This window comes from Bacillus sp. LQ01, assembly GCF_057624735.1.
This window is the reverse complement of sequence record NZ_JBYEZL010000006.1, coordinates 1-57,671: the sequence shown is the minus strand read 5'-3', so window position 1 is coordinate 57,671 and position 57,671 is coordinate 1. Positions and strand designations below refer to the sequence as shown.

The window sequence follows — 57,671 nt, the reverse complement described above, 5'->3', positions numbered from 1 at the left end:
TGCGAATTCAGGTAAGGTTGTTTCTCACATTGCTTCTAACAATATCGAAGGTGGTCAAATGGCTAGTGATTACATTCGTGAATTAGTTGGCGAAGGAGCAAACGTTGCTGAGTTAGAAGGAATCCCTGGATCTTCCGCTGCTCGTGAACGTGGGAAAGGATTCCATAACGTAGCCGATAAGTCTTTAAAAGTAGTTGCAAAACAAGCAGCTGATTTTGATAGAGCGAAAGGATTATCTGTTATGGAAAACATTTTGCAAGCAAATAGCAATATTAAAGCTGTATTTGCTCATAACGATGAGATGGCATTAGGTGCACTTGAAGCATTGAAGTCTGCTGGAAAAACAGATGTAGTCGTTGTTGGATTTGATGCAACAGACGATGCAGTGAAAGCGGTTAACGATGGGCGTATGGCTGCAACAGTTGCTCAAAAACCGGAATTAATCGGGGAGAAGGCGATGCAAACAGCAAAAGAGATAACACAAGGTAAAAAAGTGGACAAATCTATTCCGATTGAATTAGAGCTTATTAAGAAAAATAAATAAATATAAAATGAAAATTAGGAAGGAAGAACAACAAATGAAATTCTTTATTGATACAGCAAACGTTAACGAAATTAAAGAGGCAAATGAATTAGGTGTATTAGCTGGAGTAACGACAAATCCATCACTTGTAGCAAAAGAAGGCGTAGATTTCCACGAACGCATTCGTGAAATTTGCAACGTTGTAGAAGGACCTGTAAGTGCAGAAGTAATTAGCTTAGAAGCTGATAAGATGATTGAAGAAGGAAAAGAACTAGCGAAGATTGCTCCAAACGTTGTAGTAAAAGTCCCAATGACAACAGAAGGTTTAAAAGCAGTAAAAGCGTTCTCTGATTTAGGAATTCGTACAAACGTTACATTAGTGTTCTCAGCAGTTCAAGCATTACTTGCAGCTCGTGCTGGTGCAACATACGTTTCACCATTCTTAGGTCGCTTAGACGATATCGGTCATAACGGTATGGACTTAATTCGTCAAATCGCAGAAATCTTTGCAATTCATGGCATCGAAACAGAAATCATTGCAGCATCTGTACGTCACAGTGTTCACGTAACTGACGCAGCATTAAACGGTGCACATATTGCAACAATCCCAGCAAACGTAATTGCTTCATTAGTGAAGCACCCATTAACAGATCAAGGAATTGAGAAATTCTTAGCTGATTGGGAAAAAACACAAGAGAAATAATAGAAAAGCAAGAATCCTAGTTTAATTGACTAGGATTCTTTTTTTTATTTAAAAGAATTTTCATGCAATTTTGCATATTGTCTTTTAAATTTGTTATATAAGATATTTAATATATATCACATAACTCTTTATTTTTCATATTTCGACATAAAGTGAAACTTTAATCAGTGGGGGCTTTGTTCATCCCCCCACTGATTATTAATTGAACCAAGGGATAAAAAGATAGAGGGTCTGACCAGAAAACTGGAGGGCATGATTCTATAACAAAAAGCTTAATGTTTATAGAATTATGTCTTTTTATATAGGGAGGGTAGTAAACAGAGATTTTGACAAAAATGCACCAATTTATCTGAATTTTAAGTTTTATAAAAGGGGAGAAATGGAATGAGAAGAAAAGCACCATTTAAAGTGTTGTCATCATTAGCAATTGCGGCAATTATCGGATGTACATCTGTAATGAGTGCTCCGTTAGCATATGCAGAAACGGCAGCAAAAAAGAAAGATAATGTATCTACAACACCAATTGATTACAATTTAATTCAAGAAGATCGTTTAGCGGAAGCACTGAAAGAAAGAGGAACAATTAATCCATCATCTTCTAAAGAAGAGACGAAAAAAGCTGTTGAGCAATATATTGAAAAGAAACAAGGAGATCAGGCGAATAAAGAAATTCTTCCAGATGCTCACTCACAAGAAACGTCTGATTTCACAAAAAAAGTAAAAGAGAAAAAGATGGAAGAAAAGGAAAATGTAAAAAAGGCTGAAAAAAATGTTAGCCTTGAGCAAAAGCCAGAACCAAATAAAAATCAATTGAATGGGCAAGTTCCAACTTCAAAAGCAAAGCAAGCTCCATATAAGGGATCTGTTCGATCGGATAAAGTATTAGTGCTACTCGTTGAATTTAGTGATTATAAACATAATAATATTGATCAAACACCAGGTTATATGTATTCGAAAGACTTTAGTAGAGAACATTATCAAAAGATGTTGTTCGGTAATGAGCCTTATACTTTATTTGATGGTTCAAAAGTAAAAACGTTTAAACAATACTATGAAGAGCAGTCTGGTGGTAGTTATACGACAGATGGATATGTAACGGAGTGGCTAACTGTTCCAGGAAAAGCATCTGATTATGGAGCTGATGGTAGCAGTGGTCACGATAATAAAGGTCCGAAAGGTGCACGTGATTTAGTGAAAGAAGCTTTGCATGCAGCTGCTGAGAAAGGACTAGATTTATCCCAGTTTGATCAATTTGATAGATATGATACAAACGGGGACGGGAATCAAAATGAACCTGACGGTGTAATTGATCATTTAATGGTAATCCATGCTGGTGTTGGTCAAGAAGCTGGTGGCGGTAAATTAGGTGATGATGCGATCTGGTCACATCGTTCAAAATTAGCAGTAGATCCAGTAGCGATTGAAGGTACGAAATCAAAGGTAGATTACTTTGGTGGTAAAGTCGCAGCACATGATTACACAATTGAACCAGAAGATGGAGCTGTAGGTGTGTTTGCACATGAATTTGGACATGATCTTGGATTACCAGATGAATATGACACGAAATATACTGGAAATGGTTCACCAGTCGAAGCTTGGTCATTAATGAGTGGAGGTAGTTGGACAGGGAAAATCGCAGGAACAGAGCCGACTAGTTTTTCACCACAAAATAAAGACTTCTTACAAAAGAATATGGGTGGCAACTGGGCAAAAATATTAGAAGTAGATTACGATAAAATTAAGAGTGGTGTGGGAGTTCCTACATATATTGATCAAAGTGTTACGAAATCAAATCGTCCAGGCGTTGTACGTGTTAACTTACCAGGTAAAAGTGTTGAAACGATTAAACCGGAGTTTGGAAAGCATGCATATTATAGTACAAGAGGCGATGATATGCATACAACGTTAGAGACACCATTATTTGATTTAACAAAAGGAACAAATGCAAAATTCGATTATAAAGCAAATTATGAGTTAGAAGCAGAGTGCGATTTCGTCGAAGTACATGCAGTAACAGAAGATGGAACGAAGACGTTAATTGATAGACTTGGAGAAAAAGTAGTCCAAGGAGATAAAGATACAACAGATGGGAAATGGATTGATAAATCATATGATTTAAGTCAATTTAAAGGCAAAAAAGTGAAACTACAATTCGACTATATTACAGATCCGGCTGTAACATATAAAGGTTTTGCGATGGATAATGTAAATGTAACTGTTGATGGACAAGTTGTATTTTCTGATGATGCAGAAGGACAGTCTAAAATGAATTTAAATGGTTTTGTTGTTTCTGATGGGACAGAGAAGAAAGCTCATTACTACTACTTAGAATGGAGAAACTATGCAGGATCAGATAATGGATTAAAAGCAGGAAAAGGTCCAGTGTATAATACAGGTCTTGTCGTTTGGTATGCAGATGATAGCTTTAAAGATAACTGGGTTGGGATGCATCCAGGCGAAGGATTCCTTGGTGTTGTTGACTCTCATCCAGAAGCGCTAGTTGGTAATTTAAACGGGAAACCAGCATACGGTAATACGGGCATGCAAATTGCAGATGCTGCATTTTCATTTGATAAAACACCAGCATGGAGTGTAAATTCATTAACACGTGGTCAGTTTAACTATTCTGGATTACAAGGTGTTACAACTTTTGATGATTCAAAAGTATATAGTAACAAGCAAATTGCAGACGCAGGAAGAAAAGTTCCAAACCTTGGACTTAAATTCCAAGTTGTTGGACAGGCAGAAGATAAATCGGCAGGCGCTGTTTGGATTAAACGTTAATAACATAAAAGCACATTCTTCATATGAAGAATGTGCTTTTTAATTGTACAGTAAGTTATTATTTTAGCTTATGTAATACAAGTCTCTGTTCATATGTAGTGTATCAAATTATGTGGGGAAAGGAAATATTTCCGAGGAAATTGTCGAAGTATCGTCGGTATTTATACACCTTTTTTGTAAAAGAAGAAATGTAGTATTGCCTTTACAGTTTAATTTATTTACATTGTTACTTGGTTACACACAAAAGTAATATATTCGGCAGTAAAAGAGCGCTATTGGATAGTGTTCTTTTTGTAGATAGAAAGGAGTTGAGTTAAATGAAAGAAATAATTGAATGTCCACAGTGTGAAGGAGAGATTACTGCGCAACATATTATTGATCTCCCGCATCCTTTTTCATTCAGATGTCCACACTGCAAGGTGAGGTTAAAAGAAATGAGAATCACACCGTGCTTAATATTAGCAGCAATTTGTATCATTCCACTGTTTATTATAATTGGAGAGAGTATTAAGGAATTACTAGTAAAATATTTTTCTATTATAGATGATGTACCAACTGTACTTATTTTCTTCTTATTTTGTTATCCATTGTATTATTTCTATGAAAAATATAATGCTATATTGTTTATTAAATACGGCTTATTGAAAGTTAAAAGTTGAATTGAATAGGAGATTATCATAATGCTTTGGAAAATATATTTAGTTATTGTAGCAATGTTAGCTATTATTTCGTTAGTAAGGGGCATGTTTCAAACACCAATTCAAAAGTTTGACTTTGTAGTTTCTATTATTACGTGGATAGGGCTCTTTGGTTTTGTATTTGATGTACAAATATTAACCTCAATTGTTTGGAAATGTATCTTCTTGTTTAGCGTCATTTGGACTTTAACTGCAGTTTTTGTTTTTCGTTTATATGAAGAGCGAGATGAGCCATTACCTTTTATATTTAAATTAATTGGCATTATTCCAACGCTTCCATTATATTACGGATTATATCAATATGCATTTTAAAAAAGACAACGATGGATTATCCCATCATTGTCTTTTTTACTTTGCTTCTTACATAAATCATCCCAGCAAATGTTAATAAAAATGCTGTCCCGATAATGAAGCTGACGCTAGGTGATGCTGCGATTGCACCGACTGTAAAGGAGCCAGCAACAACTCCTAATGAGAAGAAGGCATAAAATAATCCGAATGCCTTTCCACGATTATCGTCTGTAGTATTTTCAACGAGTAAAGCGTTAATAGACGGGAAGAGGATTGCGAATCCAATTCCATAAATCATCATTACGATAAAGAGCATACCTTTTGTAGCAAATAATCCGAGTAAAGATAATGCGAATGCCATAACTGCAATTCCGATTAGCATTAGTTTCGAACGATTAAATCGATCGTAAATACGATTTGTTGGAAGCAAGAAGAAGAGGATAGCAGTTATACCAAATACACTTAACATCATGCCTGTTGTGGATGCTTTAAGCGCTAATGCCTCAACTTTTACTGGTAACATATAAGTGACAATTCCTTGTGAAAACATTAATGTGAAAGCACCAATATATGCTTGTAATAACGGTTCTGATTTTAAAAGTTCAACCATATCTTCTTTGTTCATCATTTGCGTTCTTGATGTATCTTTTCTTGATACGTTATTTGGTAAGAAGAATAGAGATACGATCGTACCAAGAGCCATTAAAATAGAAATAGTAATGAAGACCCATTCTACGCCAGCTGTTGCTTTCATAATACCGCTGAAAGCAGGTCCTACGATTGCCGCTGTTCCAACAGCAGCACCAGATAGAGCCATTGCTTTTCCTTGTTTTTTTGCAGTTGTTTGTTTTGATAAAAATGTAAAGGCAGCAGGAATTAAAAAGCCATCACTAAATCCATGCATAAAGCGAACAACTAATAGTTGTTCACCACTTTGAACAACGGTGTATAACAAGACTATGAAACTCGTAATTCCCATGCTTATATAAAGGATTTTTTTTGCACCAAATTTATCGACAGCTGCTCCAGCAATAATATTACCGATCATATTAGCGAATGAGTACATACCGACAACTAGCCCGATAATAAGAGGGGTTCCTCCAAGGCTTTGAGCGAAAGTACTCATAATAGGTAATTGTGAAAATGTATCTAAAAATGCCACGATAACGATAAAGTAAATAAAATATTTCAAGCGATATTCACCTCTCCTATGCTATTATGGCATAATGCTAATTTCACCTGCAATGAAATTGAATTAACAGATGTGGAAAAAAGTACAAAGTGACAAAATATTGAACGTTATTTGTAAAAAATTAGTAGAGATGCGATTGTTTTTTTGAAATATATGGATAGAAGTATTATAATAGAATTGTAAACTTCACCAGGTTAAGTATATACATAGAGAGGGATGTATAAAATGAAAGCACTACTTTGGCATAATCAACGTGATGTACGAGTAGAAGAAGTACCAGAACCAACAGTAAAACCAGGAACAGTGAAAATCAAAGTTAAATGGTGTGGTATTTGTGGGACAGACTTGCATGAATATTTAGCAGGGCCTATTTTTATTCCAACAGAAGAACATCCATTAACACATGTGAAAGCACCTGTTATTTTAGGTCATGAGTTTAGTGGTGAGGTAATAGAGATTGGTGAAGGAGTTACATCTCATAAAGTGGGAGACCGCGTTGTTGTAGAACCAATTTATTCTTGTGGTAAATGTGAAGCTTGTAAACATGGACATTACAATGTTTGTGAACAACTTGTTTTCCACGGTCTTGGCGGAGAAGGCGGCGGTTTCTCTGAATATACAGTAGTACCAGAAGATATGGTTCATCACATTCCAGATGAAATGACGTATGAACAAGGTGCGCTTGTAGAACCAGCAGCAGTAGCAGTTCATGCAGTACGTCAAAGTAAATTAAAAGAAGGGGAAGCTGTAGCAGTATTTGGTTGCGGTCCAATTGGACTTCTTGTTATCCAAGCAGCTAAAGCAGCAGGAGCGACTCCTGTTATTGCAGTTGAACTTTCTAAAGAACGTCAAGAGTTAGCGAAATTAGCAGGTGCGGATTATGTATTAAATCCAGCAACTCAAGATGTGTTAGCTGAAATTCGTAACTTAACAAATGGTTTAGGTGTAAATGTTAGCTTTGAAGTAACAGGTGTTGAAGTTGTACTACGACAAGCGATTGAAAGTACAAGCTTCGAAGGACAAACTGTAATTGTTAGTGTATGGGAAAAAGACGCAACAATTACTCCAAATAACTTAGTATTAAAAGAAAAAGAAGTTATTGGTATTTTAGGATACCGTCACATCTTCCCAGCTGTTATTAAATTAATTAGCTCTGGTCAAATTCAAGCAGAGAAATTAATTACGAAAAAAATTACAGTCGATCAAGTTGTTGAAGAAGGATTTGAAGCACTTGTAAAAGATAAAACACAAGTGAAAATTCTTGTTTCACCTAAATAAGATAGAATCGAATAGAGTAGCCCTTTTCTAGAAATAGAAGAGGGCTACTTTTTTTCTATACTGAAAGGTGATAGACTTTCCTTTGACTAAATGTATTTTTGTTTGGAAGGGAGAATCTAATGCTTTCATTTTTGTTAACTTTAAAGCGAATGTTAAGAGCCTGTTTACGAGCGTGGAAAGATAAAGAATTTCAAGTATTATTCGTATTAACAATTTTGACTTTAATATCGGGTACGATTTTTTATAGTACAGTTGAAGAATTACGTCCTATTGACGCTTTATATTTTAGTGTGGTCACGTTGACGACTGTCGGTGATGGGAATTTTAGTCCGCAAACTGATTTCGGAAAGATATTTACAATCTTATACATATTTATTGGGATTGGATTAGTGTTTGGATTTATTCATAAGTTAGCAGTTAATGTACAATTGCCAAGTATATTATCGAATAGAAAAAAAGAGTAAAGCGTTCAGATGCTTTACTCTTTTTTTACATTAGTTTAGACAAGCCTTAATAATAGTTTATTAAAATGAAAGTGTATTCATTCATTATATTCACTGTGTATAAAGTTATAATGATATGAACATTTGCATATTTTAATTTATTGATAGAAATTTCGTGAAAGGTGGGATATTCTAGTCATAGGTTAACCGGACGACATCATAGGATCCTAACAAAATGTTTACAATAATTCAATTATAAAATGGAGGATTTTATATGAAAAAGAAAGTACTTGCTTTAGCGGCAGCTATTACATTAGTTGCTCCATTACAAAGTGTTGCATTTGCTCATGAAAATGATGGGGGACAGAGATTTGGAGTTATTCCGCGCTGGTCTGCTGAAGATAAACATAAAGAAGGCGTGAATTCTCATTTATGGATTGTAAACCGTGCAATTGATATTATGTCTCGTAATACAACACTTGTAAAACAAGATCGAGTTGCACTATTAAATGAATGGCGTACGGAGTTAGAGAACGGTATTTATGCTGCTGACTATGAAAATCCTTATTATGATAATAGCACATTTGCTTCACATTTCTATGACCCTGACAATGGGAAAACTTATATTCCGTATGCAAAGCAGGCAAAGGAAACTGGAGCTAAGTATTTTAAATTAGCTGGTGAGTCTTACAAAAATAAAGATATGAAACAAGCATTCTTCTATTTAGGATTATCTCTTCATTATCTAGGGGATGTAAACCAACCGATGCATGCAGCAAACTTTACGAACCTTTCGTATCCACAAGGGTTCCATTCTAAATATGAAAACTTTGTAGATACGATAAAAGATAACTATAAAGTAACGGATGGAAATGGATATTGGAACTGGAAAGGTACGAATCCAGAAGATTGGATTCATGGAGCGGCAGTAGTTGCGAAACAAGATTACGCTGGCATTGTAAATGATAATACGAAAGATTGGTTCGTGAGAGCTGCTGTATCACAAGAATATGCAGATAAATGGCGCGCTGAAGTTACACCAATGACAGGTAAGCGTTTAATGGATGCACAACGTGTTACTGCTGGATATATTCAGCTTTGGTTTGATACGTACGGAAATCGTTAAGTATTTAAAAAAGGTCAAATCTCAGAATAGAGTATTTGGCCTTTTTATCACTATACAATACATGGAGGTATGAAACGTGAAAGGTAAATTGCTAAAAGGTGTACTTAGCTTAGGTGTTGGTCTAGGAGCTTTATATAGTGGAACGTCAGCTCAAGCAGAAGCGTCTACAAATCAAAACGATACATTAAAAGTGATGACGCATAATGTATATATGCTATCAACAAACTTATATCCGAACTGGGGACAAACTGAGCGTGCTGATTTAATCGGGGCGGCAGATTATATAAAGAATCAAGACGTAGTTATATTAAATGAAGTGTTTGATAATAGCGCATCAGATCGTTTATTAGGGAATTTGAAGAAAGAATATCCAAATCAAACGGCAGTATTAGGTCGTAGTAGTGGAAGTGAATGGGATAAAACGTTAGGAAACTATTCATCTTCAACTCCTGAAGATGGTGGCGTTGCGATTGTGAGCAAATGGCCAATCGCTGAAAAGATTCAATATGTATTTGCAAAAGGATGCGGGCCAGATAATTTATCGAATAAAGGATTTGTATACACGAAAATTAAGAAAAATGATCGCTTTGTTCATGTAATTGGTACGCATTTGCAAGCGGAAGATAGTATGTGCGGAAAAACTTCACCTGCATCTGTACGTACAGACCAATTAAAAGAAATTCAAGACTTTATTAAAAATAAAAATATACCAAATAATGAGTATGTGTTAATTGGTGGTGATATGAACGTAAATAAAATAAATGCAGAGAACAAGAATGACTCAGAGTATGCATCTATGTTTAAAACATTGAACGCTTCTGTACCATCTTATACTGGACATACAGCGACTTGGGACGCAACGACAAACAGTATTGCAAAATATAATTTCCCTGATAGTCCTGCTGAGTATTTAGATTATATTATTGCAAGTAAAGACCATGCGAACCCATCGTATATAGAGAATAAGGTGTTACAGCCGCAATCTCCACAATGGACTGTTACATCATGGTTCCAAAAATATACGTATAATGATTACTCTGATCATTATCCAGTAGAGGCGACTATTTCTATGAAGTAGTTTCAAAAAGTTTCTTCGTAAAGAAGAAACTTTTTTTATTTGCAAACAGGAAAATCACACTTTCTTTCCAATATGTATAAGACATATTGAGAAGAGGAGAGAAAAATGTGGATCGAGGAATTTTTAAAGAAGTTCCATTACCGTGTGCATTTTTGGATGAAGTGGCTTTAGATAGAAATATTCAATCGATTATAGAGTTAAGTGGAAATAAAAAGATTCGTATAGCGAGTAAATCGTTACGCTCTGTTCCGATTATGCAAAAGATACTAGCTGCAAATGATCGATTTCAAGGTATTATGTGCTTTTCACCTAGAGAGATTTTATTTTTAATAGAACAAGGATTTAATGATTTATTGCTTGGATATCCTGCTTACGATGAAAGAGCTCTGTATGAAATTAGTTTGTTAACAAAGAAAGGTTTCATTATAACTTGTATGGTGGATTGTGAAGAGCATATTGTGTATTTAGAAAACATTGCTGAGCAATCTAAAGGATGTTTTCGTGTTTGTTTGGATATTGATATGAGTAGTCGCTTCTTTCAATTTCATTTTGGTGTACAAAGGTCCCCAGTAAAAAATGTGCAGGATGCGTTGAAAGTAGTAGAAAAGGTGAGAAGGTCATCATATTTAATGTTAGATGGTGTAATGGGATATGAAGCTCAAATTGCCGGGGTGGGCGATTATATACCGAATCAATGGTTGAAAAGTAAAGTGATTTCGTATTTAAAGCAGAAATCAGTGCTAGAAGTTAAAGAAAGAAGAGAACATATTGTAAAAGCAATACAAAACATTGGTATTGAGCTAAGGTTTGTAAATGGAGGCGGAACAGGAAGCATAAAAACAACCGAGAAAGATAATTCAGTTTCAGAGATTACAATAGGTTCTGCTTTTTATTCTCCGAAGCTGTTTGATTATTATAAAGAGGTGAAATTTCATCCAGCGGTCGGATTTGCCTTACCAGTTGTGCGTAAACCAGTCCCGTTTATTTACACTTGCCTAGGTGGTGGATATATTGCTTCAGGAGCAGTTGGAAAAGATAAAGAGCCTGAAGTTTGGAGACCGAAGGGTGCAAAATTATTAGCTTTAGAAGGTGCTGGCGAGGTACAAACGCCAATTTTTTATAACGGCGAGGAACGAGTGGATATAGGAGAGACCATTTTGTTTCGTCATAGTAAGGCTGGTGAATTATGTGAACGCTTTCCTTTTTTATATCGTGTTAAAAAAGGAGAGATTGTCGGGGAGTATTCAACATATCGGGGGGATGGCCAATGCTTTCTATAAAGGGACAAAAGTGGAGAAATTGGACAGGGAATGTAGAAGGAACGCCGCATTATACGATGTATCCAGAAAGTATACAAGATGTAGTAGAAGTTGTGGGGCTTGCGCGAAAAAAGGGAAAGAAAATTCGTGTTGTCGGTTCAGGACACTCGTTTACCCCCCTTGTGCAAACGGAAGAAGTTTTAGTTTCTTTAGATGAATTGAAGGGTATTGTGAATATTGATGCAGAGAAGATGGTTGCTGAAGTATGGGCAGGAACAAAGTTATATGATTTAGGGAAGTTACTTGAGGAAAAAGGTTATGCGCAAGAAAATTTAGGGGATATTGATTCGCAATCTATTGCAGGAGCGATTAGTACGGGGACTCATGGAACGGGTATTACCTTTGGGAGTTTATCAACACAAGTTATAGAGATTACGGCAGTTCTATCTAATGGTGAGAGTATAGTTTGTTCGGAAGCTGAGAACGTAGAATATTGGAGAGCGTTTCAGTTGTCACTTGGAATGTTAGGTATCATTGTAAAGATAAAATTGAAGGTTATTCCAGCGTATTCACTCGTTTATGAAAGTGAAAAACAGTCATTATCCACTGTAATGAACAAACTAGAAGAATATAAGAAGCATCGTCATTTTGAATTTTTCGTTTTTCCTTATTCTGATGAAGTACAAGTGAAACTTACGAACGAAACAACGAATAAAGGCAGTGATTTGAAATGGCATAAACTAAAGGTGGAGTTACTTGAAAATAGGATGTTCTCTTTACTATCTAAAGGATGTAAATGGTTTCCTTCTATAAGTAAAGGCGTGAGTCGGTTATCAGCTAAAGCTGTACCAAACACAAAAATAATTGGCCCGAGCTATGAAGTATTTGCTACATCACGTACGGTGCCATTTTATGAAATGGAGTATAGCATTCCTTCAAAGTATATGAGGACGGTTGTAGAAGAAATCTCAAATCTTATTGAAAAGAAAAAGTATAAGGTGCACTTCCCAATCGAATGCCGCTATGTGAAAGGGGATGATATATGGCTTAGTCCGGCCTATGGAAGAGATTCAGCATATATCGCTGTTCATATGTATAAAGGTATGAAATATGCTGCTTACTTTGGCGAAGTGGAAAAGATTTTTCTGAAGTATGAAGGGCGTCCACATTGGGGGAAAATGCATACATTATCGTATGAACAATTACAATATATATATCCAGAGTTTCATTCGTTTTTACAGGTGAGGAAATCTCTAGATGAACTTGGAATGTTTTTTAATCCTTATGCGGAGAAGTTATTTATCCCGCTATTTGTCAGGCAGTAAGACCCCTACCTCAAAATTCAGTGGAAGCAAAGAAGTTAGGTGAGGGCTAATTAAAGTTTCACATTATGTATATGAAAAAGGTGACAAATAATTATTTGTCACCTTTTTTTAGTGTAATTGCATTTCTTGTATGACTAATATGTTCATAAAATAGTAGTTTATCACGGCTAAATACATGCAGTAAAACATGAATAATAAATAGGCCGTTAATGATGAATAGGAATAATAATGTAACGAGTAATACTAAAGGCTCTGTGTGATTTAAAATAGAGCTACTAGAAAGAATATAATTGATTCCACCTAATGCAAAATAAAATATACCGTAGCGAATAAATAGTTCTTTTAATGTAATACGATTTGATTTTCCTTTCACGTGAATGCGAAGCAATGCTTTCCCAATTGTTTTTCCGTTAGTAAAGTATGGAATAATAATAAAGTAAATAAGGATTGAACACGTAATGAAAATGAGTTCATACATATTGGTGTAAGATTGCATATTAGAAACGAAGAAAGAATTTCCTTTGTTTTTAACGACAGGTACGACGATAGATAAGAAAATCCAATCAATTTGCATCGCGATAAGGCGACGAATGAATCCGACTGGTTTCGTTTCCAAATCAATATGACTATCTAACTCGTTTGTCTTCGGAAGGAAGTACGTAAATATTGGTGCAATGATAAAACCAATTACGCCACCTAATGTATTTAAAAACAAATCATCGATATCAAATAATCGGTATGCACAATTGTATATACCGTATAATCCAGTCACTTGTGTTAGCTCGAAAAATAGTGAAAGGAAAAAGGAAATGCAAATTGTTTGTAAGAAACTACGTCGGAAATAATAACGTAAGTAAATACCGAATGGAACAGTTAATAGAACGTTAAAGGCAACTTGTAAAAACGCAGACTCTTTTAATAAGTAGAAATAAGTAGCTGGTTTCGTTAAAACTGCCGATGTATGACTACTAATCTCTTGTATGAAATAAAATGGTGCGAGTTGCATGTGTTGTGTATTAGCCGGTTGTAGGCTACAAGTATCAAACGTTTGTGGCAACGGCAAAATAACAAGAAAATAGGCATTTAATAAGTAAAGTAATAATGAGTATAAAATAAATGAGCGCCATTTATTTAAATAACCGTATTTTCGATAATTAAATATTAAAAAAGGGATTAAAAGAAACATTGCTAAAAAAGGAAATAAAATAAATGCTGTTTTCACTGGAAATAAATATGCAGTCAAAGTAAAACTCCTTTCAATAAAAATTCGTTTATCATTATAGCGCTAAAAATATTTAAATACAAAGTTAAAATATTTCGAAATAGAAATAATTACTAATTTTACAGGAATTAAGTTATAATAAATCTAATATAAGGATATCATGATTATATAAGTTAAGAGAGGGTACAAGAGATGCGATATGAACTTTTTTCTGTAAGTGGGGATCATATTACGACTTTTGAAAGTGCATGGCGTTTTCAGGAGGGAGAACAGATTTTTGTTCATGATGATCAAACAAAACGAAACTTTATTATTATTCGGCTGACGCATGATGTATTTCAACAAAATAAACATGTTATTCGTTTGTATTGTCAAGAGAAGAAAGTGTATGCATAAGAGAAGCCCTCTTACAGTATGAAAAGTAAGAGGTCCTTATCTCGTTATTTGTGAACAGCCCAATTGATGAGGGCTGATTAAAGTTTCACTTTATCATTTTGGCCCTCGTAAGGAATAAAAAGAGAAGGATTAATGCACATAGGTAGCATTTGATTTGGAAGAAAGGATATAGCCTTGTATTTTGTGCTTCAAAGTTTCATTGCCTTCTTTTTGAGAAAGCCATGTATGGTAATCTTGTTGTGTTTTCCATAACATACGAATCATATACTCTGCCTTATCATTTGTACGATGAACAGGTGAAAACTCTATGTTAATACAACCGTTCGTTCCGGGAGAAGGATAATATTGTCTAAGCCCATAAAGTAGCTCATTTTCATATTCGTACTTAATGTGAATGAGTTTAGTAACTATAAACATATAAACACCTCTTTTACGATAATAGTAGGAAAGATAGAATTACTGTAATAGTGAACTTGATAAATATTATACTATTCTGAAAATTATAAGTAAATAATAGGTTTTAACTTAATAAAGGTATAAAAAAGCGAGTCATTCTATTACACTAGATGACTCGCTTTTAATTTGTAAGTTTTACTTTATAAGAAAATAAGAGTAAGTACACCTACGATAATACAATAGAAAGAGAAATATTTTAAATTTCCTTTTGCCATAATGTTCATAAACCATTTTAGTGAAATATACGTCATGATAAATGTTGCGATGAATGCAACGACATATGGTACGAATAATGTGTCTAGATTTGGATCATTTGCAATGTCTGTAATGCTTAACAATAAGCCACCTAAGCTAACAGGAATGTATAGTAAGAATGAGAAGCGAAGAGCTGTTTCTTGCTTCATACCAAGTAACATTGCTGCTACGATTGTGGCACCAGATCGGCTTATTCCGGGAATCAGTGCGCAAGCTTGTGCTAATCCGACGATGATTGCATCTTTCATAGAAAGGTCGCCATCATTTTTACGACCGCGTAAATTTCTAATAATCCAAAGGCCGACAGCAGTAATAAGAAGGGAAATCCCAACCATCTTCACACCTTTTAAGTACTGATCGATGTAATCTTTAAATAAAACACCAATAACACCTGCTGGAATGGTTGCAATAACAAGATAAATAATAAAGAAGAAATCTGATTTTGCGTCTTCTGCTCTTGTAAATATATAAGAGAGACCATTCTTCGTTAGACGAATTAAATCATTTCTATAAATAAGTAATACAGCTAATAATGAAGCTGAATTAACAAGTAGTTCGAAGCTAAACCCTTCTATTTTTAGTCCTAGCAAATGTTGTGCTAAAACGAGATGACCACTTGAAGAAATCGGAATTGGTTCTGTTAATCCTTGGAACAGACCGAGAATTAAATATTTTAAAACGTAGTAAAATTGTTCCATAATAACCTCCTTGTTTATTAGTTGAAAGAAACAACTTTTCCATTATAACAAAGATATGGATGAATATTGAAAAGAAATAAATATTCTAAATAAAATAAAAATCCCTTATAGCAGTATAAGGGATTCTTAATTTTAATTAAGAAGTCACTGTTCCTTGAAGACTTTTAGACAATTGAACATCGACTTTTTCAGCATCATGAATATGATTCATAATAGTAGTATTTAATTTTTGGAACATTTGTTGTGTGTTAGCAAATTCTCGTAATATGTCATCATTACAAGACTTTTGGTTTTCGATAGCCTTAATAACATTTGTAGCACCATTTTGTAACGTTTGAATCATAACTAAAATATTTTCAATTCTAGCATTTGTATCGGCGCTCATTTCTACACCTTCATCGACTAAATGTAAATTATCTTTTGTGTTATCATATGCTTTTTCAATTTCTTCTTGAATTTTTTTCGTTAAGTTGCCGATGTTTTTTGTACTTTCTGCTGTACTTTCCGCTAGTTTTCTTACTTCATTGGCAACGACAGCGAATCCTTTACCGTGCTCTCCAGCACGCGCGGCTTCAATACTCGCATTTAATGCAAGTAAATTTGTTTGTGCTGCAATGTTTTGAATGACTTCTACAATTTGCTCGATTTCCTTTGAGCGTTCGCTTAGATGATTCATACTATTAGACGTGCGTTGAGATTGTTCACCTAATTTATTAATTACAATAAGTAAGCGGTGAACGGATTCTTTTCCTTCATTAGAGCAGTCAATAATTTCTGCAATAGACTGAATTAAGCTTTGTTCCTTTTGTAACATTTCATTATTTAACTCATTGGAATGTGTCGTACGTGTTGAAACATTTTCGAAACATGAACTTAACTGTTGAACTAAATTTTGAAGTGTATTATGTTGGTTATTTACAAGTTGATGCTCTTGTACAACGCTTTGTACACGATCGTGGATAGTAGAAATAGTCTCTTGCTTTTCCATATCTTTTTGTTTTAATTCTGCTTCTAATTCTTGTATACGCTCTTCTAATTGAGCAATTGTATGTTGGAGTGATTTTTTTTGAGTAAACATGTATTTATTTCAACCGCCTTCGAAAGTTATATTTTCTCTATATTTGGATTTTAGCATCTTTTGTATTTTTTAAATATAGGAATTGTTAAATATTTAAGAATCTATTACATTTTATTCATAATTCTCTTTTTTTCGTCACGAAAAATAAACTGTATTTAATCGTTTTGTAAACAAACTGTAAAATAAATCATGTATAACTGTATAAGAAGGGAGTCGGATTATGAACTATTTTAAGCGAATCAGCTGTCTAGTATTAGCAGGAATTATCGGTCTTTCTAGTACAGTCGCTGTTAAAGCAGAGTCAAACGACGAGAAACTTAACAACATGCAACAGCAATTGCAACAAAACGATGCAGAAATGCAAAAGAAAGAGCAAGAGAAGCAAGCTGTTAGTAAAGAAATTAAAGGTATCGAAAACGAACTACATAATTTAAATAATACAATTGCAAAAAATAAAGAGGATCAAGCTGCTATTCAACGTAAAATTGATGAAACACATAAGCAGATTGAACAAAAAAAGGAAGAAATTATCGTTTTAGAGGATAAAGTCCTTGCTCGTAAAGATATTATGAGAAAACGTATGGTTTCTGTTCAGAACAGTTCAAATACAAGTTTAGTAGTAGAAGTTGTAGTAGAGTCAAAAAACTTTGCAGACTTCTTACAACGTATGAACGCAGTTTCTACTATTCTAGAAGCTGATAAAGAAATTTTACGTCTACAAGAACAAGATCTTCGTCAAATTGAAGAAGATAAGAAAACAATTGACGAAAAAGAAGCATCTTTAGTAGTAGACAAACAAAAATTAGCAAAAGCGCAAGCTGAACTGCAAGATAACCTGAAAAAACGTCAAGATAACTTGCAAACAGTTCAAGCTAAATATAATGAAGTTGCAAGCCAACTTAATTTAGCAGCGGAAGAGAAAGCTAAAATTGAATCAAATATGAAGGCAGTACAAGAAACAATTGCTCGTGAACAAGAAGCAGCAAGAATCGCAGCGGAAGAGCGTGCAAAAGCAGAAGCGGCTGCAAAAGCAGAGCAAGAAGCTTTAGCGAAAGCACAAGCAGAAATTGCTGAAAAGCAAAAACAAGAAAAAGCTAATAAACCAGCTGAACCAGTTGCTAATAATAATTCGAAGGTAGAACCTACCAAACCTGCACAACCTGAACCACCTTCTAAGCCAACTGCTGGTGGGAAAGAAATTTATGTAGAAGCTACAGCTTATACAGCTGATCCAGCGGAAAATGGTTATGCACCAGGTCAACAAGTATTTTCTGCATGGGGACACTATAACTTAACTGCAAACCCAGGAATGAAATTAATTGCTGTAGATCCAAATGTTATTCCATTAGGTAAGACTGTAAATGTTGAAGGTTATGGAGTAGCAATTGCAGCCGATACTGGTGGAGCTATTAAGGGGCATAGAATTGATGTTTTAATGCCAGATAAAGGTTCATCAAGTAGTTGGGGCAGAAGAACAGTTAAAGTTACAATTTTAAACTAACACGTAATCCAACTTTACAATACGTAGAGTTGGATTTTTTTATAATAATAATGTTAAGTTGAGTTTACATTTTGTTAAGGATAGCATACAATAATGGTGAGAGGTGGTAAATTTGACCATTTTAAACAGAGTAAAAGAATTAAGAGCTCGTTTTAACTTTACGCAAAGCGTATTAGCAGAAAAGGTTGGAGTAACGAGACAAACAATTGCAGCAATTGAAAAAGGGGATTACGTTCCTTCGTTGTTATTGGCACTTACGATTTGTGATGTGTTTCAGTTAAAGATGGAAGATGTGTTTGTTTTAAATAAGGAGGGGGAAAAGGATGAATAGAATTGTTTTTTCTTATATTATAAATGTACTCTATACTGCACTAGCATGTTGGACATTTGTTGAATTTTATAGTGTTATTACAGAGTTAGCAGATATAATTAAAAACGAGAAATTCCCGTTTGAAGTATGGTTTAATGGAGTACCATTCATTTTATTATTTATTGGAGCAATTATAGTTACAATTTTTTATAGAATTCAAAAGAAAAAATATAAGAATTTATCTTTTTGGATGTATCCATTATTATTTCCACTAGAAGATGAACGTGAAAAAGCGATTACGGATAAAGCTTGTAGAACAACATTTGTATCGTTATGGTTTGTGTTACCTTGTGCAGTTGGATTTTTAACTTTTTCGCCTATTATTAATGAATATCTTCCTGGATACCCATTATATATTCTATATTCTATTTTCTTTATTCAAATGACAGTATTTCACGTATCACTATACAGAAATAAATTAGCTTAAAAAGAAACCTTCTTGCACCGGCAAGAAGGTTTCTTTTTAAGCTAATACTTGTACATATAGCGATATTATTTTATCATTTTATATAGAGTAAGATTTTGTAAGGGAAAGGAACTGTGTATGAATAAGCAAAGAATTTATAGTATAGTAGCAATTCTGCTATTTGTTGTAGGTGGCGTGTTAATTGGAAAGCCATTTTATGATGGATATCAGGCTGAAAAGAAACAGACTGAAAATGTGCAGGCTGTTCAAAAGATGGATTATGAAAAGCATGAGACGGAATTTGTAGATGCTTCCAAAATTAATCAACCAGACTTGGCGGAAGTAGCGAATGCATCATTAGATAAGAAACAAGTAATTGGTCGTATTTCGATTCCAAGTGTTTCAGTAGAACTGCCTGTTTTAAAAGCTTCTACTGAAAAAAACTTATTATCAGGTGCAGCGACAGTAAAAGAGAATCAAGTTATGGGAAAAGGAAATTACGCATTAGCAGGACATAATATGTCTAAAAAAGGTGTTTTATTTAGTGATATAGCTTCTTTGAAAAAAGGCGATAAAATTTATTTGTATGACAATGAAAATGAATATGAGTATGCGGTTACTGGTGTATCTGAAGTGACTCCTGATAAGTGGGAAGTTGTAGAGGATCATGGGAAAGATGAGATAACGCTTATTACATGTGTATCTGTAAAGGACAATTCTAAGCGTTATGTTGTTGCTGGTGATTTAGTAGGAACGAAGGCGAAGAAGTAAAAAAGAAGGGGAACTCTTTAAAGAGTTCCCCTTCTTTTTTACTAATGTTGAGAAATAATAGAATATTTCGGTTTGTATTTAATTATTCTTCTATTTATGTATAATAAATTTAGAATTCTATATTTTGGGAGGAACAAGAGTGAGACAACAGGTGAAGAAACTTCTTTTAACAACGAGTATAGCGTTATTGGTAGCTCCAATTTCAGCTTATGCGCATCCAGGGCGTACAGATGCTAATGGCGGACATACGTGTCGTACAAATTGTGAGAAGTGGGGATTACAGTACGGGGAATATCATTATCACAATAAACCAGCTTCTAGTAGTGGCGCAACGAGCCCAGCTCCTAGTCAGAATAATAATAGTGCTGTAGAAGCTGAGAGACAAGCAGAAGCACAGCGCAATACTGAGGCTGAAAAACAACGTGCTGCAGAAGCACAGCGTAAAGCTGAAGAAGAGAGACAACGTGTAGCCGAGGAACAAAGAAAAGCTGAAGAGGCACGTAAGCAAGAGGAAGCGCAGCGCCAAGCTGATATGGAAAAAGGTCAACTTGAAGGTCAAAAGAATGGAGAAACTGATTTTAAAGAAGGAAAAAATGATGCAGAAGTGCATGTAGCTGGAAAATCTGATGCATATAAACAAGCGTTTAAAGCGACTTATGTAGCCGCATGGTCTTTAGAAGAGCAGAAGAAAACGCATTTTGAAAAAGGAAAAGAACAAGGTTTAGCACAAGAGACAATGGACGATAGTCAAGTTGCTCCAGAGTTTAAGGTAAACTTTGCAGACGGATTCAAAGTAGGGAATAAAGAAAGAACAGAAAAAATTGAAAAAGAGCAAGCTAAATTAGGGGAAAAGACAGGGAAAGAACTAGCTGAAAAGAATCCTGGAAATAGAGAGAAAGAAGTATACGTGAAGGCATATGAAACAGCGTATGAAAAAGGCTATAAGTCTACAAAAAAGGCAGTAGAAAAGGCTGGCTATAAGTATGCATTTGAAAACTATGATTTAAAAGTTCCTGCTAAGTATGAACGAAATGAATTGTTAAAGAAATGGTTTACTGAAGGATTTAAATCGAATAAAAAAGCAGCGGAAATTCGAGAAGAAGGGTATAAAAAAGGAGACAGCTGGTTCTCATTCTTCTATAAGAGTTTCGTACCAAGTGAATATAAAGAACATAAAGAGCTGTACGAACAAGCAATAGAAAAAGGTAAAACAGCATAAAAAAGATGAGGAGAAATTCCTCATCTTTTTTAATCCATCCATTTCACTAATTTCTTAGAAATTAATAATAAAACACAGCCTAATACAATTGCCACAGCGCCAATAACTGTGAATACTTCAGCGTATCCAAGTGAAGTTGTGAAGCTTGCAAGTTGTCCGCCTAAAATGTTGGCGATACCTGAACTTGCTAGCCATACACCCATTAATAAAGATGCTAATTTTACCGGAGCAAGCGCACTAACCATTGATAGTCCGACAGGTGATAAGAATAGCTCACCTAACGTATGGAAAAGATACGTAAAGACGATAAACAGTAAGTTTGCTTTTTCTGTAATGTTATGTTCATCACTACCTGTTTTTAATGTAGCGATAACGAGAATGATATAACCGATACCGAGTAAGATCATACCAAGTCCCATTTTAGTTGGGATTTTTAAATCACCCTGCTTGCGAGTTGCAAGTTTTGCCCATAATGCAGAAATGACTGGAGCAAGTAAAATAATAAATAATGGATTGACCGATTGGAACCAAGATGTTGGAACTTCCCATCCGAACACAGAGCGGTCTACAAATTTGTTTGTATATAATGTTAATGAGCTACCAGCTTGTTCAAAGCCAGCCCAGAAGAAGACAACGAAGCATGTTAAAATGACGATAACTGCGGTACGTTGTTTTTCTTTTTTTGTTAACGGTGTATCTCCTACTGATGGTTGTCCAGCAGCTGTTTGTAAATCGCGAGTTGGTTTTTTACCGATATTACCAAGGAAGCGATTTGATAGTGTTGTAAATAAAATTTGTCCAATGATCATTCCGATTGAAGCGGCTAAGAAACCGTAACGGAATCCGTAATGTACAACGCCATCAACTGTTGTTTTGAATAAATTTTCTGATAAAAATCCGCAAACGAGTGGAGCTAAAAATGATCCGACGTTAATACCCATATAGAAAATGGTAAATGCACTATCACGTTTTGGATCGTTCTCTTCGTATAATTCTCCAACCAGTGTAGAGATGTTCGGTTTGAAGAATCCGTTACCTATAATAATAAGCGCTAATCCGAGGTATAGGCCTAATTGGTTTTGCAAGGCAAATAGTGTAAGGTTACCGATTGCCATTGTTATACCACCAATTGTGATTGCTTTTCGTCTACCTAGAAAACGGTCTGTTAAGTATCCACCAATCATTGGTGTGAAATAACAGGCTCCAGTATAAAATCCGTAAATAGAGAGTGCCCATGCGGGACTAAACCCAAGACCACCGCTTACTAAAGCTGTCGTTAAATATAATGTTAATAATCCTCGTAATCCATAGTAACTAAATCTTTCCCACATTTCTGTAAAGAAGAGTAAGTATAAACCTGGAGGATGTTTCTTTTTTCTTTGTTGTTCTCTTTCTAGTTGTATCGCTGATTCCATGTTATTTTCCTCCTGACACAAACAAAAACAAAGTTAATAATTTTGTACATTTAATATTTTACTTTATTAACTATTATAAGTCAATAAAGGTTGATTTTTCAGAAGAAATTGGAAAAGAGGAATAGCTATAGAATGGGTGTTTCTTTTGTGATAGACTATGGACTATGTTTTCTTTGTAAGGAAGCGGGTTATTGTACTTTTTTATATGTGAAATTGATTTCATAAAAGATGAAATTAAAGAAGGAGAAAGAAATGAAATTGTTACAGAAAAAAGAAATTTTACTTATTAGCCTTATGTTATTCTCTATGTTCTTTGGAGCAGGGAATCTGATATTTCCACCTTTCCTTGGATATGAAGCAGGAGAACATGTTTGGATTTCATTAGTAGGGTTTATTATATCAGCAACAGGTCTTCCTATATTAGGTGTTATCTCTATTGCAAAAGCAGGAAGTTTTCAAACGTTAGCGGGTAGGGTTCATTCTTCATTTGCAATTATTTTTCCATGTATCGTGTATGTATTTATTGGACCTGGGCTTGGTATACCACGTGCGGGAAGTTTAGCTTTTGAAATGGGGCCAGGTCAGTTATTCCCTGAAGCAGGAAGCGGACTATTGTTGTTTTACACAGTTATTTTCTTTAGTATTGTTTACTGGTTAAGTTTATCTCCATCTAAATTAATGGGGTTGTTTGGAAAAGTATTGACGCCGTTATTATTATGTATGATTGCACTTATTTTTATAAAGAGTATGTTTACACCGGTAGGAGATATGAAAGAACCAATAGGGAACTATGGACAAGCTCCTATGTTTCAAGGGTTTTTAGATGGATATTTAACAATGGATGCGTTAGCTGCTTTAATCTTTGGAATTGTTATTGCAAATGCATTACGTGCAAAGGGTATTGAAGATGATAAAGGTTTAGCGAAATATATGAGTATTGCTGGAATTGTGGCAGGATTATTATTATCGATTATTTATGTCATCCTTGGATATGTGGGGGCAATTAGTGGCTCATTAGGAACATTTGATAACGGTGCGAAAGTGTTAGCACAAGTTATGATTACATTATTTGGACAGGGCGGAGTCGTTTTATTAGGTCTTATTTTTACTATCGCGTGTTTATGTGTTTCAATTGGACTTGTTACGTCTTGTAGTCAATTTTTTGCGAGTGCATTTCCGAAAGTATCTTATAAATTGTGGGCATTTATAGTAAGCGTTGTTAGTATGATTTTAGCTAATTTAGGGTTAACGCAAATTTTAAAAGTATCAGTACCAATTCTTGGATTTATTTATCCAATTGCGTTAACGCTTATTATTCTAGGGTTATTCCATCAGTATATTGGAAAGTATGCATACGTATATGCAGTAACTGTTTTGGTTGTAGCGATATTTAGTGCAATTGATATTTTAAATAAAAATGTAATGATGAATCAGTGGACGTCAGCATTAAAATACATTCCGTTTTATACAGAAGGTGTTGGGTGGATTGTTCCAGCTATTGTAGGCATGTGTCTTGGTTTCATCGTTAGCATTGTTTTAAATAAGAATAACTGAGTAAAAAGGTGTTTTCCGATTTTGGAAGACGCCTTTCTTTTTTTGGAAAAAATACTATTGAAAATGAATAGACTAGGAGTATGATAAAGATAATTGGTAATATATAGGTTTAATGAGAGTTACAAATGAGGGGGGAGCGTATGAAGAAGGATTTGGATAAGAAAATAGAAGCACTCGAAACGGCAATTGAAACAATTCAAGAAGCACTTGCTGAATTAAAAGTAAAGCAAAGGGAAATAGAAGTAGAAAACGCTCAGCAACATGTTAGTAAGAACAAGAAAGAATATATTGAAACGGTAATGGAGGAAAAGCCAAAAGAAGAAATAGTTAAGATAAAAGGGCCTTTGCAAGAACGTCAGGTAAAACAAGTAGATATATCGGCTTTTAAACCAGAGCCATTTAATATTATTAAGTTTTGTCAGACGTGGTTACCGCGTGTATTTGTAGGTATTATGTTGCTTGGAGTGATCTGGTTATTTAAAGCAGGGGTAGATGCTGGCTTATTGACACCAGCGATACGAATTGTGTTTGGTATCGTATTATCTATCGGATTGTATTATATAGGAGATATTCAAATTAAAAGAGAGCGGCAGGCGTTAGGGTTAGTATTAGCTGGAGGAAGTATTACTGGGATTGTTCTAACAACGTTTGCAGCACATTATTTATATGGATTTATTCCGGCAAGTGTCGCGTTTCTCTGTAATATTGCATGGGTTATTTTAGGTATTTATTTAGCGAAAAGATATCAATCGGAATATCTCACTATTTTTGTAGCGGTCGGAGCGTTCTTCGTACCATTCTTGTTAAATAGTACGACTCCTAATCCTTATATTTTCTTTGGATATGAGACAGTATTAACACTTAGTTTATTATGGTATGCGTTGAAAAATCGTTATAAATACTTATATATGATTTCTTACGCTGTTGCTGCCATTGTCCTTTTCGTTTTCTTTGCTGTTATGTCAATGTTAGTAGAGAACTTGCAAATACAGTTAACAATTGTATATGGTTTGATTCATTTACTATTATTTTGGCATATGTTTACGGAGAGAAGTTTTATACTAGAACCACGTTTGGCGATATTTAGTGCAAATGCAGTGTTCTTTATACTAGCTATTTCAAAAATACATGATTTTACAACATGGGGATTAATTATTAGTGCACTCGTGCATGCCGTTATGTTCGTATTTGAATATAGGAAAAATAGACATTCTACATTTACAAATCTCTTATTTGGTTTCGCAATGGGAGCATTTAGTTTAGCAATTTTATATGAGTATAGTTTAGTGAATGCAGCGATTGTACTATTGTTACAAGGTTTCCTCGGCATGGTCACTTCTATTAAAGTAAAACAACAGATAAAGTTGTATGTTAGTGCGACGGTTTACGCAATTGGAATGATACAGACTATTTTTAGCCCGTTTGATCAATTTATTTCGGCAGGCTTTGTTGCTCATCTTATTTTAATAGGAACGTTCTATTATTGCATGAGAGAAGCGAAAGAAGTATTAGCGAGCTTCGGCAAATATATGTATTCTATAGTGCTCTATTGGTTTATGATAATTGTATTTATTACAATTACGAGAATCGGTGAAGTTTTATCTACAGATGGAAGCGTAATTAGTGTATCAGTATCGTTATTATGGATGGTATATGCATTATTTGCGGTTTGGTTTGGAAGAAATAGAAATATGAATGAAATATTATATGCTGGTTTAGTCGTTTTAGTCGTAACGGTAGGGAAGTTATTCTTACTTGACTTACCAGAGGTATCGATGATGATTAGGGCAGTGTTATTCCTAATCGTCGGTAGTATAGGTATCGTTATTTCAAGAATGTTTTTCTCGAAGGAAGAGAAGTGAGAAGAAGGCAATCCATGTATGGATTGCCTTTTTTATTATTTCTTATTAATTGTTACAGTTTCATTATATTTCGTTGTTGTATTTTGGCGTAGACGAAGCGTTGCTTGTCCAATTGTATTTGAATCAATCTGTACATTTACAACTTTCTCAGCAGAGCCTAAGCTGTTTGTTGTGAAAGAAAATGCACTGCTATATCCAAAAGTAGATGGCCAAGTGCCGTTTGCATTTTGTACTTTAGCCACTTGTGTTCCTCCAGTAGTGAAGATACCTAAAGAATAGTTGTTATAAGTTGTATTAGGTAGTAAGTTGTTTACTTGAATCTTCATTTGGAAAATTTCATTGTTTGGTAGAATGCTAGGGTGTGTAACGACGTAGTCGCTTGTTGTTACCGCACCATTATAACCGTATGAACCTGGTTTGAAAGTATTTGTATTAAACCATTGATAACCTGCATTTGGTGCACCCCAAGGTTCAGGTTGTGGTTCTGTTGATAAGCTTGGCTGTTCAAATGTCTGTAGAGCTGTAGGTGAATCAAGTTGTAAACCATTTACTTGATCTAAACTTGTAAATGTCTCTTTATTCGATAACCAATTTACGATGTTTTCTAATAAGATAGCATCGTTTTCTTCTTTATAACCATCGTAAGTTTTCTTTGTTTGGCCAGAATCTTCACGAACGTACTTTGGCGTAGCATCTTCAACAGGAGAAGAGTCACCAATAAAGGCAGCTTTTCCAAGTCCTACTTTTGCAATTGCAGCATATGGGCCTTCTGCAATACCACCGCCATTATAAACGCCAATATCAACAGCGTTATTCCATTTTGATGGATTTTCTGGAAGGTAAACAAGTCCTTTTGCTAGTTTTGGGTTTGTAATTGCTAGAGTAGAACCAGCATGCATTGCTACAGACGAAACACCTTTTGTAATTCCGAAAGATTGTTCAGGTGATACAATTGTTTTCGCTGAAACATCACCAATTGCATTGTAGCGGAAGCGAATACCGAAGTTGTCAGAGAGCCAATCAGAGCTTTCTACTCCTTGCATAGCTTGTGAATTTGCTTCTTCATTAGACATTCCTTTTGCAGGATTATCCCAAGCACCGCGTCTATATCCATTAAATACTTCAGAAGAGTCCCAGCGATTTTTATTACGATCTGCATTGTAATGATCAGCAATAAAGAAGATACTACCACCATTTTTCACATATTGTAACATAGCGTCCTGCTCAGATTTTTTGTAAGGAATATTAGCTTCTGGAACGATAAATACATTGTAACCTTTTAAGTCTTCGTACGTAATAGGTGTTGATTTACGAAGTTCCTTTACGTGATATCCGTTTTTTGCAATGCCGTTTCCGAAGTCAGAAAAGCCGCCGTCAATAACCCAGTCAGCTGTCCCAGCAGTTTGACCGTGTGTATTATCGAATAATACTGTCTTCCCATTGTTTTGATTTACAACTTTTGCAGCAATTTCAGGAGCTGGGTCTACAGAGCTTTCCGCATAAGTAGACGGTATGAACGAGGTCCCTATACTTAGTGTAATTGCTGTTGCTAAAGAAAATGTAATCCATTTTTTATTCTTCATAGAAGAATCCCCCTAATAATAAATATATGTGCTTTAATAATGTAATTTATTTTTCTGTAAAAATAAAGACGGAAAACATAAAAAATATTAAAAAATTGTAAAAATACCGTGAATTTTGTTGAGAAATATTTATATAGATATAAAAACATCCCTTCCAAGTAATAAGGAAGGGATGTTTTGCTTAACTAATTTTTGAGTTAGGTGTTTCATCAATCTTATGAAACCCTTTCATGTAATATACGATTGCTAAGCCGATAAGCCAAATTGGGCCGACAATCAATGCAATTCGTGTATCTTCTGAATACGCCATTATACATAAGACTAGTGCAAGGAAGGCAAGTGAGAAATATGAGCTTAATGGGTATAAAGGCATTTTATATGATAACTTTTGTTTATTTTGAGTAGGCAAGCTTTTACGGAATTTAATTTGAGCGACTAATATAATGCCCCAAGTCCAAATTGCACCGAAAGTTGAAATGCTAGTAAGCCATGTAAATACCTTTGCAGGTACAAGATAGTTTAATATAACACCAATTAGTAAAACGATAGCAGTTGCTACAATTCCTTGGCTTGGAATGCCATTTTTATTTAAACGACCAAATCTTTCAGGAGCTTTTTTCTGCTGAGCTAATGTATATAGCATACGGCCTGTACTAAATAAACCACCGTTACAAGAAGAAAGAGCTGCTGTTAATACGACAAAGTTAATAATACCTGCTGCTTTTGCGATACCAATTTGCTGGAATGTTAATACGAATGGACTGCCTTTCTCACCAAGTTCGTTCCATGGATAAATTGCCATCATAACGAATAATGCCCCAACGTAAAAGAGTAGAATTCTCCAAAATACGTTATCAATTGCCTTTGCGAGTGTTTTCTTCGGATTTTGAGCCTCACCAGCTGTAACGCCGATTAATTCAACGCCTAAATAAGCGAATAGTACCATCTGCATGGAGAGTAGTAACCCAGAAAATCCATTTGGGAACCAGCCACCATGTGACCAAAGATTTGAAATACCAGTAGCGATACCACCGTTTCCGAATCCGAATAAAATAATACCAGCTCCGACTACTATCATACAGATAATTGTGACAATTTTAATGAGAGCAAACCAAAACTCAAGTTCTCCAAATACTTTTACCGATAAGAAGTTAAAAGCGCTCATTAATAATAGAGCAAGTAATGCCCAAGTCCAGCGCGGGATATCAGGGAACCAGTACTGCATGTAAATGCCAGCTGCTGTAATTTCAGCCATACAAGTAACAACCCATAAGAACCAGTAATTCCAACCAGTAATATAACCAGCGAGTGGTCCAATATAATCATATGCATATTTACTAAAAGAACCAGCAACAGGTTGTTCAATTGCCATTTCCCCAAGCGCTCGCATAATGAAAAAAATAACGAGACCGGCAATCATATAGCCTAGCAAAATAGAAGGACCTGCTAGTTTAATGGCGGAAGCGGATCCTAAAAATAGCCCAACGCCAATAGCTGAGCCCAGTGACATTAAAGTAATATGTCGTTCTTTTAAACCACGATTTAAAGTTCCAGATTTGTTTGTGTGCTGCATAAGAAGAATCCCCCTTGTAGAGTGAACGATATTTGAATGCGTTTACTAAATATTTAACTATTTCAAATTATAAAACATTTCTATCTGTTATGCTACAAAAATAATCATAATGAACTGTACTACATCTGTACTTGTCAGACTTAAACTTAAAATTCGAACTATTAGGGAATATATTGACTCTTCTTTTTATTGATTGTTAAGATTAAGTATTATATTTTCTCACATACTAGTAAGAAAAAGAATGTGTGATAATAATTCAGGTGTAGGAAGGGTACATAAGCATGTTTCAATTACAAAAATATAACACTTCTGTGAAGCAAGAGTTTTTAGCTGGCATCACAACTTTTTTTACATTTGCGTATATTCTTGTCATCAATCCAAAAATATTATCTGATGCAGGTGTACCATTTGACCAAGCGTTTACAGCAACAATTATTGCAACCGTTGTTGGAACAGTAGGTATGGCGATTTTCGCGAATTACCCGATTGTTATTGCTCCAGCTATGGGAATGAATGCATATTTTGCTTATTCTGTTGTACAGAAGGCAGAAGGGATTACATATGTAGTTGCCTTTTCAGCTGTATTTGTAACGGGGATTATTTTTCTTTTATTATCTTTTACTTCGTTTAGGCAAAAGTTAATTTTAGCAATTCCTGATAGTTTAAAGCATGCAATTGCAGGTGGAATTGGACTATTTATTGCTTTTATTGGATTGCGCCTTTCTGGAATTATCGTGGATCATCCGTCTAATTTAGTTACGATTGGTGATTTTCATTCTCCAGCTGTTATTTTAACTTTAATTGGTTTAATATTAGCGGCGGTATTAATGACATTGCGTGTGAGCGGTGCATTATTTATTAGTATGATTGTGACAGGAATTATTGCCTTCTTTACAGGGCAATTGAAGTTTGCTGATAAAATTGTGGCGATGCCTCATTTACCAGAGGGTATCATCGTTTCAAACCCAATCAATGCCTTTTCAGATGTAATTGAATACGGATTATACGGCGTTGTATTTTCATTTTTACTTGTACTTTTATTCGATACAACAGGTGCATTACTCGGTTTAATTAAACAAGCAGGTTTAATTACAGACAATACAGAGAAGCGTTTTGGTAAAGCGTTTATTGCAGATGCAATTGGCGGGACTACAGGTTCTATCTTTGGAACAAGCCCAACAGCAGCGACGATTGAATCATCAGCAGGTATTGCTGCAGGTGGTAAAACTGGATTAACAGGGATTGTAGTTGTTGGTCTAACAATTATAACGGCATTTTTTAGTCCTGTTATTGCTTCTCTATCAAGTGTAGCCGCTATTACAGCTCCTTCATTAATTATAGTAGGTAGTTTAATGGCGCAAAGCATTCGAGATATTAATTGGAATGAATTTGAAGATGCGTTACCAGCATTTTTAATTTTTATAGGTATTCCGTTAACATCTAGTATTGCAAATGGAATCGCAATTGGATTTTTAGTATATCCAGTCTTGAAAATTGTGAAGGGTAAAGGGATGGAAGTACATCCATTACTATACTTATTTGCATTCTTATTTGGATGTCATTTATTCTTATAATATAAATATAGGAGAGGGCCTTCTTATGGGAGGCTCCCTTTTTGTGTATAATAAAGTGAAACTATAGGCAGTAGCGGATGTCCTCACTGTGTATTAGCCCACACCAATCGGGATAAGATGAAAACTTAATTGGTTTCGTAAAATATAAATTACGTAATGGAATATATATGTTACAATAAGGGTGAAGGAGGAACATGAATGGCTGTAAGTAAAATAAAAGTCGCGCGTGTTCAGTTAGATTTAACACAGCAACAATTAGCAGAAAAAGTAGGCGTTACAAGGCAAACGATTAGTTTAATTGAGAAGGGGAAATACAATCCATCTTTAGATTTATGTTTAAAAATTTGTTATGCAGTAGATAAAACGTTGAATGATTTGTTTTGGGAGGAAAAGGAGTGGTAGGATGAAAATCGTGAAAGATGAACGTTTAATGATTGAAGGGTTAAAACATATTAGATTAGCTTTCATCTTACAAAATATCGTCATACTAGCTATCGTCTTTTACCGCTATGTCTTGCAAGGGGCAGGATATGAAAGTGTTTCGGATTTATTAATGGTATTTATGGGCGGGATAATAATTATTAACTTTTTAAATCTGAAAAATTCAGTGGAAGTGTATGAGCATACGGGCGGAGTGTCGCGTCGTTATTTTATGAAGCTATTATTCATTCCGGTGGGTATTATTATTGGGATTTTAGCTATTTGTATCGTTGTAACACCAGATATTTCGATAAAGGAAATTAGTATGACAGGACTTATTATGTTTGCTTGTTTTTTAGTTCCTAGTTTGTTTATATACATATATATGAAAAAAATAAAAAGAGAAGATTGAAATATAAGAAAGGCTTTCCCGTATTGAGGAAAGCTTTTCTTATATCTTTTTATACAAAACTTTATGAAGGCCAATTGGTTTAATTTCAAAAATTTCACCATGCTCCTGAAAGCCTAATCGCTTGTAATAGTCAGTTACAGTAATTCGGCCATTACACCATAACATATTTGCTTGACGCTCTTGTAAGATTTGTTCTGCATTCTGAATTAAGGAGCTTCCAGCGTGGTTGTTTCGAAACTCAGGTAATGTGGCCATTCCTCGTAGACGATAATGAATACCGGCTGGTAGGTCAGGGTATATTTCTTTTGAGAAGGAAGCGATACTAATTAGTTCATCGTTTATAAATGCGCCTAAGTGGAAGGTGTCTGTTTCATAATCGGAAGGATATTTACAATCTGCTAATGTTTGATTGGGGCGTAAAATTTTTTGACGTAATACGTAAGTTTCAGATCCCTCAATATTTTTCACGATAATCATATTAACATCCTTTCTTATAAGGCCTTTTCTGTTAATTGTATAAAGAAATAAGCAGGTGCGGCGAGAAGTCCGAGTATGCTAGCAGTTCCGAGAAGGAGTGAAAGTAGGAGGCAAGAATATTTTATTCCATTCGATTTTTTCCATCCGTAACTACAAATCTCAATACTAACACCGATGAGAATAATGGCAACGAGTATTTCTGCTAATAATAAAAGAGCTAAAGTTACAATAGACATAATGTGATCCATCCTCATAATATGTGATAGTAACATTTTACCATATGAAGTTAAAAAAATGCCCCTCAATTATGTGAGGGGCATTTTTTTACTCTAATATGTTTTTTAGTGTATCGATATGTTCTTTTGAACCTGTTACAAGTAATGTGTCACCGTGTTGTAGTCTTGTATCACCATGTGGTATTAATGCTTTGTTACCGCGGTAGATTTGAATGACAAGTACATCACCTAAAAACGGGAGGCGGCGAAGCGCAACGCCGTTATATTTATTGCTGCGCAGTTCAACTTCACGTACTGTTTCGTTTGCTGTTGTAATTAAGCGAACGAGACTAGGTTTATCAATAAGTGCACGTAATAAAATACGTGTAGAGTTAATTGTTGAGAATACAGCGATATGTTCTTGCGTTGCTTTTTCTTGTAGAAGTGGATCTTCTACACTTGCAATAACATGTTCAACACCTAGCTCTTTTGCATGTTCTGCCAATAATAAGTTTTGTTCATCATCGCTTGTTGCAACAACGACGCGATCTGCATCAAATGCTGTTTGTTCAGTTAATGATGCGATTGTGATGTCATCTAATTTCACGATAGGGAAGTCATGTGATTTCGCTTCTTCATCATTTATTTTGTTTTGACGCATCATATATAGCGTTACGTCATAATCTTCTCGTTTTAAATCTAGTGATAACGGAAGGGTAATTCTGCTCGCGCCAATAATAGCTACTTTTGGTTTTGGTGTTTCTACTTTTGGGAACATTTTTTTAAACAATATAGGTGCAAAAATACAAGTAATAACTGCGCTTAAAATAAGAGAGGCAGATAAACTTGGACTGATGATCTCCAGTTTTTCACCAATTTGTGCAGCCGCAATAACTAAAGAAAGTGTCGATGTTAATAAGATTGCACTTCCAAGTACGATATTACGTGGATACCATTTTCTTAAGACGAGTGATGGTAAGAGTTTCGAAATAAAGAGTCCTACAATTAAGATTGGAATCATTAGCATGCTAGAAGGTTCTTTGAAAATAGACCACACCTCTAGATTTACACCAACCATTACGAAGAAAATAGGGATGAAGAAACCATAGCCGATAGAATCAAGTTTTTCCACCATATCTTCATTTGGTGATAATAACGATACAAGTACACCTGCTAAGAAGGCACCTAAAATATTTTCTGCTCCAACAGATTCCGATAACCCAACTAAGATTAAAATGAGTGCAAAAACAGCTCGTGTATCAATTTGTACACTACCAGCTTTTAAACTATCTAAGTATGGAATGTTTTTAAAGCGTTTTGCAATAAAGTAAATGACAATACCGGCACCGAATAGAATAAGTAAGAGCCACATACTTTGACCGCTTTCGGAATTTAATCCGACGAAAACAGCGAGTAAAATCATTGTAACTAAGTCTGCAATAACAGCAACTAATAAAATGATTTGTCCGATTGCAGTTTTTCCTAGGTTGTTTTCTTTTAATGTTGGTACAACAACACCTAAAGAAATAGTTGAAATAATTAAAGTCATGAACATTGCATTATCTACAAATCCTAGCCATACGAATAGTAATGATAGGGCATAAGATAAGATGAAAATAAATAAGAAGATAATGCTTGCTACTTGAAATGTATTTGGCTCGTTTGTCGTATTTTTTTTCCCTTTTTGTTTAAAGATAGAAAAATCAATTTCTAAACCGCTTAAGAACATGAGGAAGATAAATCCTAATGTTGATAAAACTTGAAGCCATATATCTGGCTCAATAATATTAAACCCACTTTTACCTACAAAGATTCCTGCAATAATTTCTGCAACGACAACAGGAAGTGCTTTTAATTTAAAGCGTTGTAACAAAAGGGGAACGAAAAACGCGATTGCAACGACAACCATAAGTGATAGAACAGAAGTATGATGTTCCATTGCGTTCTCTCCCTTCAAATAAATATAGTACCTATTTAGCCATATAATAGGTAGAAAAGCAACGCATATGGATTCGATTTCATAAAGAAAGATTTTTCTTAACATTTGTCATAATAAGTATATTTTTCATGATTCTGTTGTTAATTCCGTAATGTGGATGTAATAGGGGAGGGGATAAAAAAAGACTGCTGAGGAATCTCAGCAGTCTTTTTCATGTACATTACATTGAGAAGAAGATCCATACAGTTAAACCAACTGTTGCAGTTGCAACGAAGAAACTGTATATCATTGTAAGAATTTGAACTCTTCCTTCTCCTTCTTTTAAATGCATGAACATAATTAATTGTAACAATGCTTGCGCAACAGCCATTATGATAATAGTTGTTAAGACTGTTGAAAGTGGCAATGTTGTGTAAAGTGCCACGTATAACGCTAGAAACGTTAATGCAAGCGATAAAATAAATCCGAAAACGTGTGACCAAGGGAATCCGCTATGCGCATGCCCGTTTGCTTGATTGTTGTTTTGAGCCATTTACGCCACCATCCCGTTCAAGTAAACTAGTGTGTAAATAAAGACCCAAACTAGATCAAGGAAATGCCAGTATAAGCTGATAATGAATACTTTACGAGCTGTAACTGGTGTTAAACCTCGTTTTAAAATTTGGATAATAACACAAGTTGCCCAAATGATACCGCCTGTTACGTGAGCTCCGTGCGTTCCAAGAAGAACGAAGAATCCAGATAAGAAAGCACTTGTTTGAATTGTTGCGCCTTCACCAATGTACATAATGAACTCTTCGATCTCAAAGAATAGGAAACCTGCACCTAAAAGTAATGTAAGGACGAACCATCCAAGCATCGCTTTTTGGTTATGCTTACGCATTTCATGAATTACGATACCGCATGTAAAACTACTTGTTAAAAGTAGTAATGTTTGAATTAAAAGCGTTTTAAGTTCAAACAATTGCGCTGGTGTTGGGCCATCTGCCGTACGACCAGCAAGGACTAGATAAGAGGCGAAAAGTGTTGCGAACAGCATAATTTCAGCCCCAAGAAAAATCCAGAATCCTAGGATATTCAATCTGCTTTGTTCGGATTGATATTCCAAAGGTAAGCTTTTATCTAAAGCCGCCATGTCATTTCACCTCTCATGCTATATGTTCTGTTTTTTTAATTTCATCAACACTGATATAGTAACCTTCATCATAATCGAATGAACGATAGATTAAGCAAGCTAAAATACCAACTCCACCGATTGCTGCAAGCCAGAACCAGCTAAATACTAATGCGAAACCTGCAAGACCGAAGAATCCAGACGCAATAATAGGCACACCAGAGTTACTTGGCATGTGAATTGGTTTGATATCTTCTGCTGCTGGTGTAACTGTTTCTCCGCGTTTTTTCATGTACCAGAAAGCATCAGCTTCTTTAATTTCAGGAAGCTTCGCGAAGTTGTAATGTTGTACAGGAGAGTGAGTTGCCCATTCAAGTGTACGACCATCCCATGGATCTCCAGTTGTGTCACGTTCACCGTGACGTGCACTCCAAATTACGTTGTAGCAAAGAAGTAGGAAGCCGATACCCATCATTACCGCACCAACAGATGCGATTTGGTTTAGCCATCCCCATCCAAGACTTTCAGAGTAAGTGTACATACGACGAGTCATACCGTCTAAACCTAAGAAGTACATTGGGAAGAAACAGATGTTGAATCCGCTCATAAAGATCCAGAATGTCCATTTACCTAGGCGTTCATTTAACATATGACCAGTCATTTTTGGATACCAGAATGTGAATCCAGCAAGCATAGCGAATACTGTACCTGCGATTAATACGTAGTGGAAGTGAGCGATTAGGAAGTAGCTGTTATGGTATTGATAATCAGCAGCTGCCATTCCAAGCATAACCCCTGTAACCCCACCGACTACGAAGTTTGGAATAAATGCCAATGACCAAAGCATTGGAACTGTAAAACGGATACGTCCTTTATACAGTGTAAACAACCAGTTAAAGATCTTAACACCGGTTGGAATCGAAATCGCCATTGTCGAAATCGAGAAGAATGAGTTAACCGCTGGACCTGCACCCATCGTGAAGAAGTGGTGAAGCCATACGACGAAACTTAGTAAAGAAATTGCAACCATTGAGTATACCATCGCACTGTAACCGAATAGACGCTTACGTGAGAATGTACTAATGATTTCAGAGAAAATACCGAATGCCGGTAAAATAACGATATATACTTCAGGGTGACCCCATACCCAGAACAGGTTGGCCCATAACATCGGCATACCGCCGCTCGCCATCGTAAAGAAGTGAGCATCGAATAGACGGTCAAATGTCATTAATGCAAGAGCAACTGTTAATACTGGGAAAGCGAAAATAATGATAATTGTTGTAATTAAGATTGACCAAGTAAACATTGGCATTCTCATTAAAGTCATACCAGGTGTACGCATTTTTAAGATAGTAACAAGGAAGTTAATACCGGTCATTAGCGTACCGAGACCTGAAATCTGTAATGCAATTGCGTAGTAGTTATTTCCTACGCCTGAAGTAAACTCTGTACCTGCCATTGGGAAGTAAGAAGTCCACCCAGCGTCTGGAGAACCACCGATTACGAAAGCGATGTTGAATAACATTGCTCCGACAAAGAATAACCAGAAACTTAAAGCATTTAAGAACGGATATGCAACATCACGAGCACCAATTTGTAATGGTACTACAAGGTTCATTAATCCCATAACGAATGGCATTGCCATGAAAAGAATCATTACTGTACCATGCGTTGTAAAGATTCCGTTATAGTGTTCAGCGTTTAAATAAGTTGTTTCTGGGAATGTTAACTGTGCACGGATCATTAAACCATCCATACCACCACGGAATAACATGATAACCGCAGAAATAATATACATGGCTCCGATTTTTTTATGGTCAACAGTTGTCAACCATTCGTCCCAAAGCCATTTCCATTTTTTATACTTTGTTAGTACGAAAATGATTGCTAATGTCACAAGAACGATAGAAGCGTCTGCACCGTAAATAATCGGGTCACCTGTGACAAAGAATTCATCAAGCTTCACTGTGTTCACTCCAATCTGTTGGAATAATAGCTATTATTTTTTGTTTTTGTAGTAGTTGTAATCACAATATTCAAGTGATTTTGGATCTACATAACTTAAGTGGTCACTAGAGAACGTCATGCGTCCAACTACACCAGGTTTAATAATTTCGTTGTATTTCTGTTCTGTTAACTTATCAGCAGTTTGTTGTACTTCTTTAACCCACTTGTCATATTTCTCTTTAGTTTTCGCTTCAACTTCGAACTCCATGTGAGTGAATCCTTCACCAGAGAAGTTCGCACTACGACCTAGGTAAGAACCTGGCTTATCAGCTTGTAAATAAAGATCCATAATCATGCCATCCATTGTGTACTTCATACCACCAAGTTCTGGTACCCAGAAAGCATTCATTGGGCCGACAGAAGTCAGTTTGAATTGAATTGGTACACCAGCTGGGATGTTTAAATAGTTAACGGTTTCAATTTTTTCCTCTGGGTAACTGAATAACCATTTCCAGTTTGCAGATGTAACATAAATTTCAACTGGTTTAATATGTTTGGACTCTTTCGGAACCTCTTCCGAAGCATAAGTTGCTTTTACTGTTGGAATCGATAATGCGATAACGATAATAACAGGAACAAGCGTCCAAATAATTTCTAGTAATGTGTTACCGTGTTGTTCAGGTGGCTCATAGTCCATATTCTCTGGTTTTTCACGATAACGAATCAAGATGACTGTAAACAGAATGAATACAATTGCGATAATTAATGACATAAGCAAGAATGACCAAACAATTAAATCATACTGTGCTTTTGCAACAGGTCCTTGCGGATTTAATACTGCGAGTTTTTTATCACAGCCACCGAGGAACAGAAGTAATGATAACGGAAGAAGCGAAGCCAACTTCCAAAACGCTTTCTTTAGTTGCACGATTGAAAATCTCCTTTCTCCTTGGATTGAAACTATGCCAATAAAACAATATAAACCTATTAATTTATAGAAGGCAATAGTTTTTGATATATTGTTAAAAAATAGACACAAATGCACACTTTTTAAGGTGAATATCATTTGTAACTTGATTACATTGTAAACTATTTTCCAGAGAAAAACGTGATTGTGAAAATTTTAAGATAAATAAAGTTATACCAGGATATCCAAGAAATAGAAAAAAGCTATCTTATTATAAGAAAGATAGCTGAATATTTTGTATATTTAGTTTATTTCTCGTGTGACAGTTCGTGGCTGTTCAAGTGTGACAATTTTTTTATATTTAACTTGGTATAAAATGTAACAAATAATCATAAATGGAATGCCGCAATAAAGAGCAATTCTTTGATCTGGAATGAAAGCCAAACTAACAAATGTAATGAAATTGAGCGAGAACGCTACGATTGGAACGAGTGGATAGAGCGGTGTACGATATTTTAAATCATTTATGTCGCCACCATTTTTCACGAAATTTCTACGGAAGAAAAACTGTGAAGCGGCGATTGACATCCAAACTACAACGGCAGCCATTGCTGCAATAGATGTTAAAACTAGAAAGACAGTATCTGCCGCAAATACACTTGTTAGTAAGGACAGGCTAGCGAAAATTAGGCTGAAAATTAATGCATTTAGCGGTACACCTTTTTTAGTTAATTTCGTAAATGCTGGACTTGCCATTCCTTGTTTTGCCATCGCCCACAGCATACGAGAATTTGCGTATAGACCAGAGTTAGCAACGGATAATACAGCTGTAATAATAACAAAGTTCATAATGTCTGCTGCATATGGGACACCGGCTACATCAAATACAAGTACAAAGGGACTTTCAACTAGATTAGCCTCTTGCCATGGGAGTAAACCTACAACAACTGATATCGCTAAGACGAAGAAGAAGAGAGTTCGCCAAATTGTATTTTTTATTGCTTTTGGAATTGTTTTTTCAGGATTTTCACTTTCTCCTGAAGCGATTCCAATTAATTCTGTTCCTTGGAAGGAGTAATTTACTGTAATCATCGTAAGAAGAACAGCTAATGCACCGTTGGGAAATAGCCCGCCATTTTCAGTGAAATTATGAAGCATTGGAGCTGGCTTTCCATTAAAGTCTAGTAGACCGAACATAACAGCGCCACCAAGCACGATGAAAATGACAATTGTCGCGACTTTTACACTTGCGAACCAAAACTCTGCTTCTGCATATGCTTTTGCTGATAAAGCGTTTACGAGGAAGAGTGCTGCTGCAAATGTAACGCACCAAATCCAGGAAGAAACTTCTGGAAACCAGCGTTTCATTAAAATACTTACAGTTGTTAACTCTACGCCAACTGTAACAGCCCAATTTAACCAATACATCCAACCGACAACAAATCCAAAACCAGGTGAAATGAATTTGCTTGCATAACTTTGGAATGAACCTGCTTCTGGCATAGCAACGGATAATTCACCAAGACATAACATCGTTAAATACATAACAAATCCACCGACTAAAAATGCAAGAATAGCACCACCAGGTCCGGCATTATGGACGATTTGACCAGATCCCATAAATAGCCCGGTTCCGATAACACCGCCGAGTGCAATCATAAATAGGTGTCTACTTTTCATTGTTCGTTTTAAATCTGTTTGTTCAATTTGTTGATTCATATGCCCCTCACCCCGTATTTTTTTGAATGTGTAAACTTCGTTTTATTCTGAGTTTTTAATCATTAGTGGGGGATGCAAAACACACTCGGTTTATTTGCTATGAAATGAATGGAGTATGTAAAAAACGAACTATGACTAAATACTCTAAGAATGTTTGTTAACATGGTGATATCTTCACTATGTTAACAATTTTGATTTTAGCAAAATATTCTGTAAATGTATATTTATTTTTCTTTTTATTAAAAATAATTAGAATTTTTATAATTAATTCTATGAGCGATAATTCACATGATCTTTCTAGCAAACTAGTAAGAAGAAGGGTACAATGATAAGAGTTGTGTCTGTAAAATAATAATTAATGGAGTTTTGTTTATAATGAAAAAGTTAAAATATCTTTTTGTTTTTGGGATTATACTTGCTGCTGCATTTTTTATAGGAAAAGATAAAATCATGCAAAAGGCGCAAGTTCTACGCTTAGAGTTTCTATCTGAAATGAAAGAAGCAGCTATGATTGAAGATGTTCCGTTTATTAAACAATTACCAGAATTACCTCGAGGATGTGAAGTGACAAGTTTAGCTATGTTGCTGCAATATAAAGGTGTACAAGTAGATAAGATGCAACTTGCTAGCGAAATTCATCGTGTTCCATTTGAACAAAATGGTTTGCGTGGAAATCCTTACGAGGGATTTGTGGGAAATATTTATACAAAGGCAGAGCCTGGATATGGTGTATACAATAAACCAATCTTTGATTTAGCAGAAAAATATGTTCCTGAAAAAGTAATTAATTTAACAGGTAGAGACATGCAAGATATATATAAAGTAATTAGTTCTGGTTCTCCGGTATGGGTCATTATTAATACGACGTTTAAGCCGCTAGCTGAAAGTAGTTTTGAAACATGGAATACGAGTTCAGGCGAAGTGAAAATTACATATTATGAGCATAGTGCAGTAGTAATTGGATATGATCAAAACTTTGTATATGTAAATGATCCTCTTAAAAATAATCCGCGCTTGGCTGTTCCGCGAGCAGAATTTGAGAAAGCTTGGGAGCAAATGGGAAAACAAGCAATTACTATTTTATAATAATGAAAAAGTCATCTTTTGGATGGCTTTTTCTTTTTAGTTTATCATCACTGAAAATTCAGAAGATTCTTTTAAAAGTTAACAATTCACGTTATAATAACATTTAACTTGGTGAAGAAGGGGAGAAGAGAAATGGATGTTGCAAAGGAACTTGTTTTGTCAAAAAATCAGTTGGTTGAGTGGAGAAGGCATTTTCATAAGTATCCAGAGTTATCTTTTCAAGAAGAGAAAACATCGCAGTTTGTGTTCGATATACTTCGGAAATTCCCATATTTAGAAGTGTCACGGCCGACTAAATATAGTGTGATGGCAAAGTTAGTAGGTAAACATCCGGGCAAAACAGTTGCGATTCGAGCCGATATGGATGCTCTTCCTATTCATGAAGAAAATGAGTTTGATTTTATTTCTATATATAAAGGTGTAATGCATGCATGTGGTCATGATGGACATATAGCGATATTACTTGGGGTTGTACATAAGTTAGTAGAAGAAAGAGAGAAAATTAAAGGGGAGATTCGTTTTCTATTCCAACATGCTGAAGAGAATTTTCCTGGTGGTGCAGAGGAGATGGTTGCTGCAGGTGTAATGGAAGGTGTGGATTATATTATTGGTGCTCACCTTTGGGCGTCATTAGAGGTTGGGAAAATAGGTGTTATTTATGGCCCTGCAATGGCTGCACCGGATGTTTTTAAAATTAAGATAGAGGGAAAAGGTGGACATGCTGGAATCCCTCATGAAACGGTGGATAGTATTGCAATTGGAACACAAGTCGTTTCGCAACTTCAGCAAATTGTATCTCGCCTCACGAATCCATTAGATTCTCTCGTAATATCTGTTACACAATTTCATGCGGGGACAACTCATAATGTAATACCAGAGCAAGCCGAGATTGAAGGGACAGTAAGAAGTTTAAGACATGAATTACGAGGTGAAACAGAGAAGAAGATTGAGCGGATTGTGAAGCATATTACGGAATCTTACGGAGCGAAATATACATTTTCATATGAATATGGGTATCGACCAGTTGTAAATGACTATGAAGCTACAGAGCTTATTGAACAAACGGCATTACAACTTTATGGAAGGGATAGAGTTGTTCGTTTACAGCCGACTATGGCTGGAGAAGATTTTTCAGCGTTTTTACAAAAGGCACCGGGGACATTCTTTTTTATCGGAGCGGGAAATAAAGAGAAAGGTATTATATATCCTCACCATCACCCTCGTTTTACGATTGACGAAGATGCATTGCCGATTGGAGTGGAAGTCTTTGTATCAGCCATTATGAACTTTATAAGTAAAGGAGAATGAGATGAAGAAAATACACATTCTAGCGCTTATCCCAGTTCTTTGTTTAGTAGTTGGGCCAATATTTGCGAATTCAGTTACTCCTTACGTATTAGGGATGCCATTTTTATTATTTTGGGTATTATTATCAGTGTTTATTACATCTTTTTGTATGGGGCTTGTGTACGTGTTTGATCCTGCTAATAAGGAGGATGTAAAATGACTGCATTACTTATCATTATTTTATTTTTGTTTCTCGCACTATTTTTAGGGATTCGGGCACAACATGGAAAAGATATGAATTTAGAGCAATGGTCAGTTGGGGGAAGAGGGTTTGGCACTATTTTTGTTTTTCTCCTTATGGCAGGTGAAATTTATACGACGTTTACATTTTTGGGAGGAAGTGGCTGGGCATATAGTAAAGGAGCACCTACCTTTTATATTTTAGGTTATGGCGCTTTAGCTTATCTTTTATCGTATTTTTTATTGCCACCGATTTGGAAGTATGCGAAAGAGCATAACCTTGTTTCACAGTCGGATTTTTTTGCGAAGAAATATAGAAGTAAAGCGCTTGGACTTATTGTTTCGATTGTTGGTGTTGTTTCCATCATCCCATATCTTGTTTTACAGTTAAAAGGACTGGGAATTATCGTTTCAGAAGCTTCTTACGGAAGGGTGTCACCTGTTGTTGCGGTTTGGATTGGTGCTATTGTTATAACTATATATGTAATGGTTTCAGGTATACATGGTTCGGCTTGGACGGCCGCTTTGAAGGATATTATGATACTGTTTATCGTTATGTTTTTAGGTATATATTTACCGTATCATTATTATGGAGGATTTCAGCCGATGTTTGAGGCTGTAGAGGCAGCGAAACCGGGATTTTTATCTTTATCTGAAGAAGGAATGAGTATTTCTTGGTTTGTTTCTACTATTATATTAACGGCCCTCGGTTTCTATATGTGGCCTCATACATTTGCTTCTGCTTTTTCTGCAAAAAATGAAAAAGTATTTCGTAAAAATGCAGCAATTATGCCATTGTATTCTTTAGTTTTACTTTTCGTATTTTTTGCAGGATTTGCTGCTATATTACAGGTTCCGGGATTAAAAGGAGCGGATGTAGACCTTTCATTGTTCAGACTTGCTCTTCAAACGTTTGACCCTTGGTTTATTGGAATTATTGGTAGTGCGGGAGTATTAACGGCATTGGTTCCGGGTTCGATGCTTGTTATGGCGGCTTCTACACTGTTAGCGAAAAATATTTATCGAACGATAGTTCCATCTGCTTCAGATAGACAAGTTGCTAAGATGGCAAAATTATTTGTGCCTGTAGTAACGCTCGTGGCAGTTTTATTTACATTTAAAGGAGGAGAAACGATAGGAGCGCTTCTATTAATGGGATACAGTATTGTTACACAACTTTTCCCTGCACTTGTATGTAGCTTGTTTCCACGTCAAATTATTACGAAGCAAGGGGCGATTGCAGGAATGGGAGTTGGGCTATTAGTGGTCGCATATATTACCTTATCTGGTTCAACTATAGCCACGATGTTTCCGAGCTTCCCGCAGTATATAAAAGATTTGAATGTAGGTATAGTCGCATTGTTAATTAATATAATTGTGATGTTTGTAGTTAGTGGACTTACAAAAGGTGTATCTATAAAGAAAAACAATACAATAGTAGAAAAGTAATTCGTTTATCCCGCATTAACGGGCAGTAAGACCCTCAACTCAAAATTAAGCGGAAGCAAAGAAGTTAGGTAGGGGCCCTGCTGCCTGTAAAAGTCCGATTGGTGAGGGCTGATTAAAGTTTTACTTTATTAGAGCTATCTTTGAAAAGAGATAGCTCTTTTTTGTATATATTTTCTTCAATTAGCGGAATCTAACTAAAAACTTGTTGAAAAGGAAGTTAGGTGGGGAAATTGTTAGAGCTTGAAGGTAACTTATTTGAAGTTATGAAAGAAATTAGGGATGAGTTAGGTTCACCTAATGATTTAACAATTAGAGAAGTTGTTCTTGCTGGGAGTTTTACACGTTGTGCGGTTGTGTTTTTATGTGGGTTAACAGACAAGGATAATGTTTATAAATATGTAGTTCGTACTCTTCAATATGAAGAAGTGCAAAATGAAGCGGCTGTCGTTCAGACGTTATTGGATCGTTTTATTTCTATTGCGGAAGTGGGTAAGAAGACAACGTTTCCGGATATTATAAATGCGATTTTAGCGGGAGATACAGTTATATTAATTGATAATATTCAAACTGCTATCGTTATTAATAGTAGGGCTTGGGAGAAGAGAAGTTTAGAGCCACCAGTGACAGAAGATTTAATACGCGGACCGAGAGTTGGATTAAATGAAGATATTAATGTGAATAAAATGTTAATCCGACGCAGTTTACGCGATCCAAAGTTGAGGTTCCAATCTTATATTATGGGGAAGCGATCGCAGAAAGAAGTAACCCTAGTATATATAGAAGATATTATTAATCCTCACATTGTAAAAGAGTTAGATCGCCGTCTTCAATCAATAGTGACAGATATTATTTTGGAAACAGGTACGATTGAACAATTAATTCAGGATAATAATTTATCTCCATTTCCACAGTTTTTGAATACAGAGAGGCCAGATAATATTATAGCGTCATTAGCGAAGGGAAAAGCGGCCATTTTAGTAGACGGATCTCCGTTTGCTCTTATTGCACCGCTTGTGTTTGTTGATATTTTTCAATCTGTAGAAGATCATTACGAGCGCTGGGTGATTGGAACGTTACTAAGATTTTTACGTATGGGTTCAGGTATAATCGCGGTTTTGTTACCAGCTATGTATGTAGCACTTGTATCTTATCATCAAGGACTTATTCCTTCTAAACTGGCTTATTCAATTGCAGGTGCGAGGGAAGGTGTTCCGTTCCCAGCATATATTGAAACGTTAATGATGGCCTTGACTATGGAATTAATACGAGAAGCTGGAATCCGATTGCCCAAACCAATGGGACAAACGATAGGGATTGTAGGAGGTCTTGTAATTGGAGAAGCTGCGGTAAATGCAGGGATTGTAAATCCGTTTTTAGTTATTATTATTGCAGTTACTGCGATTGCTACGTTCTCGCTTCCTGTATATAGTATTACGATTACGTTCCGGATTTTACTTTTCGTCTTTGTATTAGCTGCAACTGCTTTTGGGTTGTATGGGATCATTCTAGCTCTGATTGCACTTGCTGTTCATATTACAAATTTAACAAGTGTTGGTATACCGTATACAACTCCAATTGCTCCTGCATTTTATAAAGATTGGAAAGAAGAATTTATTCGCATACCAAAAGCGATGTTGAAAGATAGACCGGAGTACTTACAAACAAAAGATTCTACAATACGTCCAAAGGAGCGAAAATAATTGAAACCATTTGAGTATGGCGATGAAGAGATTGGATCTCGGGAAATTGGGTTTGCGGTATCATCGACCATTATTGGTATAGGGGCATTGTCTATGCCAAGAGATATTGCTAACCAAACTTTATTTTCGGACGGTTGGATTATCTTGCTTTTGGGTGGACTGATTTGCGCAGTTTTAGGCTGGTTTGTGACGAGAGTGGCTATCTTATTTCCAAAACAAAATTTTGTTCAATATACGAGTGCGCATTTGACGAAGCCTGTTGCATACACAATTAGTAGTATTTTAGTATTAACGTTTGCTGCTTTGACAGCGTATGAATCGCGAATGATTTCAGTTATTTCTCAAACGTATTTATTTAGTGATACACCAATACAACTACTGTCTTTTTTCTTCTTATTAGTTGTTATTTATGGAATAGCAGGATCAAGAGCAGCCTTATTAAGGTTAAATGTTTTATTCTTGCCTATTGTTTTAATTGCGATAGTACTTCTTTCTTTATTGAATATAAATTTAATGGAAATAAATAATTTACTACCAGCTTTTCAAACGAAAGTAAGTCAATATGCTGTTGGAGTTAAAAATTCTATTTTTACGTTTATTGGATTTGAAGTAGCTTTATTTTATGCGGTGTTGCTGAATGATAAGACAGCGAAAAAAGCGCCAATGGCAGTCGCGAAAGCGGTGATGGTAAACGTGCTGTCATACATTTTAATTTATGTAACTTGTATTAGTGTTTTTACGTATATGACAACACGTGGATTGACATATCCAACAATTGAATTAGGGAAAGAAATTGAAATTGGTGGAGGATTTTTAGAAAGGTTTGATGCGATTTTTTTTACGACTTGGATTATTACTATTTATAACACTACAGCAATGTATTATGACGTCGCATCTTTATTGTTTTGTGCTATGTTTCCGAAAGTGAAGAAACAAATTTTTATTTTCATAAGTGCCCCTATTATTTTTATGGTGAATATGATACCTAGTAGTTTAAATACTTTATCAAGTTATGGGACTTATTTAGCTTGGATAGATATGGGGTTTGTTGTGTTAGCTCCTTTGCTCGTTTTAATTGTATATAAAATAAAAAGAAGGAATGGTGGAAATGAAACACCTTCTTAAAATTATAATGGTTATGGCTTTAACTGGATTTATGAGTGGGTGTTCTGAGTTAGAAGAGATAGAAGAAAGAGGATTTGTAGTAGGAGCGGCTTACGATATTGTGAAGGAGAAGAAAGCGAATCCAATTATGAAAGGGACCTATCAGATGGTACTCCCCAGTAAATTGTCTCAACAGGGTGGACAAGGGGGTGGGGATAGCGAAAATTATATTAATGTTAGTGCAAAAGCAGATAGTGTATTTGAACAAATAAGAATAATCGCCAAAAAAATTAGTCGTACATTATTTTTCCCTCATATACAGGTGATTATTTTCTCTGAAGAATTACTTTCACATCCATACATTTTACAAAATACGTTAGATGTATATATTCGCGATCATGAGATGAGAAGAAATATTCGTTTGTTCGTTTCTAATAAAAATGCCGAAGCTATTTTAAAACAAAGTGCCAAGCCTGAAAATTTACCGGCGCAGTATATTGATATGTTAGCTGAACACCCTCCGAAAAATGCCCAAATGATTGAGGCTGCAAGAATTGGTGAGGTGCAGGAAAAGATGATCTCTAACCGAAGTTTTGTATTACCTATTCTGGAACTAACAAAACAAGGAGTACAAATGAACGGTGCAGCATTGTTTCGTGGAAAGGATAATAAATGTGTAGGCAATTTGAGTGGGGAAGAAACAGTAGGGATGAATTATATAATAGGCAAAAAAATTGGAGGTTTTTTTACCATCCGTAAAAAGAATCAACTTATTACATATGAAATTCATAAGTTACGTCGAAAAATTAAAGTATCCACAACGAATGCTACAAAACCAAAGTTTGATATTCATTTATCTCTGGAAGGCACATTGGCTGAGTTGCATTTCAGTGATCATAAAAAGGTTTTGAATGAAAAGCGTTTAGAGAAGGATATATCGGAAGAAATGGAGGAGCGTATTCAAAAATCGATTAAGCTTGTTCAAAAAAAATATAAGGTAGATGTATTAGAGTTAGGGGAAGTGTATAAGCGACATAATTATAAAGAGTGGACAAAAATAAGTAAGAATTGGGATCAAGGCGAAAATTACTTTAGTAATGCTGAAATTACTGTTCATGTTCATCCAACAATTGAACATTCAGGTTCAGCTTTACCGAAAAGAGTGAAATAAGGTGATGAAAGTTGTTTACTGGATTAGGAATTAGTTGCACGATATTAATGGCAGTTCTTCCAGGAACTATATATTTTATTCATAAAAAACTCACAACGTATGGAGCACAGCCGTGGAATACTGATGTGCAAAAAAAGAAACCTGAATAATTTCAGGTTTCTTTCGTGCAAAGCATATGTGAAGGGGGATACCTTCTATGTATGCTTTGCTTTATACAAGCCCTAACCAATGTACCAATTGTGTAGAGAGGAATGTAACAACAATGGCGATAACGGTAGGGATTGCAAACGATAAGAATGTCCATTTTGCACTTTTTGTTTCTTTGTATATATTAACAAGTGTTGTTCCGCACGGGAAATGAAGAAGTGAGAACAACATTGTGTTTAACGCTGTTAACCAAGTCCAACCATTTTCTAGGAATAGATTTTTAATTTGATTAAAATCATCTATTTCAGTTAAAGCCCCAGTTGATAAGTAAGACATTAATAAAATTGGGATTACAATTTCATTAGCGGGTAGTCCAAGAATGAATGCAGCTAGAATAAACCCGTCAAGTCCTAACATTTTAGCAAATGGATCTAGGAAGTTTACAAAATACATAAGTAAGCTTGTGTCACCGATAAAAATGTTAGCAAGTAACCAAGTTAATGCAGCCGCAGGGGCAGCAACAACTATAGCTCGTTTTAAAACATAGATTGATTTATCGAGTGTTGCGCGAACAATGGTATTCCAAACTTTTGGCTTGCGGTACGGAGGTAACTCAAGTGTGTAGTGAGTTGGAATCCCTTTTAAGGCTGTCTTTGATAGTACCCAAGAAACAGTTAATGTCATAATAACACCAATTACAACCATTCCAACTACAACGCCAGCAGTAACCAATGTTTGCATACTGCCGGTATAACCAGCAGCCATAAATAGTGAAGCCATTAAAATTAACATAGGCCAGCGACCGTTACAAGGAACGAAGTTGTTCGTTAAAATTGCTAGCATACGTTCACGTGGTGATTCAATGATACGTGTTGACATAATGGCTGCTGCATTACAACCAAATCCCATTGCCATTGTTAAAGATTGTTTCCCGTGTGCGCCGGATCGTTTGAATAAGCGGTCCATATTAAACGCGACACGTGGTAAGTATCCGTAGTTTTCTAATAGCGCGAACATAGGGAAAAAGATTGCCATAGGTGGTAACATAACGCTAATAACAGCACCGATACCACGGAACAAACCAAGTATTAAAATGCCATGTAACCATTCAGGTGCATGCGCTGCTTGGAACCAAGATGTTAAATATCCTTCGGCCCATCCGAAGAATTCGGCAATCATATCAGATGGTACGTTAGCGCCTGCAATTGTAAGATAAAAAATAATAGATAAAATACCGAGCATAATTGGGAATCCCCAGATTGGAGATGTGAAAATTTTATCTAGTTTTTCAGAACGATATAATTTATCAGTATTTGTATATTGGACAGATTCTTTACATATGCTTGCAGATGTTCGGTAAATATCTCCGACTATATCATCTCGTATATCTTCTTTTGAAAGTGTTTGTGCATGTTGAATAATATAGTCTAATGGAAGACCTTTACTGGCTGAGTGAGATTCCATTAATTACGACCTCCCTTACAAGTGGTTCATTATGGTGTTTTTGAAGTGTAGTTAAGAAATTTTTATCTCCATCTAATATACGTAACGCAATCCAACGTGCTGGATACGTATCACCGAACACTTTATAAATTTGTGGTTCTAATTCCTGAATCATATTTTCAATTTTTTCGCTGTAAGTAATTTTAATTGGTGTTGGAATTAGTTTTTTATTTGCTACTCTTGCAATAACATTTAGCAAATGACCAATACCTACTCGGTTACGTGCTGAAATTTTAACGACAGGTACACCAAGTGATTTTGCTAATTTCTTTTCATCGATAACAATCCCTTTTTTCTCGGCTTCATCAATTAAGTTAATGCAAATGACTACATTATTTGTCATCTCCATCACCTGGAGTGCTAAATTTAAATTTCTTTCCATAGCAGTTGCGTCTATAACAACTACAGTTACTTCTGGTTTTTCAAATATAATATAATCCCTCGCTACTTCTTCGTCTGCGGAATTTGAGTATAGTGAGTAAGTTCCCGGTAAATCTATTAATGTATAATTACTTCCGTTATGTTCATATTCTCCTTCAGCTTTTAAAACAGTTTTTCCCGTCCAGTTTCCAGTATGTTGTTTTAAGCCTGTTAAAGTATTAAATAATGTACTTTTCCCTGTATTCGGGTTACCAGCTAAAGCGATACGATGTTTGCTCATCTGAAATCATCTCCTATTAATACCCCGAAAATAAGGGAGCTTTCTTCTTTACGCAGTGCAATAGTTGTGTTGCTCACTTGATAAGCGACCGGATCTCCAAGTGGACTGCGTTGCAATACTTTAATCGTCGCCCCCGGGATAAATCCCAAATCTAATAAGCGTCGTTTCATAGTTCCTTCTAATTGTATCTTCTCAATTTGTACAAACTCTCCTATTTTAAATTCGGAAAGTGGTTTTATATTAGCCGATACCATAAAAGTTACCTCATCTCTATATTTTTAGTTTGAGTTTAAAAAGTTTCCTAAGGTAAACTTTTTGTTAGTAATATAGTAGACTACATTGGATTATGTTGTCAATTAGTACTTTAAAAATATTCATTTATTTTTAGAATTGTTCCAATTTATTTAGTTGTACTAAAAAATATTACTGAAATTATTTTTAATGTGCATAAATTAGGTGTGTAAAAATTACAAAATACAGCGGAATTGTAAATGTAACTTTAACGAAAAGGGAAAAAGAGAGAAAAACATTTACATTGAATTTACATTGTTAAGAATATATTTACATTGCAGCGTAGTTAGTGTGGTTTTTGTTGGGTTATTTAACTATAAATGTTGGGATTTCTAGCTTTTAAGGATTATTATCGTCATTTACTTAAAATTAAAAATTGCTTAACACTCACATAATATTGTTGTCCTACAATGAATTTGTGTTCGAAAGAAAACGAATTCGAAAAGTGATAATCCAAATGGGGGTACAAGACATGGTTATGAAAAAAGGTATTAAATTTTCTTTAGCAGCTTTAGTGGTAGCAGGAGCATTAGTTGGTTGTGGGAAAGCAGAAGATACAACTAGTAAAGAAACTGCTAAAGGAAGCGATAATACAAAACAAGAATTATCAGGTACGATTGCAGCGGCTGGTTCTACAGCTCTTCTACCTCTTGCGGAGGAAGCTGGAAAGAAATTCATGGAGAAAAATTCAAAAGTTTCTATTCAAGTTCAAGGTGGCGGTAGTGGAACTGGGATTAACCAAGTAGCATCTGGTGCAGTACAAATTGGTAATTCAGATGTTCCGTCCGGAGATAAAATAAAAGATGCTGAAAAGGCGAAAGAATTAGTAGATAACAAGGTAGCGGGTATTGCATTCGCTCTTGTCGTAAATAAAGATGTAAAAGTTGATAACTTAACAATGCAACAAGTACAAGATATCTTCACTGGAAAAGTAACAAACTGGAAAGAAGTAGGCGGAAAAGATGAAAAAATCAATGTAATTAATCGTCCGGCTTCATCTGGTACACGTGCTACATTTGAAAAAACGATTATGAAAGACGCGAAAATTAATGATGGAACTGGTACAACACAAGATTCTAACGGTGCAGTAGAGCAAGCGATTAACTCTACTCCTGGTTCGGTGAGTTATTTAGCAATGTCTTACATGGTCGGCGAGAAAAAAGGCGCACTACAAACAGTGAAAATTGATGGTGCTGAACCGAAAGTTGAAAACATTGCGTCTGGTAAATATCCATTCTGGTCTTACGAATATATGGTAACAAAAGGTGAAGCGAAGGAAGCGACGAAAGCTTACATCGATTATGTAAAAGGTAAAGATTTTGAAAAGCAAGTAGAAGATATGGGCTACATTCCAATGTCTAAATTAAATAAGTAATAAAATTTTATGGGGCTGGCTGCAAGGCCAGTCCTGTTCATTTCAATCTGTGAAGTGGGGTCTGTCCTGTGATGAAGGGGAAAAAACAAATTAATTACGTAAAAAGTGAATATATAGGAAGATCACTTGTTACGTTTTGTGGTATTTTTATTGTTTTAATTACATTAGCTATTATTGCGTTTATTTGTGGGAAAGGTATTCAATCTTTTACACAAAGTGGTATCTCATTTACTGAGATGTTAACATCGACAAAATGGAATCCAAATGCTGATCAAGGATCCTTCGGGGCTTTAATTTTCATTGTAGGTTCAACGGTGGTTTCGTTAGGTGCGGTTATTATTAGTGCACCAATTGCTATAGCTCTTGCTATATTCATGAATTTAATTTCGCCAAAATTTGGAAATAAAGTATTGAAGCCTGTTCTAGAATTGTTAGTTGGTATTCCTTCGGTTGTATACGGATTATTAGGTGTTACGATTTTAGTACCACTATTACGTGATTCGTTTGGGGGAGTAGGCTTTAGCTTAATTGCAGGTATTGTTGTATTAAGTATTATGATTTTACCTACTATTGCTAGTATCGCTTCTGATGCAATACGTTCTGTTCCATTTGATTATTTAGAAGCTTCTTATGGTCTAGGATCAACGAAATGGCAAGCGATTAGCCGAGTAATTGTTCCTGCTGCGAAGAAAGGGATTTTAACAGGTGTTGTTTTAGGTTTAGCGCGTGCTTTTGGTGAAGCGCTAGCGATTCAAATGGTAATCGGGAATACGATTAAATTACCAGAAGGAATATATAGTCCGACAGCGACGTTAACTGGTATTTTAACAATGGACATGACGAATACATTGAACGGAACTGCTTGGAACAATGCGCTATGGACTTTAGCGATGATTTTACTTGTTATTTCATTCCTGTTTATTTTAGTAATTCGAGCGATTGGGCAAAGAGGTGAGCGATAATAATGAATGCAAGAACGGTAAATAAAGTTTGGACAGGTATCTTTTATGCGGTTGCAGCTTTAGTTGTAGCTTTGCTAGTGTTCTTAGTATTTGAAATTTTACAAAAGGGATGGGGATTTTGGGATCCTAATTTCTTGTTTGGAGAACCAAGCAATACAAGAGCTGGTGGTGGGATTGGCCCGCAGTTATTCAATTCCTTCTACATGCTTGTTATAACGCTTATTATATCTATTCCTCTTGGATTAGGTGCTGGAATATATTTAGCAGAGTACGCAAAACAAGGACGTTTTTTAAATTTTGTTCGTCTATGTATAGAGACGATGGCGTCTTTACCTTCTATTGTTGTTGGTTTATTTGGTTTGTTAGTGTTCGTTACAATGACAGGTTGGGGATACACAGTAATGGGTGGTGCTCTTGCTTTAACTATTTTAAATTTACCAGGTTTAACGCGTGTTTGTGAAAATGCGATTTCAGAAGTTCCTCATAATGTAAAAGAGGCAAGTCTTGGATTAGGTGCAACGAAGTGGCAAACAATCGCTCGTATTATTATCCCATCGTCATTACCACAAATTATTACAGGGATTATTTTAGCGGCGGGTCGTATATTTGGGGAAGCGGCAGCATTAATTTACACAGCGGGTTTAACATCCCCGATTTTAAATTCAGCAGCGGATTTATCAAGTCCTGCGCATCCTTTAAATCCGTTTAGACCAGCTGAAACATTAGCGGTTCACATTTGGAAATTAAATTCTGAAGGAGTTATTCCAGATGCGAAGTTGATTGCGACAAAATCTGCAGCTGTATTAATTATTATGGTATTACTATTCAATGTTATTTCACGCTTGATAGCATCTATATTACACAAGCGCTTTACAGGAACGAAAAGAAAAAGTAAAACAACGAAAAAGGTAAAAGCGGCATAAATTATAAAGAAGAACTCTCTATTTATAGGTAGGGGGTTCTTTTGTATTTTAATATAGAAGGAATGGATGTAATGATTGTTGAATTTGTGATTAATTATAAAGAAGAACAGATGTAATTTGGATTGTGGATTCTAGTAAACCTATAGAGCAATATGTGGAAAAAATGATGGATTTTATGAATAAATAGAGAGAAGGCGTTATCTTCATTTGTGAAGGTAACGCCTTTTGTTTTTAAATATCAGGTGTTTCTGTAGAAGTGCTTATTTTCCTACGGGAGCGTCTTTTTCTCCCGATTTTATCTAATAGTTCATACATAACTGGAACGACTACTAATGTAAGAGCAGTTGAGACTGCCAAACCGCCGATGACGACGACGGCTAAACTTTTTGATACCATACTTCCTGCTTGGGATTGGCCGAATAGGAGTGGGAGCATAGCAACGATTGTTGTAATAGCTGTCATAATAATTGGGCGTAGTCTAGTAGAACCTGCTTCAAGTAAGGCTTCTCTAGTTTCCATTCCGTGTTCCCGATTTTGTTGGACTCTTTCTATTAATACAATAGCGTTTGTAACAACAATCCCGATTAACATTAATGCGCCGATCAAGGAATTTACATCAACAGGTGTTCGTGAAATGATTAATCCTAAAATACCACCGACAGCAGCTAACGGTAAGGAGAATAGGATTGCAAAAGGAGCACGTGCTTGCCCGAAGGTGATAACCATAATTAAATATACAATCCCGATTGCAATCCCCATAATTTTGAATAAATCTGTAAAATTCTCTTGCATAGATTCAGTAGCTCCTGCGATATTTACTTTTGCACCACTAGGTAAATCTAAGTCAGTCATCGCTTTATTTACTGCTGTGTTTACTTTACTCAAATCTTCATTTGAAGCTTCGGCTGTAATTTGGATTGTTTCTTTTCCGTCTTTATGGAAAATTTCTGTTTGCGTTTGTTTTTCTGAAATAGTTGCGATGTCTTTTAAAGGTATTGGTCCATTAATAGGTGATAGTATGTTTGTATTTAAAATATCTTCTTGTTTATTAATGTTTTCTTTTTTGTGTTCTATCATAATAGTAGCTTTTTCGTTATTAATTGTAATTTCGCCAATAGGTGATTTCTTCATAAGGAATGCTACTTGTTGCGCAGCTATTTCTGGTGTTAAACCTAGTTGTTCAGCCTTTGTTTGATCAATATCAATTTGCCATTCTTTTTTAGAGTCTTCTAAATTTGTTTTTACTTTAGAAAGATCATCCATGCTTTTTAGTTTTGTTTCAACGATAGTAGCCGCCTCTTTTAAATCCGCTTCGTTAGTAGCTGTTACGTTAAATTGTAAGTTATTGCCGCCGCCAGAGCTTGAATAACTTGTTTTTATATAATCAAGTTCAGCAGGCTCAAAAGTTTTATTTTCCTTTTTTAATTCTTTAATATATTGATCAATATCAAAACCTTTTTTAAAGACTACGAATATACTAGCGAGGTTATTTTTAGTTGTTTGCCCCCATTGTGCATCTTCTGCGCTAGATCCCATTCGTAAAATAACGTCTGTTATATCTGAATTAGAAAGTAATTTCTTTTCAAAATCAAATGCTTTTTGTTTTTGAGATTCAGCATTATAATCGGCTGGAAATGTCATGTTAATAGATAACATTGTGTCGTCTTCAGATTTTATGTTTGCTTTCGGTAGTAATATATAAGCTGCAATTGATCCTACAAATAATAAAAATGCAGTAAGTAGAATAATGAATTTATGAGAAAGAGCCCACTTTAATGTAGCGACATATCGTGATGAAGAACTTGGCTTTCGATGCTTTGTTTTTTTGAGTAGTAAAAAAGCCATAAGTGGAACAACTGTTAGTGCAACGATTAAGGATGATAGTATAGAATATACAACTGCTAATACCATAGGTAACATTAATTTTCCGATTGCTCCCGATACGAGGCCGATAGGTAAAAAAACAGCGACCGTTGTTAAAGTAGAAGAAGTAATTGCGACTGCGACTTCTTTCGTTGCATCGAGAATGATATCTTTAGAGAAAGAATCTTTTTGTAAACGGCGGAAAATATTCTCGATGACAACGATACTATCATCGACGAGACGTCCAACCGCAACAGCTAAACCACCGAGGGTTAAAATGTTAAGCGTAATGTTAGATTGATGTAGTAAAAAGAGTGTTAATAAAATAGATAATGGAATACTGACAACAGCGATGAGTGTTGTTCGGAAGTTACGTAAAAAGATTAAGATAATTAGAGTTGCAGCGATTGCTCCAAGTATTACTTCTTTTCCCATGCTAGTAACAGCATTTTCAACTTGTTCATGGGTTGAAGCCAAAAGTTTAATAGAAAATTGATCTTTATATTCCTTATCTATCTCTTTAACTTTTTTATCAATCTCTTTTCCAATGGCAACTGCATTTTTACTCGGTTCTTTCATGATGATTAATCCTGTGCCTTCTTCTCCGTTTATATGTGAGATTGTATCGTAGTGTTGTTTAATTTCAATTTGAGCAATGTCTTGCAATTTCACTTGGGGTGCCACAGTGATGTTTTTAATGTCATTTACATTTTTTATGTCCCCAATGACGCGGAGGTTGTATTCTTCCTGATTAACAGTAATTGCCCCAGCTGGAGTAGAAGTTTCTTTTCCTTGTAAAACAGTTAGTACCTGCTGTGATGTTACGTTTTTGTTTTTTAATTGGTTCGGATCAAGTACGATAGATAATTCAGAGGTGGATTTTCCGAAAAACATAACGTTGGCAACACCATCAATGTTTTCGAGTTGTGGTACGATTTCTTTTTCAATTTGTTTTTCATCTGCTTTTGAAAAACCGTTTTGTTTCTGGATAGTAATTTGAGCGAGTGGAATCATAGAAGTGTTTAATTGACTAACTACGGGCTTGGTTACATCTTTAGGTAATTTAATTGTATTGACGGCTTTTTCGACTTCGCGTGCTGCATCTTTCATGTTTGCTTTTGATGTATACGCAATGTCGATACGTGATAATCCCTCGTATGTAGAAGAAGTAATGGTGTCGACGTGTTCTAAATTGCGAAATTGTTTTTCGAGAGGGTCAGTTACATCCTTTGTCATCGTTTCAGCGTCGAGTCCTTGAGATAAGGTTGTGACGGTAATTGCCGGATTGTCGATACTTGGTAAAAATTCCATAGGTAATTTAGAGCCGGAATAAACACCGAGTATGGAAATGAGAAAGATCATGATGATAATGGCAGCTCGGTTTTTTAATGAAAACTTTGTTAACCTATCCATAAAATAATTCCTCCATTGGTTTATTTATAGTTGAGTGCGTCCTTTCTTACTATATAACAAAAAATGGATATTTTTCATTAATTAAATGTAAAAAAATTCTAACAATATACTTAAGTTTATATTAGGATTGGAATGTTGTTAATTTGTAGGGGGGAATTTTCGAATGAGAAGGAAGGGGATAATGCGTGCGAGTGGCTGTTTAATGTAGATGGGATTTTTTCTTACGGCTAATTTGTATAGTTATTTTATAGAAGGATAATTATTATAAACCTTAATATAGAAGAGAATGAAAATTTGGGAAGGTATTGTGAAATTCAATTTTGTTGAATGAAGTGTAGTAGTATACAATCAGAATAACTATTTTTAGTAGAGAGGATAATAGTTATTTCTATAGAAGAAAGTAGGGTAGATAATTTTTTTATATTTTTATAAAAAAACACTTGTTATTTAAAAAGTGTGATGGTATATTAATAAACGTCGCTGATGCGGAAACGCAGAAAACGACAAAAAAGAAATTTTAAAACTTAGTTGACATCGAAAAATGAAGATGTTAATATGATGAAGTCGCTTCTGAAGCGGCGGATAAGTTCTTTGAAAACTGAACGAAACAAACAACGTGAAACGTCAATTTTTATTTTAGATGCTAGACAAACTAACTTTATTGGAGAGTTTGATCCTGGCTCAGGATGAACGCTGGCGGCGTGCCTAAT

Annotated in this window: 52 protein-coding genes and 1 pseudogene (1 of these 53 running past the window's edge); 33 read left to right on the top strand and 20 right to left on the bottom strand. The window is 35.3% G+C overall.

The features are described from left to right. The 5 genes from rbsB to AC22L0_RS25555 all read left to right on the top strand — a co-directional run. Nucleotides 1-544, top strand: the 3' portion of a protein-coding gene (gene rbsB / locus AC22L0_RS25575; RefSeq protein ID WP_000758980.1) for a ribose ABC transporter substrate-binding protein RbsB. The gene continues 383 nt to the left of window position 1, outside the view; the window shows 544 of its 927 coding nt (coding positions 384-927); the start codon falls outside the window, past its left edge; it ends in the stop codon at nucleotides 542-544. Nucleotides 545-578: 34 nt separating this feature from the next. After that, nucleotides 579-1,226 carry a fructose-6-phosphate aldolase gene (gene fsa / locus AC22L0_RS25570; RefSeq protein ID WP_000667698.1) on the top strand — a complete coding sequence of 216 codons (648 nt, stop codon included), beginning with the start codon at nucleotides 579-581 and terminating at the stop codon, nucleotides 1,224-1,226. 384 nt (nucleotides 1,227-1,610) lie between these two features. After that, nucleotides 1,611-4,010 (top strand): M6 family metalloprotease immune inhibitor InhA2, encoded by a 2,400-nt coding sequence (inhA2, locus tag AC22L0_RS25565; RefSeq protein WP_001252963.1) that lies wholly within the window; start codon nucleotides 1,611-1,613, stop codon nucleotides 4,008-4,010. Between the two features lie 317 nt (nucleotides 4,011-4,327). Beyond that, the gene (locus tag AC22L0_RS25560) at nucleotides 4,328-4,669 is read left to right on the top strand and encodes a hypothetical protein (protein ID WP_000658667.1); all 342 of its coding nucleotides are present in this window, start codon (nucleotides 4,328-4,330) and stop codon (nucleotides 4,667-4,669) included. A gap of 21 nt (nucleotides 4,670-4,690) precedes the next feature. Beyond that, on the top strand, nucleotides 4,691-5,020 hold the full coding sequence (locus AC22L0_RS25555; RefSeq protein ID WP_000964469.1) for a hypothetical protein: 330 nt from the start codon (nucleotides 4,691-4,693) through the stop codon (nucleotides 5,018-5,020). Between the two features lie 16 nt (nucleotides 5,021-5,036). On the opposite strand, the gene AC22L0_RS25550 is transcribed toward AC22L0_RS25555, so the two are convergent. After that, a complete protein-coding gene (locus AC22L0_RS25550; RefSeq protein WP_087964854.1) occupies nucleotides 5,037-6,191 on the bottom strand; it encodes an MFS transporter in 1,155 nt (384 codons plus the stop codon). Between the two features lie 225 nt (nucleotides 6,192-6,416). Here AC22L0_RS25550 and bdhA point away from each other — a divergent pair, with 225 nt between their 5' ends. The 6 genes from bdhA to AC22L0_RS25520 all read left to right on the top strand — a co-directional run bounded on the left by bdhA (nucleotide 6,417) and on the right by AC22L0_RS25520 (nucleotide 12,700). Then, nucleotides 6,417-7,469, top strand: coding sequence for a (R,R)-butanediol dehydrogenase (bdhA, locus tag AC22L0_RS25545; protein ID WP_000645827.1), 1,053 nt, complete (start codon nucleotides 6,417-6,419; stop codon nucleotides 7,467-7,469). 119 nt (nucleotides 7,470-7,588) lie between these two features. Next, complete coding sequence (locus tag AC22L0_RS25540) at nucleotides 7,589-7,933, top strand: potassium channel family protein (protein ID WP_000948209.1); 345 nt, start codon at nucleotides 7,589-7,591, stop codon at nucleotides 7,931-7,933. A 253-nt stretch (nucleotides 7,934-8,186) separates the two neighbouring features. Then, a complete protein-coding gene (cerA, locus tag AC22L0_RS25535; protein ID WP_000730997.1) occupies nucleotides 8,187-9,038 on the top strand; it encodes a phospholipase CerA in 852 nt (283 codons plus the stop codon). A 76-nt stretch (nucleotides 9,039-9,114) separates the two neighbouring features. After that, complete coding sequence (gene sph / locus AC22L0_RS25530) at nucleotides 9,115-10,116, top strand: sphingomyelinase C (protein ID WP_000676797.1); 1,002 nt, start codon at nucleotides 9,115-9,117, stop codon at nucleotides 10,114-10,116. Nucleotides 10,117-10,223: 107 nt separating this feature from the next. Beyond that, nucleotides 10,224-11,396: an amino acid deaminase/aldolase gene (locus AC22L0_RS25525; protein ID WP_000373747.1), complete on the top strand. Its 1,173-nt coding sequence runs from the start codon at nucleotides 10,224-10,226 to the stop codon at nucleotides 11,394-11,396. Next, complete coding sequence (locus tag AC22L0_RS25520; protein WP_000948950.1) at nucleotides 11,384-12,700, top strand: D-arabinono-1,4-lactone oxidase; 1,317 nt, start codon at nucleotides 11,384-11,386, stop codon at nucleotides 12,698-12,700. Before AC22L0_RS25525 ends, AC22L0_RS25520 begins: the two co-directional genes overlap by 13 nt. A 91-nt stretch (nucleotides 12,701-12,791) precedes the next feature. Here the strand turns inward: AC22L0_RS25520 and AC22L0_RS25515 are convergent, their stop codons facing one another. Beyond that, a complete protein-coding gene (locus AC22L0_RS25515) occupies nucleotides 12,792-13,943 on the bottom strand; it encodes a VanZ family protein (protein ID WP_000128014.1) in 1,152 nt (383 codons plus the stop codon). A 171-nt stretch (nucleotides 13,944-14,114) separates the two neighbouring features. On the opposite strand from AC22L0_RS25515, the gene AC22L0_RS25510 reads away from it, so the two are divergent. Then, nucleotides 14,115-14,318: a hypothetical protein gene (locus tag AC22L0_RS25510; protein WP_001268332.1), complete on the top strand. Its 204-nt coding sequence runs from the start codon at nucleotides 14,115-14,117 to the stop codon at nucleotides 14,316-14,318. A gap of 129 nt (nucleotides 14,319-14,447) precedes the next feature. On the opposite strand, the gene AC22L0_RS25505 is transcribed toward AC22L0_RS25510, so the two are convergent. The 3 genes and pseudogenes from AC22L0_RS25505 to AC22L0_RS25495 form a co-directional block, all read right to left on the bottom strand. After that, nucleotides 14,448-14,735 carry a hypothetical protein gene (locus tag AC22L0_RS25505; protein WP_025966743.1) on the bottom strand — a complete coding sequence of 96 codons (288 nt, stop codon included), beginning with the start codon at nucleotides 14,733-14,735 and terminating at the stop codon, nucleotides 14,448-14,450. 179 nt (nucleotides 14,736-14,914) lie between these two features. Next, nucleotides 14,915-15,727, bottom strand: coding sequence for an undecaprenyl-diphosphate phosphatase (locus AC22L0_RS25500; RefSeq protein WP_000434794.1), 813 nt, complete (start codon nucleotides 15,725-15,727; stop codon nucleotides 14,915-14,917). A gap of 136 nt (nucleotides 15,728-15,863) precedes the next feature. Further along, nucleotides 15,864-16,394: pseudogene (locus AC22L0_RS25495) on the bottom strand (methyl-accepting chemotaxis protein); the annotation flags it as partial. A 631-nt stretch (nucleotides 16,395-17,025) separates the two neighbouring features. On the opposite strand from AC22L0_RS25495, the gene AC22L0_RS25490 reads away from it, so the two are divergent. The 5 genes from AC22L0_RS25490 (at nucleotide 17,026) to AC22L0_RS25470 (ending at nucleotide 21,072) form a co-directional block, all read left to right on the top strand. Further along, the gene (locus AC22L0_RS25490; protein ID WP_001105775.1) at nucleotides 17,026-18,306 is read left to right on the top strand and encodes a 3D domain-containing protein; all 1,281 of its coding nucleotides are present in this window, start codon (nucleotides 17,026-17,028) and stop codon (nucleotides 18,304-18,306) included. A gap of 112 nt (nucleotides 18,307-18,418) precedes the next feature. Continuing rightward, nucleotides 18,419-18,637, top strand: a complete 219-nt coding sequence (locus tag AC22L0_RS25485) for a helix-turn-helix transcriptional regulator (RefSeq protein WP_000154020.1) — start codon at nucleotides 18,419-18,421, stop codon at nucleotides 18,635-18,637. After that, nucleotides 18,630-19,103 (top strand): DUF2178 domain-containing protein, encoded by a 474-nt coding sequence (locus AC22L0_RS25480; protein WP_087964860.1) that lies wholly within the window; start codon nucleotides 18,630-18,632, stop codon nucleotides 19,101-19,103. The genes AC22L0_RS25485 and AC22L0_RS25480 overlap by 8 nt, the downstream gene beginning before the upstream one ends. A gap of 117 nt (nucleotides 19,104-19,220) precedes the next feature. After that, entirely contained in the window at nucleotides 19,221-19,853 is a 633-nt protein-coding gene (locus AC22L0_RS25475) for a class A sortase (RefSeq protein WP_001041724.1), read from the top strand. Nucleotides 19,854-19,992: 139 nt separating this feature from the next. Next, nucleotides 19,993-21,072: a YHYH domain-containing protein gene (locus AC22L0_RS25470; RefSeq protein ID WP_087964862.1), complete on the top strand. Its 1,080-nt coding sequence runs from the start codon at nucleotides 19,993-19,995 to the stop codon at nucleotides 21,070-21,072. Between the two features lie 29 nt (nucleotides 21,073-21,101). On the opposite strand, the gene AC22L0_RS25465 is transcribed toward AC22L0_RS25470, so the two are convergent. Further along, nucleotides 21,102-22,487, bottom strand: coding sequence for a peptide MFS transporter (locus AC22L0_RS25465; protein WP_000443143.1), 1,386 nt, complete (start codon nucleotides 22,485-22,487; stop codon nucleotides 21,102-21,104). Between the two features lie 252 nt (nucleotides 22,488-22,739). Between AC22L0_RS25465 and brnQ1 the strand changes: the two genes are divergently transcribed. Then, complete coding sequence (brnQ1, locus tag AC22L0_RS25460) at nucleotides 22,740-24,041, top strand: branched-chain amino acid transport system II carrier protein BrnQ1 (protein ID WP_087964864.1); 1,302 nt, start codon at nucleotides 22,740-22,742, stop codon at nucleotides 24,039-24,041. 140 nt (nucleotides 24,042-24,181) lie between these two features. Further along, nucleotides 24,182-25,903 carry a DUF2339 domain-containing protein gene (locus tag AC22L0_RS25455; protein WP_087964866.1) on the top strand — a complete coding sequence of 574 codons (1,722 nt, stop codon included), beginning with the start codon at nucleotides 24,182-24,184 and terminating at the stop codon, nucleotides 25,901-25,903. A gap of 35 nt (nucleotides 25,904-25,938) precedes the next feature. On the opposite strand, the gene AC22L0_RS25450 is transcribed toward AC22L0_RS25455, so the two are convergent. Together AC22L0_RS25450 and AC22L0_RS25445 are read right to left on the bottom strand one after the other, a co-directional pair. Continuing rightward, complete coding sequence (locus tag AC22L0_RS25450) at nucleotides 25,939-27,486, bottom strand: DNA-binding protein (protein WP_487272518.1); 1,548 nt, start codon at nucleotides 27,484-27,486, stop codon at nucleotides 25,939-25,941. A gap of 181 nt (nucleotides 27,487-27,667) precedes the next feature. Next, nucleotides 27,668-29,059, bottom strand: coding sequence for an amino acid permease (locus tag AC22L0_RS25445; protein WP_001164895.1), 1,392 nt, complete (start codon nucleotides 29,057-29,059; stop codon nucleotides 27,668-27,670). A 281-nt stretch (nucleotides 29,060-29,340) separates the two neighbouring features. Here AC22L0_RS25445 and AC22L0_RS25440 point away from each other — a divergent pair, with 281 nt between their 5' ends. From AC22L0_RS25440 to AC22L0_RS25430, 3 genes are all read left to right on the top strand, one after another. Then, nucleotides 29,341-30,633: an NCS2 family permease gene (locus tag AC22L0_RS25440; RefSeq protein WP_000487191.1), complete on the top strand. Its 1,293-nt coding sequence runs from the start codon at nucleotides 29,341-29,343 to the stop codon at nucleotides 30,631-30,633. A gap of 198 nt (nucleotides 30,634-30,831) precedes the next feature. Beyond that, complete coding sequence (locus AC22L0_RS25435) at nucleotides 30,832-31,035, top strand: helix-turn-helix transcriptional regulator (RefSeq protein WP_000301183.1); 204 nt, start codon at nucleotides 30,832-30,834, stop codon at nucleotides 31,033-31,035. 1 nt (nucleotide 31,036) lies between these two features. Next, a complete protein-coding gene (locus tag AC22L0_RS25430) occupies nucleotides 31,037-31,465 on the top strand; it encodes a hypothetical protein (RefSeq protein WP_000706629.1) in 429 nt (142 codons plus the stop codon). 39 nt (nucleotides 31,466-31,504) lie between these two features. Here AC22L0_RS25430 and AC22L0_RS25425 read toward each other — a convergent pair whose 3' ends face one another. The 8 genes from AC22L0_RS25425 to AC22L0_RS25390 all read right to left on the bottom strand — a co-directional run bounded on the left by AC22L0_RS25425 (nucleotide 31,505) and on the right by AC22L0_RS25390 (nucleotide 39,786). After that, a complete protein-coding gene (locus AC22L0_RS25425; protein WP_000587681.1) occupies nucleotides 31,505-31,942 on the bottom strand; it encodes a GNAT family N-acetyltransferase in 438 nt (145 codons plus the stop codon). Nucleotides 31,943-31,956: 14 nt separating this feature from the next. Then, complete coding sequence (locus tag AC22L0_RS25420; protein ID WP_044129536.1) at nucleotides 31,957-32,214, bottom strand: DUF4022 family protein; 258 nt, start codon at nucleotides 32,212-32,214, stop codon at nucleotides 31,957-31,959. A gap of 52 nt (nucleotides 32,215-32,266) precedes the next feature. Further along, complete coding sequence (locus AC22L0_RS25415; protein ID WP_000399972.1) at nucleotides 32,267-34,096, bottom strand: monovalent cation:proton antiporter family protein; 1,830 nt, start codon at nucleotides 34,094-34,096, stop codon at nucleotides 32,267-32,269. Nucleotides 34,097-34,316: 220 nt separating this feature from the next. Further along, on the bottom strand, nucleotides 34,317-34,628 hold the full coding sequence (qoxD, locus tag AC22L0_RS25410) for a cytochrome aa3 quinol oxidase subunit IV (protein ID WP_000068425.1): 312 nt from the start codon (nucleotides 34,626-34,628) through the stop codon (nucleotides 34,317-34,319). Beyond that, nucleotides 34,629-35,231 (bottom strand): cytochrome aa3 quinol oxidase subunit III, encoded by a 603-nt coding sequence (gene qoxC, locus AC22L0_RS25405; protein WP_000729318.1) that lies wholly within the window; start codon nucleotides 35,229-35,231, stop codon nucleotides 34,629-34,631. A gap of 13 nt (nucleotides 35,232-35,244) precedes the next feature. After that, nucleotides 35,245-37,179: a cytochrome aa3 quinol oxidase subunit I gene (gene qoxB, locus AC22L0_RS25400; protein WP_000762367.1), complete on the bottom strand. Its 1,935-nt coding sequence runs from the start codon at nucleotides 37,177-37,179 to the stop codon at nucleotides 35,245-35,247. A 33-nt stretch (nucleotides 37,180-37,212) separates the two neighbouring features. Beyond that, nucleotides 37,213-38,088, bottom strand: a complete 876-nt coding sequence (locus tag AC22L0_RS25395) for a cytochrome aa3 quinol oxidase subunit II (protein ID WP_487272517.1) — start codon at nucleotides 38,086-38,088, stop codon at nucleotides 37,213-37,215. A 282-nt stretch (nucleotides 38,089-38,370) separates the two neighbouring features. Beyond that, on the bottom strand, nucleotides 38,371-39,786 hold the full coding sequence (locus tag AC22L0_RS25390; RefSeq protein WP_087964873.1) for an amino acid permease: 1,416 nt from the start codon (nucleotides 39,784-39,786) through the stop codon (nucleotides 38,371-38,373). A gap of 375 nt (nucleotides 39,787-40,161) precedes the next feature. Between AC22L0_RS25390 and AC22L0_RS25385 the strand changes: the two genes are divergently transcribed. The 8 genes from AC22L0_RS25385 to AC22L0_RS25350 all read left to right on the top strand — a co-directional run bounded on the left by AC22L0_RS25385 (nucleotide 40,162) and on the right by AC22L0_RS25350 (nucleotide 47,972). Then, a complete protein-coding gene (locus AC22L0_RS25385; protein ID WP_000734488.1) occupies nucleotides 40,162-40,872 on the top strand; it encodes a C39 family peptidase in 711 nt (236 codons plus the stop codon). 132 nt (nucleotides 40,873-41,004) lie between these two features. Beyond that, entirely contained in the window at nucleotides 41,005-42,180 is a 1,176-nt protein-coding gene (locus AC22L0_RS25380) for an amidohydrolase (RefSeq protein ID WP_000382127.1), read from the top strand. Nucleotide 42,181: 1 nt separating this feature from the next. Next, a complete protein-coding gene (locus tag AC22L0_RS25375; RefSeq protein ID WP_000719833.1) occupies nucleotides 42,182-42,379 on the top strand; it encodes a DUF3311 domain-containing protein in 198 nt (65 codons plus the stop codon). Next, nucleotides 42,376-43,848 (top strand): sodium:solute symporter family protein, encoded by a 1,473-nt coding sequence (locus AC22L0_RS25370; RefSeq protein WP_087964875.1) that lies wholly within the window; start codon nucleotides 42,376-42,378, stop codon nucleotides 43,846-43,848. The genes AC22L0_RS25375 and AC22L0_RS25370 overlap by 4 nt, the downstream gene beginning before the upstream one ends. A 221-nt stretch (nucleotides 43,849-44,069) precedes the next feature. Continuing rightward, a complete protein-coding gene (gene gerLA / locus AC22L0_RS25365) occupies nucleotides 44,070-45,548 on the top strand; it encodes a spore germination protein GerLA (protein ID WP_002060757.1) in 1,479 nt (492 codons plus the stop codon). Continuing rightward, entirely contained in the window at nucleotides 45,549-46,673 is a 1,125-nt protein-coding gene (gerLB, locus tag AC22L0_RS25360; RefSeq protein ID WP_000802008.1) for a spore germination protein GerLB, read from the top strand. It begins immediately after the preceding gene. Next, nucleotides 46,657-47,823, top strand: coding sequence for a spore germination protein GerLC (gene gerLC / locus AC22L0_RS25355; RefSeq protein WP_140158276.1), 1,167 nt, complete (start codon nucleotides 46,657-46,659; stop codon nucleotides 47,821-47,823). The genes gerLB and gerLC overlap by 17 nt, the downstream gene beginning before the upstream one ends. A gap of 11 nt (nucleotides 47,824-47,834) precedes the next feature. After that, a complete protein-coding gene (locus AC22L0_RS25350) occupies nucleotides 47,835-47,972 on the top strand; it encodes a hypothetical protein (RefSeq protein WP_000493997.1) in 138 nt (45 codons plus the stop codon). A gap of 61 nt (nucleotides 47,973-48,033) precedes the next feature. Here AC22L0_RS25350 and AC22L0_RS25345 read toward each other — a convergent pair whose 3' ends face one another. From AC22L0_RS25345 to AC22L0_RS25335, 3 genes are read right to left on the bottom strand one after another with little or no spacing between them, the layout of a single operon-like run. After that, nucleotides 48,034-49,434 (bottom strand): nucleoside recognition domain-containing protein, encoded by a 1,401-nt coding sequence (locus AC22L0_RS25345; RefSeq protein WP_000443624.1) that lies wholly within the window; start codon nucleotides 49,432-49,434, stop codon nucleotides 48,034-48,036. Beyond that, entirely contained in the window at nucleotides 49,412-50,134 is a 723-nt protein-coding gene (locus AC22L0_RS25340; RefSeq protein ID WP_000033868.1) for a FeoB small GTPase domain-containing protein, read from the bottom strand. The genes AC22L0_RS25345 and AC22L0_RS25340 overlap by 23 nt, the downstream gene beginning before the upstream one ends. Then, a complete protein-coding gene (locus AC22L0_RS25335; RefSeq protein ID WP_000252982.1) occupies nucleotides 50,131-50,388 on the bottom strand; it encodes a FeoA family protein in 258 nt (85 codons plus the stop codon). Before AC22L0_RS25335 ends, AC22L0_RS25340 begins: the two co-directional genes overlap by 4 nt. A 509-nt stretch (nucleotides 50,389-50,897) precedes the next feature. Here AC22L0_RS25335 and AC22L0_RS25330 point away from each other — a divergent pair. The 3 genes from AC22L0_RS25330 to pstA all read left to right on the top strand — a co-directional run bounded on the left by AC22L0_RS25330 (nucleotide 50,898) and on the right by pstA (nucleotide 53,685). Next, complete coding sequence (locus AC22L0_RS25330) at nucleotides 50,898-51,800, top strand: phosphate ABC transporter substrate-binding protein PstS family protein (protein ID WP_000245109.1); 903 nt, start codon at nucleotides 50,898-50,900, stop codon at nucleotides 51,798-51,800. Between the two features lie 71 nt (nucleotides 51,801-51,871). Further along, nucleotides 51,872-52,762, top strand: a complete 891-nt coding sequence (pstC, locus tag AC22L0_RS25325) for a phosphate ABC transporter permease subunit PstC (protein WP_140160680.1) — start codon at nucleotides 51,872-51,874, stop codon at nucleotides 52,760-52,762. Between the two features lie 2 nt (nucleotides 52,763-52,764). Next, nucleotides 52,765-53,685 (top strand): phosphate ABC transporter permease PstA, encoded by a 921-nt coding sequence (gene pstA / locus AC22L0_RS25320; RefSeq protein ID WP_000994140.1) that lies wholly within the window; start codon nucleotides 52,765-52,767, stop codon nucleotides 53,683-53,685. Nucleotides 53,686-53,916: 231 nt separating this feature from the next. Here pstA and AC22L0_RS25315 read toward each other — a convergent pair whose 3' ends face one another. Further along, nucleotides 53,917-56,961, bottom strand: coding sequence for an efflux RND transporter permease subunit (locus tag AC22L0_RS25315; RefSeq protein WP_087964879.1), 3,045 nt, complete (start codon nucleotides 56,959-56,961; stop codon nucleotides 53,917-53,919). Nucleotides 56,962-57,671: the final 710 nt, after the last annotated feature.

What these genes read in the sequence shown, in the direction of transcription:
- AC22L0_RS25415 (WP_000399972.1), bottom strand. Translation starts at nt 34,096, where the DNA reads ATGGAACATCATACTTCTGTTCTATCACTTATGGTTGTCGTTGCAATC.
- AC22L0_RS25440 (WP_000487191.1), top strand. Translation starts at nt 29,341, where the DNA reads ATGTTTCAATTACAAAAATATAACACTTCTGTGAAGCAAGAGTTTTTA.
- AC22L0_RS25555 (WP_000964469.1), top strand. Translation starts at nt 4,691, where the DNA reads ATGCTTTGGAAAATATATTTAGTTATTGTAGCAATGTTAGCTATTATT.
- AC22L0_RS25330 (WP_000245109.1), top strand. Translation starts at nt 50,898, where the DNA reads ATGGTTATGAAAAAAGGTATTAAATTTTCTTTAGCAGCTTTAGTGGTA.
- AC22L0_RS25540 (WP_000948209.1), top strand. Translation starts at nt 7,589, where the DNA reads ATGCTTTCATTTTTGTTAACTTTAAAGCGAATGTTAAGAGCCTGTTTA.
- AC22L0_RS25445 (WP_001164895.1), bottom strand. Translation starts at nt 29,059, where the DNA reads ATGCAGCACACAAACAAATCTGGAACTTTAAATCGTGGTTTAAAAGAA.
- AC22L0_RS25340 (WP_000033868.1), bottom strand. Translation starts at nt 50,134, where the DNA reads ATGAGCAAACATCGTATCGCTTTAGCTGGTAACCCGAATACAGGGAAA.
- fsa (WP_000667698.1), top strand. Translation starts at nt 579, where the DNA reads ATGAAATTCTTTATTGATACAGCAAACGTTAACGAAATTAAAGAGGCA.
- AC22L0_RS25380 (WP_000382127.1), top strand. Translation starts at nt 41,005, where the DNA reads ATGGATGTTGCAAAGGAACTTGTTTTGTCAAAAAATCAGTTGGTTGAG.
- AC22L0_RS25455 (WP_087964866.1), top strand. Translation starts at nt 24,182, where the DNA reads ATGAAGAAGGATTTGGATAAGAAAATAGAAGCACTCGAAACGGCAATT.
- qoxC (WP_000729318.1), bottom strand. Translation starts at nt 35,231, where the DNA reads ATGGCGGCTTTAGATAAAAGCTTACCTTTGGAATATCAATCCGAACAA.
- AC22L0_RS25430 (WP_000706629.1), top strand. Translation starts at nt 31,037, where the DNA reads ATGAAAATCGTGAAAGATGAACGTTTAATGATTGAAGGGTTAAAACAT.
- pstA (WP_000994140.1), top strand. Translation starts at nt 52,765, where the DNA reads ATGAATGCAAGAACGGTAAATAAAGTTTGGACAGGTATCTTTTATGCG.
- AC22L0_RS25420 (WP_044129536.1), bottom strand. Translation starts at nt 32,214, where the DNA reads ATGTTACTATCACATATTATGAGGATGGATCACATTATGTCTATTGTA.
- AC22L0_RS25315 (WP_087964879.1), bottom strand. Translation starts at nt 56,961, where the DNA reads ATGGATAGGTTAACAAAGTTTTCATTAAAAAACCGAGCTGCCATTATC.
- AC22L0_RS25390 (WP_087964873.1), bottom strand. Translation starts at nt 39,786, where the DNA reads ATGAATCAACAAATTGAACAAACAGATTTAAAACGAACAATGAAAAGT.
- AC22L0_RS25435 (WP_000301183.1), top strand. Translation starts at nt 30,832, where the DNA reads ATGGCTGTAAGTAAAATAAAAGTCGCGCGTGTTCAGTTAGATTTAACA.
- AC22L0_RS25520 (WP_000948950.1), top strand. Translation starts at nt 11,384, where the DNA reads ATGCTTTCTATAAAGGGACAAAAGTGGAGAAATTGGACAGGGAATGTA.
- AC22L0_RS25450 (WP_487272518.1), bottom strand. Translation starts at nt 27,486, where the DNA reads ATGAAGAATAAAAAATGGATTACATTTTCTTTAGCAACAGCAATTACA.
- AC22L0_RS25490 (WP_001105775.1), top strand. Translation starts at nt 17,026, where the DNA reads ATGAACTATTTTAAGCGAATCAGCTGTCTAGTATTAGCAGGAATTATC.
- AC22L0_RS25370 (WP_087964875.1), top strand. Translation starts at nt 42,376, where the DNA reads ATGACTGCATTACTTATCATTATTTTATTTTTGTTTCTCGCACTATTT.
- cerA (WP_000730997.1), top strand. Translation starts at nt 8,187, where the DNA reads ATGAAAAAGAAAGTACTTGCTTTAGCGGCAGCTATTACATTAGTTGCT.
- AC22L0_RS25465 (WP_000443143.1), bottom strand. Translation starts at nt 22,487, where the DNA reads ATGGAATCAGCGATACAACTAGAAAGAGAACAACAAAGAAAAAAGAAA.
- AC22L0_RS25475 (WP_001041724.1), top strand. Translation starts at nt 19,221, where the DNA reads ATGAATAAGCAAAGAATTTATAGTATAGTAGCAATTCTGCTATTTGTT.
- AC22L0_RS25345 (WP_000443624.1), bottom strand. Translation starts at nt 49,434, where the DNA reads ATGGAATCTCACTCAGCCAGTAAAGGTCTTCCATTAGACTATATTATT.
- AC22L0_RS25500 (WP_000434794.1), bottom strand. Translation starts at nt 15,727, where the DNA reads ATGGAACAATTTTACTACGTTTTAAAATATTTAATTCTCGGTCTGTTC.
- qoxD (WP_000068425.1), bottom strand. Translation starts at nt 34,628, where the DNA reads ATGGCTCAAAACAACAATCAAGCAAACGGGCATGCGCATAGCGGATTC.
- pstC (WP_140160680.1), top strand. Translation starts at nt 51,872, where the DNA reads ATGAAGGGGAAAAAACAAATTAATTACGTAAAAAGTGAATATATAGGA.
- AC22L0_RS25335 (WP_000252982.1), bottom strand. Translation starts at nt 50,388, where the DNA reads ATGGTATCGGCTAATATAAAACCACTTTCCGAATTTAAAATAGGAGAG.
- AC22L0_RS25510 (WP_001268332.1), top strand. Translation starts at nt 14,115, where the DNA reads ATGCGATATGAACTTTTTTCTGTAAGTGGGGATCATATTACGACTTTT.
- bdhA (WP_000645827.1), top strand. Translation starts at nt 6,417, where the DNA reads ATGAAAGCACTACTTTGGCATAATCAACGTGATGTACGAGTAGAAGAA.
- brnQ1 (WP_087964864.1), top strand. Translation starts at nt 22,740, where the DNA reads ATGAAATTGTTACAGAAAAAAGAAATTTTACTTATTAGCCTTATGTTA.
- AC22L0_RS25375 (WP_000719833.1), top strand. Translation starts at nt 42,182, where the DNA reads ATGAAGAAAATACACATTCTAGCGCTTATCCCAGTTCTTTGTTTAGTA.
- AC22L0_RS25425 (WP_000587681.1), bottom strand. Translation starts at nt 31,942, where the DNA reads ATGATTATCGTGAAAAATATTGAGGGATCTGAAACTTACGTATTACGT.
- inhA2 (WP_001252963.1), top strand. Translation starts at nt 1,611, where the DNA reads ATGAGAAGAAAAGCACCATTTAAAGTGTTGTCATCATTAGCAATTGCG.
- AC22L0_RS25505 (WP_025966743.1), bottom strand. Translation starts at nt 14,735, where the DNA reads ATGTTTATAGTTACTAAACTCATTCACATTAAGTACGAATATGAAAAT.
- AC22L0_RS25480 (WP_087964860.1), top strand. Translation starts at nt 18,630, where the DNA reads ATGAATAGAATTGTTTTTTCTTATATTATAAATGTACTCTATACTGCA.
- AC22L0_RS25385 (WP_000734488.1), top strand. Translation starts at nt 40,162, where the DNA reads ATGAAAAAGTTAAAATATCTTTTTGTTTTTGGGATTATACTTGCTGCT.
- gerLC (WP_140158276.1), top strand. Translation starts at nt 46,657, where the DNA reads ATGAAACACCTTCTTAAAATTATAATGGTTATGGCTTTAACTGGATTT.
- AC22L0_RS25560 (WP_000658667.1), top strand. Translation starts at nt 4,328, where the DNA reads ATGAAAGAAATAATTGAATGTCCACAGTGTGAAGGAGAGATTACTGCG.